Origin of the sequence: Pectobacterium sp. IFB5596, from assembly GCF_021432585.1 — a bacterium.
GTDB lineage: Bacteria > Pseudomonadota > Gammaproteobacteria > Enterobacterales > Enterobacteriaceae > Pectobacterium > Pectobacterium punjabense.
In genome coordinates this window covers 819,322-876,992 of sequence record NZ_LXFY01000001.1, presented here as the reverse complement: position 1 = coordinate 876,992, position 57,671 = coordinate 819,322, and the positions used below count along the sequence as shown (strand labels likewise).

General features: G+C 46.1%; 57 protein-coding genes and 1 tRNA gene (2 of these 58 only partly in view). 33 read left to right on the top strand and 25 right to left on the bottom strand.

All coding sequences use genetic code 11. The annotated features are described in order from the left end of the window. The 10 genes from cheA to A6301_RS04155 all read left to right on the top strand — a co-directional run. On the top strand, nt 1-1,009 hold the 3' portion of the coding sequence (gene cheA, locus A6301_RS04200) for a chemotaxis protein CheA (protein ID WP_215483926.1). Its footprint begins 989 nt before the window's first position; only the last 1,009 of its 1,998 coding nucleotides appear in the window; its start codon lies beyond the left edge, outside the window; its stop codon occupies nt 1,007-1,009. A 31-nt stretch (nt 1,010-1,040) separates the two neighbouring features. Next, on the top strand, nt 1,041-1,538 hold the full coding sequence (gene cheW / locus A6301_RS04195) for a chemotaxis protein CheW (RefSeq protein WP_010279509.1): 498 nt from the start codon (nt 1,041-1,043) through the stop codon (nt 1,536-1,538). A 135-nt stretch (nt 1,539-1,673) separates the two neighbouring features. Next, entirely contained in the window at nt 1,674-3,359 is a 1,686-nt protein-coding gene (locus A6301_RS04190) for a methyl-accepting chemotaxis protein (protein WP_205542858.1), read from the top strand. A 517-nt stretch (nt 3,360-3,876) separates the two neighbouring features. Next, entirely contained in the window at nt 3,877-4,749 is an 873-nt protein-coding gene (cheR, locus tag A6301_RS04185) for a protein-glutamate O-methyltransferase CheR (RefSeq protein ID WP_107167793.1), read from the top strand. Continuing rightward, entirely contained in the window at nt 4,749-5,801 is a 1,053-nt protein-coding gene (locus A6301_RS04180; RefSeq protein ID WP_107167792.1) for a chemotaxis response regulator protein-glutamate methylesterase, read from the top strand. The genes cheR and A6301_RS04180 overlap by 1 nt, the downstream gene beginning before the upstream one ends. Nucleotides 5,802-5,839: 38 nt before the next feature. Then, nucleotides 5,840-6,229 (top strand): chemotaxis response regulator CheY, encoded by a 390-nt coding sequence (gene cheY, locus A6301_RS04175; protein ID WP_095699942.1) that lies wholly within the window; start codon nt 5,840-5,842, stop codon nt 6,227-6,229. A 9-nt stretch (nt 6,230-6,238) separates the two neighbouring features. Then, nucleotides 6,239-6,883, top strand: coding sequence for a protein phosphatase CheZ (gene cheZ, locus A6301_RS04170; protein ID WP_107167791.1), 645 nt, complete (start codon nt 6,239-6,241; stop codon nt 6,881-6,883). Between the two features lie 237 nt (nt 6,884-7,120). Next, nucleotides 7,121-8,272, top strand: coding sequence for a flagellar biosynthesis protein FlhB (flhB, locus tag A6301_RS04165; RefSeq protein ID WP_107167790.1), 1,152 nt, complete (start codon nt 7,121-7,123; stop codon nt 8,270-8,272). After that, nucleotides 8,265-10,349 (top strand): flagellar biosynthesis protein FlhA, encoded by a 2,085-nt coding sequence (gene flhA, locus A6301_RS04160; protein WP_234257189.1) that lies wholly within the window; start codon nt 8,265-8,267, stop codon nt 10,347-10,349. Before flhB ends, flhA begins: the two co-directional genes overlap by 8 nt. Next, on the top strand, nt 10,346-10,765 hold the full coding sequence (locus tag A6301_RS04155; RefSeq protein ID WP_234257165.1) for a flagellar protein FlhE: 420 nt from the start codon (nt 10,346-10,348) through the stop codon (nt 10,763-10,765). Before flhA ends, A6301_RS04155 begins: the two co-directional genes overlap by 4 nt. Nucleotides 10,766-10,824: 59 nt before the next feature. Here A6301_RS04155 and A6301_RS04150 read toward each other — a convergent pair whose 3' ends face one another. The 3 genes from A6301_RS04150 to flgA form a co-directional block, all read right to left on the bottom strand. After that, nucleotides 10,825-11,262 carry a flagella synthesis protein FlgN gene (locus tag A6301_RS04150; protein ID WP_107167787.1) on the bottom strand — a complete coding sequence of 146 codons (438 nt, stop codon included), beginning with the start codon at nt 11,260-11,262 and terminating at the stop codon, nt 10,825-10,827. Between the two features lie 5 nt (nt 11,263-11,267). Further along, nucleotides 11,268-11,564: a flagellar biosynthesis anti-sigma factor FlgM gene (gene flgM, locus A6301_RS04145; protein WP_215483924.1), complete on the bottom strand. Its 297-nt coding sequence runs from the start codon at nt 11,562-11,564 to the stop codon at nt 11,268-11,270. A gap of 142 nt (nt 11,565-11,706) precedes the next feature. Beyond that, nucleotides 11,707-12,375: a flagellar basal body P-ring formation chaperone FlgA gene (gene flgA / locus A6301_RS04140; RefSeq protein ID WP_107167785.1), complete on the bottom strand. Its 669-nt coding sequence runs from the start codon at nt 12,373-12,375 to the stop codon at nt 11,707-11,709. Nucleotides 12,376-12,539: 164 nt separating this feature from the next. Between flgA and flgB the strand changes: the two genes are divergently transcribed. From flgB to flgL, 11 genes are all read left to right on the top strand, one after another. After that, a complete protein-coding gene (flgB, locus tag A6301_RS04135) occupies nt 12,540-12,956 on the top strand; it encodes a flagellar basal body rod protein FlgB (protein ID WP_039347427.1) in 417 nt (138 codons plus the stop codon). Nucleotides 12,957-12,984: 28 nt separating this feature from the next. Beyond that, a complete protein-coding gene (gene flgC, locus A6301_RS04130) occupies nt 12,985-13,389 on the top strand; it encodes a flagellar basal body rod protein FlgC (RefSeq protein WP_015840801.1) in 405 nt (134 codons plus the stop codon). A 14-nt stretch (nt 13,390-13,403) separates the two neighbouring features. Then, nucleotides 13,404-14,087: a flagellar hook assembly protein FlgD gene (gene flgD / locus A6301_RS04125; protein ID WP_234257164.1), complete on the top strand. Its 684-nt coding sequence runs from the start codon at nt 13,404-13,406 to the stop codon at nt 14,085-14,087. A gap of 74 nt (nt 14,088-14,161) precedes the next feature. Then, nucleotides 14,162-15,436, top strand: a complete 1,275-nt coding sequence (gene flgE / locus A6301_RS04120) for a flagellar hook protein FlgE (protein WP_234257163.1) — start codon at nt 14,162-14,164, stop codon at nt 15,434-15,436. Nucleotides 15,437-15,457: 21 nt separating this feature from the next. Continuing rightward, a complete protein-coding gene (locus A6301_RS04115; protein WP_039471458.1) occupies nt 15,458-16,213 on the top strand; it encodes a flagellar basal body rod protein FlgF in 756 nt (251 codons plus the stop codon). A gap of 27 nt (nt 16,214-16,240) precedes the next feature. Further along, a complete protein-coding gene (gene flgG / locus A6301_RS04110) occupies nt 16,241-17,023 on the top strand; it encodes a flagellar basal-body rod protein FlgG (protein WP_234257162.1) in 783 nt (260 codons plus the stop codon). A 168-nt stretch (nt 17,024-17,191) separates the two neighbouring features. Beyond that, a complete protein-coding gene (locus A6301_RS04105; protein WP_234257161.1) occupies nt 17,192-17,905 on the top strand; it encodes a flagellar basal body L-ring protein FlgH in 714 nt (237 codons plus the stop codon). Between the two features lie 16 nt (nt 17,906-17,921). Continuing rightward, a complete protein-coding gene (locus A6301_RS04100; protein ID WP_234257160.1) occupies nt 17,922-19,031 on the top strand; it encodes a flagellar basal body P-ring protein FlgI in 1,110 nt (369 codons plus the stop codon). Further along, nucleotides 19,031-19,993, top strand: coding sequence for a flagellar assembly peptidoglycan hydrolase FlgJ (gene flgJ / locus A6301_RS04095; RefSeq protein WP_234257159.1), 963 nt, complete (start codon nt 19,031-19,033; stop codon nt 19,991-19,993). Before A6301_RS04100 ends, flgJ begins: the two co-directional genes overlap by 1 nt. A 125-nt stretch (nt 19,994-20,118) precedes the next feature. Continuing rightward, nucleotides 20,119-21,789 carry a flagellar hook-associated protein FlgK gene (gene flgK, locus A6301_RS04090; RefSeq protein WP_234257158.1) on the top strand — a complete coding sequence of 557 codons (1,671 nt, stop codon included), beginning with the start codon at nt 20,119-20,121 and terminating at the stop codon, nt 21,787-21,789. Nucleotides 21,790-21,820: 31 nt separating this feature from the next. After that, entirely contained in the window at nt 21,821-22,777 is a 957-nt protein-coding gene (gene flgL / locus A6301_RS04085; protein WP_234257157.1) for a flagellar hook-associated protein FlgL, read from the top strand. Between the two features lie 308 nt (nt 22,778-23,085). Here the strand turns inward: flgL and fliR are convergent, their stop codons facing one another. The 13 genes from fliR to fliF all read right to left on the bottom strand — a co-directional run bounded on the left by fliR (nt 23,086) and on the right by fliF (nt 33,953). Next, the gene (gene fliR, locus A6301_RS04080) at nt 23,086-23,871 is read right to left on the bottom strand and encodes a flagellar biosynthetic protein FliR (RefSeq protein ID WP_234257156.1); all 786 of its coding nucleotides are present in this window, start codon (nt 23,869-23,871) and stop codon (nt 23,086-23,088) included. 2 nt (nt 23,872-23,873) lie between these two features. After that, nucleotides 23,874-24,143, bottom strand: coding sequence for a flagellar biosynthesis protein FliQ (gene fliQ / locus A6301_RS04075; protein ID WP_039273449.1), 270 nt, complete (start codon nt 24,141-24,143; stop codon nt 23,874-23,876). A 12-nt stretch (nt 24,144-24,155) separates the two neighbouring features. Beyond that, on the bottom strand, nt 24,156-24,851 hold the full coding sequence (gene fliP, locus A6301_RS04070) for a flagellar type III secretion system pore protein FliP (protein ID WP_205542848.1): 696 nt from the start codon (nt 24,849-24,851) through the stop codon (nt 24,156-24,158). 77 nt (nt 24,852-24,928) lie between these two features. Then, nucleotides 24,929-25,351 carry a flagellar biosynthetic protein FliO gene (gene fliO, locus A6301_RS04065; protein ID WP_234257154.1) on the bottom strand — a complete coding sequence of 141 codons (423 nt, stop codon included), beginning with the start codon at nt 25,349-25,351 and terminating at the stop codon, nt 24,929-24,931. Further along, nucleotides 25,351-25,764, bottom strand: a complete 414-nt coding sequence (gene fliN / locus A6301_RS04060; protein ID WP_107167773.1) for a flagellar motor switch protein FliN — start codon at nt 25,762-25,764, stop codon at nt 25,351-25,353. The genes fliO and fliN overlap by 1 nt, the downstream gene beginning before the upstream one ends. Then, the gene (gene fliM / locus A6301_RS04055; protein ID WP_205542846.1) at nt 25,757-26,770 is read right to left on the bottom strand and encodes a flagellar motor switch protein FliM; all 1,014 of its coding nucleotides are present in this window, start codon (nt 26,768-26,770) and stop codon (nt 25,757-25,759) included. The genes fliN and fliM overlap by 8 nt, the downstream gene beginning before the upstream one ends. Before the next feature lie 5 nt (nt 26,771-26,775). Continuing rightward, nucleotides 26,776-27,255 (bottom strand): flagellar basal body-associated protein FliL, encoded by a 480-nt coding sequence (gene fliL, locus A6301_RS04050; protein WP_107167771.1) that lies wholly within the window; start codon nt 27,253-27,255, stop codon nt 26,776-26,778. Between the two features lie 155 nt (nt 27,256-27,410). Further along, nucleotides 27,411-28,718 (bottom strand): flagellar hook-length control protein FliK, encoded by a 1,308-nt coding sequence (locus A6301_RS04045; RefSeq protein WP_234257153.1) that lies wholly within the window; start codon nt 28,716-28,718, stop codon nt 27,411-27,413. Continuing rightward, nucleotides 28,715-29,161, bottom strand: a complete 447-nt coding sequence (gene fliJ, locus A6301_RS04040; RefSeq protein WP_107167769.1) for a flagellar export protein FliJ — start codon at nt 29,159-29,161, stop codon at nt 28,715-28,717. The genes A6301_RS04045 and fliJ overlap by 4 nt, the downstream gene beginning before the upstream one ends. An 8-nt stretch (nt 29,162-29,169) precedes the next feature. Continuing rightward, a complete protein-coding gene (gene fliI / locus A6301_RS04035) occupies nt 29,170-30,540 on the bottom strand; it encodes a flagellar protein export ATPase FliI (protein ID WP_107167768.1) in 1,371 nt (456 codons plus the stop codon). Beyond that, nucleotides 30,540-31,262 (bottom strand): flagellar assembly protein FliH, encoded by a 723-nt coding sequence (fliH, locus tag A6301_RS04030; RefSeq protein ID WP_234257152.1) that lies wholly within the window; start codon nt 31,260-31,262, stop codon nt 30,540-30,542. The genes fliI and fliH overlap by 1 nt, the downstream gene beginning before the upstream one ends. Continuing rightward, on the bottom strand, nt 31,255-32,247 hold the full coding sequence (gene fliG, locus A6301_RS04025) for a flagellar motor switch protein FliG (RefSeq protein ID WP_215483917.1): 993 nt from the start codon (nt 32,245-32,247) through the stop codon (nt 31,255-31,257). Before fliG ends, fliH begins: the two co-directional genes overlap by 8 nt. Then, nucleotides 32,244-33,953, bottom strand: coding sequence for a flagellar basal-body MS-ring/collar protein FliF (gene fliF, locus A6301_RS04020; RefSeq protein WP_215483916.1), 1,710 nt, complete (start codon nt 33,951-33,953; stop codon nt 32,244-32,246). The genes fliG and fliF overlap by 4 nt, the downstream gene beginning before the upstream one ends. Nucleotides 33,954-34,212: 259 nt before the next feature. Between fliF and fliE the strand changes: the two genes are divergently transcribed. Further along, nucleotides 34,213-34,527, top strand: a complete 315-nt coding sequence (gene fliE, locus A6301_RS04015; RefSeq protein ID WP_137742092.1) for a flagellar hook-basal body complex protein FliE — start codon at nt 34,213-34,215, stop codon at nt 34,525-34,527. Between the two features lie 248 nt (nt 34,528-34,775). Here the strand turns inward: fliE and fliT are convergent, their stop codons facing one another. From fliT to fliD, 3 genes are read right to left on the bottom strand one after another with little or no spacing between them, the layout of a single operon-like run. Further along, a complete protein-coding gene (fliT, locus tag A6301_RS04010) occupies nt 34,776-35,156 on the bottom strand; it encodes a flagella biosynthesis regulatory protein FliT (RefSeq protein WP_234257151.1) in 381 nt (126 codons plus the stop codon). Continuing rightward, on the bottom strand, nt 35,156-35,566 hold the full coding sequence (fliS, locus tag A6301_RS04005; RefSeq protein ID WP_234257150.1) for a flagellar export chaperone FliS: 411 nt from the start codon (nt 35,564-35,566) through the stop codon (nt 35,156-35,158). The genes fliT and fliS overlap by 1 nt, the downstream gene beginning before the upstream one ends. A 30-nt stretch (nt 35,567-35,596) precedes the next feature. Further along, nucleotides 35,597-37,024 (bottom strand): flagellar filament capping protein FliD, encoded by a 1,428-nt coding sequence (gene fliD, locus A6301_RS04000; RefSeq protein ID WP_234257149.1) that lies wholly within the window; start codon nt 37,022-37,024, stop codon nt 35,597-35,599. A 270-nt stretch (nt 37,025-37,294) separates the two neighbouring features. Between fliD and A6301_RS03995 the strand changes: the two genes are divergently transcribed. From A6301_RS03995 to A6301_RS03985, 3 genes are all read left to right on the top strand, one after another. Next, nucleotides 37,295-38,161, top strand: a complete 867-nt coding sequence (locus A6301_RS03995) for a flagellin domain-containing protein (RefSeq protein ID WP_255764364.1) — start codon at nt 37,295-37,297, stop codon at nt 38,159-38,161. 160 nt (nt 38,162-38,321) lie between these two features. Beyond that, nucleotides 38,322-42,005, top strand: coding sequence for a glycosyltransferase (locus A6301_RS03990; RefSeq protein ID WP_234257148.1), 3,684 nt, complete (start codon nt 38,322-38,324; stop codon nt 42,003-42,005). 295 nt (nt 42,006-42,300) lie between these two features. After that, nucleotides 42,301-42,954 (top strand): hypothetical protein, encoded by a 654-nt coding sequence (locus tag A6301_RS03985; RefSeq protein ID WP_234257147.1) that lies wholly within the window; start codon nt 42,301-42,303, stop codon nt 42,952-42,954. Nucleotides 42,955-43,099: 145 nt separating this feature from the next. On the opposite strand, the gene A6301_RS03980 is transcribed toward A6301_RS03985, so the two are convergent. Next, nucleotides 43,100-44,149, bottom strand: a complete 1,050-nt coding sequence (locus A6301_RS03980) for a glycosyltransferase (protein WP_370642161.1) — start codon at nt 44,147-44,149, stop codon at nt 43,100-43,102. Between the two features lie 418 nt (nt 44,150-44,567). On the opposite strand from A6301_RS03980, the gene A6301_RS03975 reads away from it, so the two are divergent. The 5 genes from A6301_RS03975 to phoH all read left to right on the top strand — a co-directional run bounded on the left by A6301_RS03975 (nt 44,568) and on the right by phoH (nt 49,831). Beyond that, the gene (locus A6301_RS03975; RefSeq protein ID WP_234257145.1) at nt 44,568-46,022 is read left to right on the top strand and encodes a flagellin; all 1,455 of its coding nucleotides are present in this window, start codon (nt 44,568-44,570) and stop codon (nt 46,020-46,022) included. Between the two features lie 32 nt (nt 46,023-46,054). Further along, entirely contained in the window at nt 46,055-46,852 is a 798-nt protein-coding gene (locus A6301_RS03970; RefSeq protein WP_234257144.1) for an HNH endonuclease signature motif containing protein, read from the top strand. A 217-nt stretch (nt 46,853-47,069) separates the two neighbouring features. Continuing rightward, the gene (locus tag A6301_RS03965) at nt 47,070-47,792 is read left to right on the top strand and encodes an RNA polymerase sigma factor FliA (RefSeq protein ID WP_234257143.1); all 723 of its coding nucleotides are present in this window, start codon (nt 47,070-47,072) and stop codon (nt 47,790-47,792) included. A 203-nt stretch (nt 47,793-47,995) separates the two neighbouring features. Beyond that, complete coding sequence (gene fliZ / locus A6301_RS03960; protein ID WP_234257142.1) at nt 47,996-48,511, top strand: flagella biosynthesis regulatory protein FliZ; 516 nt, start codon at nt 47,996-47,998, stop codon at nt 48,509-48,511. Nucleotides 48,512-49,042: 531 nt separating this feature from the next. Next, entirely contained in the window at nt 49,043-49,831 is a 789-nt protein-coding gene (gene phoH, locus A6301_RS03955) for a phosphate starvation-inducible protein PhoH (protein ID WP_107167753.1), read from the top strand. A gap of 406 nt (nt 49,832-50,237) precedes the next feature. Here phoH and A6301_RS03950 read toward each other — a convergent pair whose 3' ends face one another. The 5 genes from A6301_RS03950 to A6301_RS03930 form a co-directional block, all read right to left on the bottom strand. After that, on the bottom strand, nt 50,238-50,459 hold the full coding sequence (locus A6301_RS03950) for a Flp family type IVb pilin (protein WP_107167752.1): 222 nt from the start codon (nt 50,457-50,459) through the stop codon (nt 50,238-50,240). 200 nt (nt 50,460-50,659) lie between these two features. After that, the gene (locus A6301_RS03945; RefSeq protein ID WP_107167751.1) at nt 50,660-50,971 is read right to left on the bottom strand and encodes a hypothetical protein; all 312 of its coding nucleotides are present in this window, start codon (nt 50,969-50,971) and stop codon (nt 50,660-50,662) included. 368 nt (nt 50,972-51,339) lie between these two features. Next, nucleotides 51,340-51,429: transfer RNA gene (locus A6301_RS03940), tRNA-Ser, on the bottom strand. A 219-nt stretch (nt 51,430-51,648) separates the two neighbouring features. Continuing rightward, complete coding sequence (locus A6301_RS03935; RefSeq protein WP_010287191.1) at nt 51,649-52,287, bottom strand: RpiB/LacA/LacB family sugar-phosphate isomerase; 639 nt, start codon at nt 52,285-52,287, stop codon at nt 51,649-51,651. A 217-nt stretch (nt 52,288-52,504) separates the two neighbouring features. Further along, nucleotides 52,505-54,538 (bottom strand): choline transporter, encoded by a 2,034-nt coding sequence (locus tag A6301_RS03930; protein ID WP_234257141.1) that lies wholly within the window; start codon nt 54,536-54,538, stop codon nt 52,505-52,507. A 338-nt stretch (nt 54,539-54,876) separates the two neighbouring features. Here A6301_RS03930 and betI point away from each other — a divergent pair, with 338 nt between their 5' ends. The 3 genes from betI to betA all read left to right on the top strand — a co-directional run. Next, the gene (gene betI, locus A6301_RS03925) at nt 54,877-55,464 is read left to right on the top strand and encodes a transcriptional regulator BetI (protein ID WP_234257140.1); all 588 of its coding nucleotides are present in this window, start codon (nt 54,877-54,879) and stop codon (nt 55,462-55,464) included. Between the two features lie 67 nt (nt 55,465-55,531). Then, nucleotides 55,532-57,004, top strand: a complete 1,473-nt coding sequence (betB, locus tag A6301_RS03920) for a betaine-aldehyde dehydrogenase (RefSeq protein WP_234257139.1) — start codon at nt 55,532-55,534, stop codon at nt 57,002-57,004. A 19-nt stretch (nt 57,005-57,023) separates the two neighbouring features. Further along, nucleotides 57,024-57,671 carry the beginning of a choline dehydrogenase gene (gene betA / locus A6301_RS03915; protein WP_234257138.1) on the top strand. It continues 1,032 nt past the right edge of the window, so only the first 648 of its 1,680 coding nucleotides appear in the window; the start codon lies at nt 57,024-57,026; its stop codon lies beyond the right edge, outside the window.

Genomic DNA, 57,671 nt, shown 5'->3' with positions numbered 1-57,671 from the left:
GTCGGTGATGTCCATTCGTATGATGCCGATGGAATATGTATTTAGTCGCTTCCCTCGTTTGGTGCGTGATTTGGCTGCCAAGTTGGATAAGCAGGTCGAGTTAACGCTGATGGGGAGCTCGACTGAATTGGATAAGAGTTTGATCGAACGTATTATTGATCCTCTGACACACTTGGTGCGTAACAGCCTAGATCACGGTATCGAGTCTCCAGATAAACGCGTTGCTGCCGGTAAGTCTGCCGTGGGTAACCTGACGCTTTCTGCGGAACATCAAGGCGGTAACATCTGCATTGAGGTTATCGATGATGGAGCTGGGCTTAACCGTGAAAGAATTCTTGCTAAAGCTCTGTCTCAAGGGTTGGCGGTGAGCGATGCAATGTCTGATGAAGAAGTGGGCATGTTGATTTTCGCTCCTGGCTTCTCCACAGCAGAGAAGGTCACTGACGTCTCTGGCCGTGGTGTCGGCATGGATGTCGTCAAGCGAAATATCCAGGAAATGGGCGGACATGTTGAAATCCACTTCCAGGCTGGAAAAGGTACAACGATAAGAATCTTGTTACCATTAACGTTGGCCATCCTTGATGGTATGTCCGTTAAAGTTAACAATGAAGTCTTTATTCTACCGCTTAACGCCGTGATGGAGTCTTTGCAACCTCAGTCTGAAGACCTGTACCCGTTAGCGGGTGGTGAGCGTGTGCTACAAGTTCGTGGTGAATATTTACCTCTCGTTGAACTATTCCATATCTTTGATGTGGATGGTGCTAAAACGGATGCGACTCAGGGTATAGTCGTTATTCTACAGAGTGCAGGTCGACGTTATGCCTTGTTGGTCGATCAGTTGATTGGGCAACACCAGGTCGTCGTCAAAAACTTGGAAAGTAATTATCGCAAGGTACCAGGCGTTTCAGCCGCTACCATTCTTGGTGATGGTAGCGTTGCGCTGATTGTGGATGTTTCAGCGTTACAAGCGCTTAATCGTGAAAAGCGTGTGGTTGAAACTGCTGCTTAATAAAACAGATCGTTAATAAAGGGTGGAAAACATGACTGGACTTGCAAGCGTCACCAAATTAACTGGCGAAACCGTAGGACAGGAATTCCTGATTTTTACGCTGGGTGACGAAGAGTACGGCGTTGATATTTTAAAAGTACAAGAAATTCGCGGTTATGACCAAGTAACGCGTATTGCCAACACGCCTTCTTTCATTAAGGGTGTGACCAATCTACGTGGTGTTATTGTCCCTATCGTTGACTTGCGCATTAAATTTGCCAAGCAAGATGTTGAATACGATGACAACACGGTTGTTATTGTTCTGAACCTTGGGCAGCGTGTTGTTGGTATCGTTGTAGATGGTGTGTCCGATGTATTGTCATTGACTGCGGACCAAATTCGACCTGCACCAGAGTTTGCCGTAACACTGTCAACAGAGTACCTGACTGGTTTGGGTTCTCTGGGTGAGAGAATGCTGATTTTGGTTGATATCGAAAAACTGTTGAGCAGCGAAGAGATGGCGCTGGTTGATAGTGTATTGAAAGTCTAATTTATCGGCCTTCAGGGGCTACGAAAGTGGCCCCGAAAACCTTCCTTAGCCATATCCTTGTCAGTTCAGAAATTCGTAAAGATATCCAGAATAATGCCGATATTATCGGTGGTTGGTCTACTCAAAAGGCGTTGTATGTTTAACCGTATAAAAGTTGTCACAGGTTTGATGCTTGTGTTGGTGTTGTTTGGAGCCCTTCAGCTTATTTCTGGTGGTTTATTTTTTAGTGCATTAAAAAATGATAAGGATATCTTCAGCTCAACGCAGGTTATTAACCAGAAGCGTTCTGAACTGGATTCAGCATGGTCATATTTATTACAGACCCGCAATACACTTAACCGTGCTGGCACGCGTTTTGCTCTTGATGCTAGTGGTACAGGCACGGGAGCCGGGGGGAAAGAGCTTTTGGTTTCTGCTCAAAAGCAACTGTCTGTAGCAAACGATTTTTTCTCACGGTATGAGAAAGTGCCGCAGGATTCACGTCAAGATGAAAGTGTTGCCCGGGGCGTAAAAGAGAATTATGTGGCTTTGAATGGCGCGTTGATTGAATTAATTCAGTTCTTGAACGCAGGGGAATTTAAGAAATTTATTGATCAGCCGACACAGCGTTTTCAGGATAACTTTGAAAAAGCGTATTACACCTATAAAGCTGAAAGCGACAAGCTTTATCAGGCTGGCATAACTAAAAATGATGAAGCTTACGATTCGGCACTTTGGATACTTGGCTTCATTACCGTGTTGGTTTTTGCGTTAGCCTTGATTTCCTGGATTGGTATTCAACAATTATTAATGAGGCCGCTAAATAATATCGTTGAACATATTCGTCATATTGCGAAAGGTGATTTGACAAAGACGACCAATTTTCATAGTAGCAATGAAATGGGTATTCTCGCTGACAGTATTCGTCATATGCAAAGCGAGTTTGTTTCAACGGTGAGTGCGGTCCGACAAGGTGCCGATGCTATCTATACTGGCGCGACGGAAATTAGTGCCGGGAATAACGATCTTTCCTCACGTACAGAACAACAGGCTGCTTCGTTAGAAGAAACGGCTGCCAGCATGGAACAACTAACGGCAACGGTTAAACAGAATGCGGAAAATGCCCGCCAAGCCAGCCAGTTGGCACTAAGTGCGTCAGAGACTGCGCAGAAAGGGGGCAAGGTTGTCGATAATGTCGTCAAAACTATGCACAATATCGCTGGAAGTTCGCAAAAAATTGCCGATATTACTAGTGTGATTGATGGTATCGCTTTCCAAACCAATATCCTTGCGCTGAATGCGGCGGTTGAAGCTGCCAGAGCCGGGGAGCAGGGACGTGGGTTTGCGGTTGTTGCAGGGGAAGTTCGCAATTTGGCACAACGTAGTGCTCAGGCTGCGAAAGAAATAAAAAGTCTGATTGAAGATTCAGTCAACCGGGTCGATGAAGGTTCTGTTCTGGTTGAAAGTGCGGGCGAGACGATGGGAGAAATCGTCAGTGCTGTCACTCGTGTAACAGATATTATGGGCGAAATTGCCTCGGCCTCTGATGAGCAAAGTAAAGGCATCGATCAGGTTGGCCAGGCTGTTACTGAAATGGACCGAGTAACGCAACAGAACGCCTCTTTGGTTGAAGAGTCTGCTGCCGCTGCAGTTGCTTTGGAAGAGCAAGTTAAAGTGTTAAACCAAGCTGTTGCTGTATTCCGGCTGTCTGAAGAGACGGGTTCGTTTAGAAGAACAACGCCAGCAGCAACCGGGCAAAAGCCTGTATTGTTGGCTCCATCAGCAAATGGCGGTAAGAAAGTGAAAGAAGGTTCTTCCAATGATAATTGGGAAACGTTCTGATAAAAAACGTGGTATAGCGGCTATAAGTAAGCCCAATATGTAAAGCTTCTCGTGAGTTAATGCCCAGCCGCTTACGTATCGGTGGCTGGGTGATTGTTTACTTGTATTAATTTAAAAGATAAGCGTGAGCGTAATTTATCTGTGCACATTTGCTGTTGACGGCGATATAGCACTTGGTGCTTTTAAGCAGGGTAATTCATGGTATTGTTCAATCTGTAACTTATGTTATGGATATGATGGGGTGACGTTGACTTTGGTATAAAAACCAGAGGCAAAGCAAGCAGGTAGCACAGCTGTGACGAGAGGGACAATGCCACCCGACAGCATGTGGCTTTGGTAGAACAGACACGCTGAGCGTTCTGCTTTCAGAACTGCGGAGTGTATTACCAATACAGTGTCAATTTTAATCGCAGTGCGATGAGCAATTGACGAATGACAATAAAAACCTGCGTTAGCTGTAAAGGAAAGTTCAGATTGAAAAACACCATAGCAAAACACACTATTCGAGCGGTTTGATATGAAAAGTATACCATCGCAAAATCGCCCCGAATCTGCGTCTATCCTGACGCAGATGGTTGATCGGTTGCCGCTGTCGGACACACATTTTCGACGAATCAGCCAATTAATATATCAGCGCGCTGGAATTGTCTTGGCCGATCACAAACGAGAAATGGTTTATAACCGTTTGGTTAGACGTCTCCGTTTACTTGGAATCAATGATTTTGGCCAGTATTTAGCGCTCTTGGAGTCAGATCCTAACAGCGCGGAATGGCAAGCTTTCGTTAATGCATTAACGACTAACCTGACGGCATTTTTTCGCGAAGCTCACCATTTTCCTATATTGGCAGAACATGCCAGAAAACGTCCAAATGGCTATACGATTTGGAGTACAGCGGCTTCCACGGGAGAAGAGCCTTATTCATTGGCCATGACACTTGCCGAGGTCTTAGGTAATAAAGCGAGTGGATGTCAGGTGTGGGCCAGTGATATTGATACTCAAGTGTTAGAAAAGGCAACTGCTGGTATCTATCGTCAGGAAGAATTACGTTCTCTTTCTCCACAGCAGCTACAGAAGTTTTTTTTACGCGGTACCGGGCCGCATAGTGGTTTAGTTCGTGTTCGCCCGGAACTTGCGTCTATGGTGCATTTCCAACAACTCAATCTGCTCGCCCCCGATTGGTCTGTCCCTGCACCATTCGATGCTATTTTTTGTCGCAATGTAATGATTTATTTCGATAAAGAAACCCAAGAGCGTATTCTCCGTCGATTCGTCCCGATGCTCAAGCCGGGGGGATTGTTATTTGCTGGACATTCAGAGAATTTCAGCCAGATTAGTCGAGAATTCTATTTGCGTGGGCAAACTGTATATGGACTGGCTAAGGAAAGATAATGAGCAAAATAAGAGTATTATGCGTTGATGATTCTGCCCTAATGCGCCAGATCATGACTGAAATAATTAATAGCCATCCTGACATGGAAGTTGTTGCGACTGCGCCAGATCCATTAGTTGCTCGTGATTTGATTAAAAAATTTAATCCTCAGGTATTAACGTTGGATGTTGAAATGCCGCGCATGGATGGGCTGGATTTTCTTGAGAAACTTATGCGTCTGCGCCCGATGCCTGTTGTAATGGTGTCGTCGCTGACGGGAAAGGGTTCAGAAATTACGCTTCGCGCATTGGAACTTGGCGCTATTGATTTCGTCACCAAACCGCAACTGGGTATCCGCGAAGGGATGCTTGCATACAGCGAACTGATTGCGGAAAAAATTCGTATGGCAGCGAAAGCGCGTCTGCCGCAACGTAGCACAGTAGCAGAGCCGACGAAAATTATTCAGCACATGCCACTGCTCAGTAGTGAGAAGCTGATCGCGATTGGCGCATCCACGGGGGGAACAGAAGCGATACGGCATGTATTACAGCCTCTGCCACCAACAAGCCCTGCGCTATTGATTACACAACATATGCCCCCTGGTTTTACGAAGTCTTTTGCCGAGCGTTTAAACAAGCTATGCCAGATTACGGTGAAAGAAGCTGAAGACGGGGAACGTGTGCTTCCTGGCCATGCATACATTGCTCCAGGAGCCCGCCATCTTGAATTGGCTCGTAGTGGGGCAAATTATCAAGTACGTTTAAATGATGGGCCTCCAGTTAATCGGCATCGTCCATCAGTTGATGTGTTATTCCGTTCGGTTGCGCAATATGCCGGGCGAAATGCTGTAGGGGTAATCCTTACTGGAATGGGGAATGATGGGGCAGCAGGCATGCTGGAACTCCATCAGGCTGGTGCTTATACGCTGGCCCAAAATGAAGCAAGTTGTGTGGTTTTCGGGATGCCACGCGAAGCGATTGCGATGGGTGGTGTCGATGAAGTGGTGGATTTGCACCAGGTGAGCCAGCGAATGTTGGCACAAATCTCTGCCGGACAGGCATTACGTATATAAGCAGCTCTCGGTGAGCAATAAATATTTTAGGAGTAGGTATGGCCGATAAAGAACTCAGATTTCTGGTAGTGGATGATTTTTCGACAATGCGCCGAATTGTCCGTAACCTGCTTAAGGAACTGGGCTTTAATAACGTAGAAGAGGCAGAGGATGGTGCCGATGCACTGAATAAGCTTCGCTCCAGTGCTTTTGATTTCGTCATTTCTGACTGGAATATGCCTAATATGGATGGGCTTGAGCTGTTGCAGACTATCCGTGCTGACGGCGCGCTTTCCAGCCTCCCTGTACTGATGGTAACGGCAGAAGCGAAGAAAGAGAACATTATCGCTGCAGCACAAGCGGGTGCTAGCGGCTATGTAGTTAAACCATTTACTGCAGCTACCCTCGAAGAAAAACTAAGTAAGATTTTCGAAAAACTGGGTATGTAAGGGGATCTTATGACGCCACATATGCCGTCAGTTAACGACACAGCTTCAGCAACCGAGATCATTTCGCGCATTGGCCAATTGACTCGTATGCTGCGTGACAGTTTGAAAGAGCTGGGTCTGGATAATGCGATAGCAGAAGCAGCAGAGGCCATTCCTGATGCCCGCGATCGTCTTGACTATGTTGTCCAGATGACCGCGCAAGCGGCGGAGCGAGCACTGAACTGTGTAGAAGCTGCGCAACCACGCCAGAACCAGCTAGAATCAGGCGCAAAATCTCTGAAGGTTCGTTGGGATGAATGGTTTGAAAATCCAATCGAACTCGCGGATGCGCGCGAATTAGTGACGGATACGCGTAGCTATCTTGAAGATGTGCCACAACATACCTCATTTACCAACGCCCAACTGTTGGAAATTATGATGGCGCAAGATTTCCAGGACCTTACTGGCCAGGTCATCAAGCGAATGATGGATGTTGTTCAGGAGATCGAAAAACAATTGCTGATGGTATTGCTGGAAAATATCCCAGAAAAACCAGATGCGCCTAAGCGTGCTAATGATGGTCTTCTGAATGGACCACAATTGGACAAAGGTGCGGCAGGTATTGTAGCCAATCAGGATCAGGTTGATGATCTTCTGGATAGTCTTGGGTTCTAATGAGCCTTGCTTTAAGAAAAGGAATCATTTCCTTTTTTAAAAGGCTAGAGTGCCGCTGTTCCGGTTATTTATGGCCAGATTTATGGCCATAAATAGCTACTCTTGATTTCTCCTTTCCTTTTCACTATGCGTTAAAGAAGCGTTGGTTTTTCTCGTTGTTCCAGCCATAAAATTTTTCTGTATTTGTCATGCTAGGCAGCAAATTCCTATCCCGGAAGTCGTAACAGGAACATCGCCGTGGCTGAAGATAGCGATCTGGAAAAAACAGAAGCCCCCACTCCCCAAAAGGAGGAGAAGGCGCGCGAAGAAGGTCAAGTTCCACGTTCTCGAGAGTTGACTTCCGTTTTGATGATGGTCGCAGGATTGGCTATTTTGTGGATGGGAGGCGATGCGATGGCTGGCAGGCTGACCAGAATTGTCGCGCAGTCACTAAATTTTGACTATGCAACGATTAGCGATGATACCCAAATGCTACGCCATGTCGGTTCATTATTGCACCAGGCTGCCTTTGCATTGATACCGATTATGCTAGGGGCTGTGTTGGTGGCGTTGTCTGCTCCGATGCTGCTAGGGGGACTGTTATTTAGCACGAAGTCATTAAAAGTTGATTTCAAAAAACTAGATCCTATTTCTGGTTTAAAACGTTTGTTTTCTGCCCAGTCATTGGCTGAACTTTTCAAGGCGATATTAAAATCGGTCATGGTCGGGATCATTAGTACCTTGTTCCTGATTCATAACTGGCCGAAAATACTGCATTTGGTATCCGAAGCGCCGATTGCAGCGTTAGGTGATGCATTGGAATTGGCCGTAATGTGTGGCTTTCTCATCATCATGGGCCTTATCCCCATGGTTGCATTTGATGTATTCTGGCAAATCTGGAGTCATATCAAAAAATTACGGATGACGAAGCAGGAAATTCGTGACGAGCATAAGCAGAACGAAGGCGATCCTCATGTTAAAGGTCGTATTCGTCAGCAACAAAGGGCAATTGCCCAACGTAGGATGATGGCGGATGTTCCTAAGGCGGATGTGATAGTCACCAACCCGACGCATTATGCGGTGGCATTACGATATGATGATAAAAAAATGAATGCGCCGAAAGTGTTGGCTAAAGGGGCTGGTGAAGTCGCTTTACGTATTCGTGAACTGGGAACTGAGCATCGCGTTCCTATTTTAGAAGCGCCGCCGTTGGCGCGAGCGTTATTTCGTCATTCAGAGGTCGGAGAGCATATACCTGCTGCCTTGTATGCTGCCGTTGCAGAAGTCTTAGCTTGGGTTTATCAACTGAAACGCTGGAAGCGTGAAGGTGGATTAATTCCTAGAAAACCGAAACATCTACCGGTGCCCGATGCACTGGATTTTGCTAAAGAGAATACTACTGATGGCTAATTTGGCCTCTTTGCTTCGTTTACCGAGTAATATGAAAGGTACCCAATGGCAAATATTAGCCGGACCTATACTGATCCTGCTGATACTTTCCATGATGGTATTGCCGCTGCCACCATTCATTCTGGATCTGCTATTTACCTTTAATATCGCACTATCAATTATGGTCTTGCTGGTGGCGATGTTTACGCAACGGACGCTGGAGTTCGCTGCATTCCCTACAATCCTGCTGTTTTCTACATTGCTGCGCTTGTCACTTAACGTCGCCTCTACCCGTATTATTTTGCTGGAAGGGCACACGGGGACTGCCGCAGCAGGGAAGGTTGTCGAAGCATTTGGACACTTCCTTGTAGGTGGGAATTTTGCCATTGGTATTGTGGTATTTATCATTCTCGTTTTAATCAACTTCATGGTTATTACCAAAGGTGCCGGCCGCATTGCCGAAGTTGGTGCCCGTTTTGTATTGGATGGCATGCCAGGTAAGCAGATGGCGATCGATGCCGATCTTAACGCTGGGATAATTGGTGAGGAAGAAGCGAAAAAGCGCCGTGCAGAGGTAACACAGGAGTCAGACTTTTATGGTTCCATGGATGGTGCCAGTAAGTTCGTGCGTGGTGATGCTGTCGCAGGACTGATTATCATGGTCATCAATATTGTTGGCGGGTTGATCGTCGGTGTCGTGCAACATGGAATGCCAGTAGGACAGGCGGCGGAAAGCTATACCTTGCTTACTATTGGTGACGGGCTGGTTGCTCAGATCCCTGCTCTGATTATTTCTACTGCTGCGGGTGTTATTGTTACTCGTGTGAGTACCGATCAGGATGTTGGCCAGCAGATGGTCACTCAGTTATTCAATAATCCGCGGGTTATGGTGCTGAGTGCGGCAGTGATTGGGCTTATTGGGCTGGTTCCTGGAATGCCTAATTTTGTCTTTTTATTATTCACCGCATCTTTGTTGGGGCTTGCTTGGTGGATGCGCGGGGAACAGACAAAAGAACCTGTTATGCAGCCCATGCCTGCATCAATGGAGAAGCATCAGGTTGTTGAAGCTAGCTGGTCTGATGTACAGCTTGAAGATCCGCTAGGTATGGAAGTGGGTTATCGTTTGATCCCAATGGTTGACGCGCAGCAAGATGGAGAACTATTGGGCAGAATTCGTAGTATCCGGAAGAAGTTTGCTCAGGAAATGGGATACTTACCTCCAGTGGTTCATATTAGGGATAACCTGGAGCTTCAACCTGCCAGCTACCGCATATTAATGAAAGGTGTTGAAGTGGGGAGCGGTGAGGCTCATCCTGGTCGGTGGATGGCAATAAATCCAGGGAATGCGGTTGGCTCTTTATCTGGAGATATCACACAGGACCCCGCGTTTGGGCTACCAGCAGTCTGGATTGATAATGCTCTGAAAGATCAGGCTCAGGCTCAAGGGTTCACGGTTGTAGAGGCCAGTACTGTGGTGGCAACACACTTGAACCACTTAATTGCATTACATGCTAGCGAGCTGTTTGGTCGACAAGAAGCTCAGCAGTTGATGGATCGTGTGGCGCAGGAAATGCCAAAACTGACAGAAGATTTTATTCCAGGCGTTGTGACGCTAACCACATTGCATAAAGTTTTGCAAAATCTGCTCAGCGAGCGGGTTTCGATTAGGGATATGCGAACTATTATGGAGACATTGGCTGAGCATGCGCCTGTGCAACCAGACCCCTATGAATTGACCACGGTTGTCAGGGTTGCATTAGGGCGTGCTATCACTCAGCAGTGGTTCCCGGGAGACAGCGAACTTCAGGTTATTGGGCTGGAAGGGTCGTTGGAACGCCTTTTACTACAGGCCCTCCAAGGGGGGGGAGGTCTCGAACCGGGGCTTGCCGATCGCCTACTCGAGCAGGCAAAACAAGCACTACAGCGGCAGGAAATGTTGGGTGCTCCACCTGTGCTGCTTGTGAACCATGCTTTGCGTGCTTTACTTGCCCGATTCTTGCACCGTAGTCTGCCAAACATGGCTGTACTTTCTAATTTGGAAATTAGCGATCATCGCCAAATCCGCATGACATCAGTTATAGGGGAAGCTCAACAATGAGAAGGTTGATACGTTCTCTGGTCGCAGCAATGATGGTTTTTCCGCTTGGCGCTATCGCAACGCCGGGTAGTTGGAATGGAAGTCAGCCTGGGATAAAACTTGATTACCGTGGTGAAATGATTACGACATCGGCCTTTGTCCCTAACACCATGGTTAAGCCGGATGAAACCATTACGACAATCTACTGGCGATATGCGATTGATTCAGTGATACCCATGGGGCTGGTTGTTAAGCTTTGTTCGCAATCACCGCAGCGTTGTGTTGACTTAAATGGAAGCGGTGACGGGCAAACTCAGGCATTTGAGGGATTAGCGGCTAACAATGAGTTTCGTTTTGTATACTACATTGAAGGAAAAGGGCGCATTAAGCAGACGTTCATAGTCCGTACGATCGATATTGCGGTCAACTACAAATAGTGGTTTTAAGTAAGAAGCAGTCTTAGACAATGAGAAGTCTCTGCTGAAACGCAGAGACTTTAGAATGTGATTTTCCTACCGCCTACTATAACACCTTTCGACTGACCATCAGGACCATACAGTCCTTGACCGTGGCGAGGCTTCAGTATATTGATGGCTTCATTGGTATAGGCAATATGGCGGTTAAGCAGAAGGCCATTATGCTTATTCTGATCATTCAAGCGTCTGGTTAATTCCTGCACTTGCTGCCAGTAATCAGATAGTTTTTCAACACCGTCATAAGGTGCCTGTAACTTAAGTGTCGATTCTGTTGCATGGCGTCGAACTTCCAAATGCTGCATAGTCGCCAGTAACGATGTCTTCTTCTCTGTTACCTGTTGCAGAGCAATGCTATTAATATGACCAGCGCAAAGTAACGTTTGCTCTTCAGCCATAACTACATCAAGTTCACGTAGGTTGTTGAGCAATTGCTCTAGGATCGATTGTAGATTTTCCATACGTGTTAATTACCTGCTAAAAAATCTCGCGTTTCTTTAAGTAACGCATCAGCAATTCTTCCGGTATCAATTGTAAGTGAGCCATCACGAATTGCCTGTTTCAAAGTTTCAACGCGAGCCATGTCTATATCCTGCGTACCAGGCTGCATCAATTTTGCCTGCGCATCGCTCAGCTTTACCTGCGTTGCGCTGACTTCAGACTGAGTTTCGGCCTGTTTACGCTTGGTTTTAACGATGTCGCCAGATTCGCGTTGTTGCACTTGACTGACCGGCTTCAGTGATTGTGTGCGATCAATACTCATAATACAGCCCTCTGATTTGAGGATAAATAGTTAGTCACCAACGTGTTACGAAATGTTCATCACATTGGCATTCAATTTTAAAACGTCGTCAGCAATGACTCTAGTAACTATCATCGGCAAACCTGAGCAAAGCTTTAATTAATTACTGTGAGATCAGAATAATCCCATCTTCGTTCGTAATGCCGCTGATTATTTGTCCATTTGCCGTTCTGACCCTAACTGCCTGCCCAGCAGCTGCGTTGTTCATGGCTTTCCCTTCGCCATTGATTGTGAAACCGTCACCTTGGGCGATAATTTGCACCGACTGGCCTGCCTTTACCACCCAGGCGCGTCTGATCATGGAGGCAGTAATAACCTGGCCGGGTGTTAAATCGCGTAAAAGAACCGCACCCTGCGCGCCTTGTAACGTCAGTATAGGGCGCAGCGGTAATAAATCGAGCCTGCCTTTTGTCAAACCAATATCTTTTTCCGTCAGCGTTGTCCCACGATTTATAGGTCGCGAACTGGTGACATAGTTCCCTGTCACCTGAACTTCGGTTTGAATGAAGCGACGCTGCTGCTCACAACGTACTGACAGGCTTACATTTCCCCACATTTTTGTATTTCCGGGCTGCGTGATTTGGGGGGCTTCGCACTGTGGCCATTGTGATTCTGGCGATTTTATCAGAACGTTGACGGTATTGGTGGTTCCCTGAAAGCGCGAGGCAAAAAATTGATTGATCTGTGCTGGAAGGTTGCTCGCATTGATTGGGGCACACAGGATGAAAAAACAGGGCGTTGCCAGGCAGAGATAATAATATATTGTTTTCATTCCAGTTCAGCTCTCCTGATTCCGATCGTGTCGGGCATAAGTGTAACGATGTCAGCATAAGGTTAAGGCAATAAATAGCGCTGCATTTGGTGCCTATTCGTTCGATGGCATAGCCATAATGAGAATTATCCTACCCACTCCAAATTCTAACTTGCGGAGGGAGCATGCTTGATAAATTAAACGCCTCATTGCGGTTTCAGCAGGAAGCGTTGAACTTGCGTGCCCAGCGGCAGGAAATTCTGGCCGCGAATATTGCTAATGCGGATACACCTGGCTATCAGGCCAGAGATATAGATTTTGCCAGCCAGCTCAGTAAAACGATGGAGCAAGGGCGGGTGAATGGTACGGGTATCGCGCTGAAAACGACATCTGTACGGCATATACCGGCACAGAATTTTCAGCCGCCGGAGCTTGATTTGCTCTATCGCGTACCCGATCAGCCTGCATTAGACGGTAATACAGTCGATATGGACCGGGAACGCACTAATTTTGCCGACAATAGCCTGAAATATCAAACCAGCCTGACTGTTCTGGGTGGGCAGATTAAAGGCATGATGTCGGTTCTGCAGTCAGGTTCATGATCATCGCGCGATGGGAAGGTAAAGATTCATGTCGTTATTAAATATATTCGAAATTTCAGGCTCAGCACTGTCTGCGCAATCACAGCGTCTGAATGTGAGTGCCAGTAATCTGGCTAACGCAGACAGCGTAACGGGACCTGATGGCGAACCTTATCGTGCCAAACAGGTTGTATTCGAAGTGAATGCGGCCCCGGGGCAGTCAACTGGCGGCGTACGCGTTGCTAATGTTATCGAAGACCCATCGCCTGCTCGTCTGGTTTACGAACCGGGTAACCCGCTAGCTGATGGGCAGGGATACGTTCGCATGCCGAATGTTGACCCAGTGGCTGAGATGGTGAACACCATTTCGGCATCACGCAGTTACCAGGCAAACGTCGAAGTCTTGAATACGACAAAATCGATGATGCTGAAGACGTTAACGATCGGGCAATAATCGGAGGCGAAATAATGTCTATCACAACAAATGATACTTCCTCGGCAACGAGAACACAGAATACGTCCAATACGTCTGCGTCGTCGCCGATAGATAAGAACAGTGCTGCCGATCTTCAAAATCAGTTTTTAACACTTCTGGTGGCGCAGTTGAAGAATCAGGACCCGACGAATCCGATGAGCAATGATCAGCTAGTAAGCCAGCTTGCTCAGCTCAACACGGTCAGCGGTATTGAGAAATTGAACACGACACTCGGTTCTATCTCCGGCCAGATAAATAACAATCAATCCATGCAAGCCACAACGCTGATTGGCCACAGCGTCATGGTTCCAGGAAAAGAAATCCTTGTTGGCAAGGAAACCAGTACCCCCTTCGGTGTTGAACTGGAAAAAGCAGCGGAAGTTGTCACCGTCACTGTCAATGATGCGACGGGTAAAGCAGTTCGTACGATCGAACTGGGGACGCTTTCTGCGGGAGTTCACTCATTCAACTGGGACAGTAAGCTTTCTGATGGCTCTGTTGCGCCTGATGGTGCTTATACCTTTACGGTTGCTGCCAGCACTGGTGGTGCGCAGCAGGTTGTTCAGCCATTGAGCTATGCGGTTGTGAATAGTGTTGTTCGTGGCGATAGCGGTGCATTGCTGGATTTAGGGCTGCGCGGCAGAGCTACCATGGACGATGTCAGGCAAATTCTGTAACGGCATAAATTTCATAGTATTCCAGTGGTACCCACAATCTGGAATATGATTAATCAATTTATCTGGAGAGCAACATGAGTTTTTCTCAGGCAATCAGTGGCATAAATGCAGCATCTAAGAACCTGGATGTTATTGGTAATAACATTGCTAACTCTGCAACAGTGGGTTTTAAATCTAGTAATGTGACATTTGGTGATATGTTTGCAGGGTCACAAGTCGGTATGGGTGTGCAGGTTGCATCTGTGCTGCAAGATTTCTCCAATGGCACCATCACGTCGTCTTCTCGAGACCTAGATGTTGCGATTAGTAGCGGTGCTGGTTTTTATCGCATGCAAGATAGCAATGGTGCCACTTATTATAGCCGTAATGGTCAGTTTATGCTGAACGGGCGTAATATCGTTAATGCACAAGGTATGCAACTGACGGGTTACCCGGCAGTAGGGGCTCCACCGGTTATCCAAACTGGGGGCGATCCACAGCCGCTGACCATTCCTAATGGCGATATGTTTGCTAGCGCGACGACGACTGCGTCCCTTATTGCCAGCTTGAAATCATCTGACGCTAAACCTGCCAAGCCTTGGGTTGCCGCAAACCCTACAGCTACACCTCCGGTGTTAAGTACAGAGGGTCAAGAAGGTACCTTTAACAATTCAACGTCGTTGACGACTTATGACAGTCAGGGGAATAAGCACGATTTTACGCTGTATTTCGTTAAGGTTAGCGATAATAACTGGAAAACCTATGCACGAGATGCTTCTGCAGCATCCCCTAAATATCAAGATGTTGGCACGCTGACTTTTGGTGCCAATGGTGCATTACTTTCCCAGAATCCGTCCCCCAATGCGATTACCGGCGTAACGCCTGGAGCCCTTACTGTCGATCTCGCGGGGACTAATGGTGCAGCGCAGGGGACGTTCACACTTGATTTTACCGGTAGCGTGCAGCAAAACACGGATTATAGCTATAAAAGCCCCGTTCAGAATGGCTACGCGCCAGGTGCTCTGACAGGGTTTGCTATCCAAGAAAATGGTATCATTGAAGGTAGTTACAACAATGGCCAGAAGCAAGCATTAGGCCAGATTGTATTGGTAGGCTTTGCTAACCCTGGCGGTTTATCGCCTAATGGGGATAACGTATGGTCTGAAACTGCAAGTTCTGGACAGGCGGTCGTTGGCGTTGCTGGTTCAGGGAATTTAGGTAAGCTTATCGGTAAATCGACGGAAGCCTCAAACGTCGATATGGGCCAAGAATTGGTCAACATGATCGTTGCGCAACGTAATTACCAATCAAACGCGCAGACGATTAAAACGCAGGATTCCATTCTGCAAACGTTAGTTAGCATGCGTTAATTATCCTAACGGGGACATTGCATGGATCACGCGATTTATACGGCAATGGGTGGTGCGAGCCAGTCATTGGAAAAGCAGGCGATTACTGCGAACAACTTGGCCAATGCTTCAACGCCGGGTTTCCGTGCACAACTCTCAGCACTGCGCGCTGTGCCGGTTAATGGGTTAACCCTGCCCACCCGAACGCTGGTTGTCGCTTCAACGCCTGGCGCTGATATGACCGAAGGCGTGATGAATTATACTGGTCGTGCAATGGATGTCGCTTTACCGAAAGAGAGTTGGCTGGCAGTGCAAACGGCTAATGGCGGTGAGGCGTATACCCGTAATGGTAATATGGAAATCAATGCTGATGGGCAGTTGACCATTCAGGGACGAGTGGTGATGGGGGATGGTGGACCGATTGATATCCCTCCTCAAGCCCAAATCAGTATTTCACCTGACGGTACGATTTCTGCACTGAATGCGGGTGACCCGCCGAATACTATTGCCCAGTTAGGTCGTCTGAAGCTTGTTAAGGCTACTGGTCAGGAAGTGGAGCGATCTGATGATGGATTATTCCGCTTAACGCAACAGGCTCAGCAACAACGTGGTAATGTGCTGCAAAACGATCCCACCGTGCGTATCATGCCGGGTGTAATTGAAGGCAGTAATGTGAACACGGTCGATACGATGGTCGATATGATTGCCAATGCTCGTCGCTTTGAAATGCAGATGAAAATCATTAGCAGCGTTGACGATAATGCACAACGTGCTAATCAGATATTAGCAATGGGTTAAGCGCCGAGTGCGCACAGGAGTGAATAAATGATCCGTTCTTTGTGGATTGCAAAAACCGGCTTGAACGCTCAGCAGACCAATATGGACGTTATTTCCAATAACTTGGCAAACGTCAGTACTAATGGTTTCAAGCGTCAGCGTGCGGTGTTTGAAGACTTGATGTATCAAACTGTTCGTCAGCCCGGAGCTCAGTCTTCAGAACAAACCATGCTACCGTCCGGTTTGCAGTTAGGTACCGGGGTTCGTCCGGTATCAACAGAGCGTATTCATACTCAAGGAACGTTTTCCGAGACGGGTAACTCTAAGGATGTTGCTATTAAAGGGCAGGGGTTCTTTCAGGTTCAGTTGCCTGATGGTACGACTGCTTATACGCGTGACGGTGCTTTCCAACTTGACGGTAACGGCCAGTTAGTGACGTCCAGCGGCTATCAGGTTCAGCCAGCCATTACTATTCCGGCGAATGCAACTGAACTCAATATTGGTCGTGACGGTATTGTCAGCGTTAAATTGCAGGGGCAGGCGGCAACAAACCAAATTGGTCAGTTGACGCTGACGACCTTTATTAATGATAGCGGTCTTGAGAGCATGGGTGAAAATCTGTATTTGGAAACAGCCAGTTCTGGTGCGCCGAATGAAACGAACCCAGGTTTGAATGGTGCGGGTCTGCTATATCAAAAATATGTCGAAACCTCCAATGTCAATGTGGCTGAGGAATTGGTGTCGATGATTCAGACTCAGCGTGCTTATGAGATCAACAGTAAAGCAATTTCGTCTTCTGACCAGATGTTGCAGAAATTGACTCAGCTGTAATGTTGTAATCCGCTAATTCCAGTAATGAGAGCGTGATTTGGTGGTGGCAGCATAGATAGCGTTTAACGGGGTAATGAAGACCATAAATAACCGAAATGAGGAATATGGTTTTGATTTACCCCGTGAATATGTGAAATAGATTAATTTAAGGCGATATCCGCAGTGATAATGAATGCAAAGTCGGTTATCAAACCACTCCGCCGACCCCGTCTGTTGGCATTGATCGCGATGTTAGCACTTAACGGCTGCGCCTATATTCCGCATGATAAAGTTGTCACTGGGCCTACGACTGCCCAGCCGGGGGCGCCAGTACTCGCGGGTCCTAATGGTTCTATTTTCCAAACTGTGCAGCCGATGAATTATGGTTATCAGCCGATGTTTGAGGATCGTCGCCCACGTAATATTGGTGACACATTGACGATCGTATTGCAGGAAAATGTCAGCGCTAGTAAAAGCTCATCAGCGAATGCTGCGCGTAATGGGGCATCAACGTTTGGGGTAGCGACAACACCGCGTTATCTTGAAGGGCCGCTAGGTAATAACCGTGCGGCGCTGAATGCTACCGGGACGAATGATTTCACAGGGCAAGGCGGTGCCAATGCCAATAACACGTTTAGCGGTACGATTACGGTCACGGTGGGGCAAGTATTAGCAAACGGCAACCTGAGTGTCGTTGGTGAAAAACAAATTGCAATTAATCAGGGAACAGAGTTTATCCGTTTCTCTGGCGTGGTAAATCCGAGAACCATTAGTGGTAACAACTCGGTGCCATCAACTCAGGTAGCGGATGCGCGTATTGAATATGTGGGGAATGGCTATATCAATGAAGCGCAAAACATGGGCTGGTTACAGCGGTTCTTCCTCAATGTTTCTCCGTTCTAAGCTTAAGAGGCCTGCCATGCGGATTGCATCATTTTTCACTGTACTGCTGACGTTACTGACGCTGAATATTACGTCTGCGTCGGCAGAGAGAATTCGCGATCTGGTTAATATCCAGGGCGTACGTGGTAATGCATTGATTGGTTACGGTTTAGTGGTTGGCTTGGATGGTTCCGGTGACCAGACCATGCAGACACCGTTTACCACGCAAAGCTTAACTAACATGCTTTCCCAATTAGGGATTACTGTCCCTGCCGGCACTAACATGCAGTTGAAGAATGTGGCGGCGGTGATGGTAACGGCGGAACTTCCACCGTTTGGCAGAACAGGCCAAAATATTGATATTGTTGTGTCTTCACTCGGTAACGCGAAGAGCTTGCGAGGCGGGACGTTGTTGATGACCCCATTGAAAGGGGTAGACAATCAGGTATACGCCTTGGCTCAAGGGAACGTTTTGGTCGGTGGCGCTGGCGCTTCCGCTGGCGGAAGCAGCGTTCAAGTTAACCAACTAGCCGGTGGACGGATCAGCAACGGTGCGGTTATTGAACGAGAGTTGCCTAGTACGTTTGGCACATCAAATACGATTATGCTGCAATTGAAAAATGACGATTTCTCAATGGCGCAGAAAGTGAGCGATGCGATCAATCGTTCTGGATATGGTGGTACGGCTACTCCGCTGGATTCTCGTACTATTCAGGTAATGGCTCCGCATGGTAACAGTTCCCAGGTTCGCTTTTTGGCCGATGTCCAAAATATTGAAGTCAACGTCGGTATCCAAGATGCCAAGGTTGTGATCAATTCTCGCACAGGTTCTGTCGTAATGAATCGCGATGTCACATTGGATAGCTGTGCTATTGCTCAGGGTAACCTTTCTGTGACGATTAACCAGCAAGCTAATGTCAGCCAACCGAATACTCCATTCGGCGGGGGACAGACCGTTGTGACTCCGCAAACAGAGATTTCAGTTCAGCAAGCTGGCGGTGCATTACAGCGAGTTAACTCCAGTGCCAACCTCAATAATGTCGTGCGTGCACTGAATTCTCTAGGTGCGACGCCGATGGAGCTGATGTCTATTCTGCAGGCGATGCAAAGTGCTGGCTGCTTGCGCGCCAAACTGGAAATTATCTGATGAGTGATATGCAGACGCTGAATAATGCGGCCTATGATGCGCAGTCCCTGAATACGTTGAAGCGTGAAGTCTCAGGTAATCCTCAAAGTAAAGAGGGTATCAGGGCTGTGGCGCAACAGATGGAAGGCGTGTTTGTTCAATTGATGATGAAAAGCATGCGTTCTGCGATTCCGCAGGATGGACTCTTTAGCAGCGATCAAACGCGTCTGTATACCTCAATGTATGACCAGCAAATTGCTCAAGAGATTTCAACAAAGGGCAAGGGGCTAGGGCTCGCGGATGTTATGGTTGAGCAATTGACCCGACAATCTCCAGATGCCACGGCAGCTAAAGCTGCTATACCTTCTGCTCCATTAACATTCGATGGTGATGTGCTCAAAAGCATGCCGATCGCGGCAGTGGAGCAAATGGTGCGTAAAGCGCTCCCCAAATTGCCAAGTACCGGTTCAGCTCTGCCATTATCTAATAGTAATTTTGTATCTCAGATTTCCTTGCCTGCTCAGATTGCCAGCCAGAGTAGTGGCATACCTCATCACCTTATCATCGCCCAAGCAGCGCTTGAGTCTGGCTGGGGGCAGCGTGAAATTCCTACCGAAGACGGGCGACCAAGCCACAATTTGTTCGGTATCAAAGCTGGCGGCAGCTGGAATGGGCCGACAACTGAGATAACTACGACAGAGTATGAGCAGGGTGTGGCCAAAAAGGTAAAAGCCAGTTTCAGGGTTTATGATTCCTACATTGAGGCCATTGGCGACTATGTGAAATTGCTGACTAATAACCCACGCTATTCTGCTGTGATGAGTGCAGGAACGGCTGAGCAAGCGGCCCATGCGTTGCAAAAAGCGGGTTATGCAACAGACCCACAATATGCTCAGAAATTGGTTAGCATGATCCAACAAATGAAAAACTCAGGTGAGAAAGTAGCGAAAGCCTACACCCACGATTTGAGTCGGCTATTTTGATTTTTTATTCAAGATTTGCACTTTCTGACCGATAAAGTAATTAACTTATGTAGCAGATTTGCTGCTTTCAGCATTTAGTTAACTGCGCAGAGCGAAGAGAGCCTGTGTAAAAGGAACAACACCCTATGTCCAATTTAATTAACACCGCGATGAGTGGCTTAAAAGGTGCACAGGTTGCGCTGAGTACCGTGAGTAATAACATTAGTAATCAGGCTGTTATTGGATATAGTCGGCAAAATACGATAATCGAACAAGCAATTAGTAGCAGCACTTCAGCTGGATATATGGGCAACGGTGTTAATGTTGTTAGCGTCGATCGCCAATATAATGAATTTATTAACAATCAATTGCGTTCTGCACAAACGACAAGCAGTTCAGTTTCTGCGTATTACGATCAGATCTCTAAAATTGATAACCTGCTGGCCAGCAGTACCACTAGTCTTTCATCAGCGATACAAGGCTTTTTTTCTAACTTACAGAACCTCACCAGTAATTCTGGCGATTCCTCTACTCGCCAAACCGTGCTGGGTAAAGCTGAAGGGCTGGTAAACCAGTTTAAAGTTACTGATAAATATTTGCGTGACATGGATAGTGGCCTGAATACGCAAATTCAAAGTATTGTCGGCCAGGTTAATACATACACCAATCAAATTGCATCGCTGAATAATGATATCAATCGGTTGCTTGGCGCAAATAGCGGTGCGATGCCTAATGATCTTCTCGATCAGCGCGATCACTTGGTTGACCAACTCAATAAATTAGTCGGTGTTGATGTTGTTATTCAGGATGGAACTGTTTATAACGTCGCGTTAAAAAATGGGACTAACTTAGTTCAGGCAGGTAGCAGTAATCAATTGGTTGCAATAGGTTCGAGCAATGATGCGACTCGCCTCACCATTGGTTATAAAGATCAGACAAATGGTGTTGTAACGTTGAATGAAAACACGTTAACCGGCGGTTCATTAGGTGGGTTGCTCTCTTTCCGTTCAGAGACGCTGGATGAAACGCGCAATCAGTTAGGGCAGTTAGCATTGGCATTTGCTGATGCGTTTAATACTCAGCATAAGAAAGGTTATGATCGTACTGGAGAAGCTGGCGATAACTTCTTCTCGTTCGGTAAAGCTGTTGTCCTAAATGACAGCAAAAATGGTGGTGATGCGGTATTAACACCATCTTACACTGATACCAAAGGTGTGCAGGCCAGTAATTATACGATTAAGTATGATGGCAGTAACTGGCAGGTTACTCGTTTGTCTGACAACTCGAAAATTACGCCGACGGTTGACACTTCTGATAACAGTTTGAATTTTGATGGCATAAAGATGGTCATGACAGGTACCGCTGAAGCGAATGATAGCTTCCTGCTTAAGCCTGTGAATGATGTCATTATTGATATGAAAGTGGCTATTTCCGATTCGAATAAAATTGCAGCCGCCGCCGCTTTTGATGCAGATAATAAGCCCATCCCTTTCGGTGGTGTAAGTGATAACACCAATGCCAAAGCGTTACTTGCGCTGCAAAATGAAAAAATCGTAGGTGGCAAAGCTAGCGTATCTGGCGCGTATGCAGGGCTAGTTGGTTCGATTGGCAACCAGGCCAGCACGCTGAAGATAAATAACGCATCGCAGCAAAACGTTGTCAAGCAACTGACGGCAGAACAGCAGTCTGTATCTGGTGTGAATCTAGATGAAGAGTATGGCGATTTGATGCGTTATCAGCAATATTACATGGCGAATGCTCAGGTCATCAAAACGGCACAGTCCATATTCGATGCTCTTTTAGCAGCCCGTGGCTAATCTGACCAGTTAAGAAAGAGGAATTGATACCATGCGATTAAGCACCAGCATGATATACCAGCAAAATATGCAAGGCGTTACTAATGGTCTAGCTGCGTGGCAAAAAACGGGTGAGCAGTTATCAACCGGTAAACGTGTTGTGAATCCATCAGACGATCCGATAGCGGCAGCGAATGTGATTATGCTTGGTCAGGCCCAATCAGAAAACAGCCAGTACACATTGGCACGTACGTTTGCTAAGCAAAGCATGGAATTGGAAGAGTCTATTCTGGATAAGAGCACTAATACTATTAGCAGTGCATTGACGGAAGTAATTAGCGGTGGTGGTGTAAAAAGTGATGATGATCGTAAGTCCATTGCTACAGGGCTGCGTGGGATGAAGGCTGAGCTATTGAATTTGGCAAACAGCACCGATGGTAATGGTAATTATATCTTTGCTGGCTATAAAACCGACACCGCTCCTTTTGTTGAGGATGCCACCGGTGTTAAATATGTGGGCGGAAGCCAGGCAATTTCTCAGCAGGTAGATGCTGCCCGAAATATGGCTGTCAGCCATATTGGTTCTTATGTGTTCGAACAAACCACCGGTGATGCTCAAAAAGAACCGAATGGTAATATTCAATCAAAGTTGTTTGAAACACTGGATATTGCAATTAAGGCGCTCGAAACGCCTGTTGCAAATGCTGATGCTGCAACAAAGTCCGGCATAGAGGCAGCGTTAGAGACAGCAAACCGTGGTTTGAAGAATTCATTTAATAATATTTCTTCAGTCCGAGCTGAATTGGGTGTTCAGCTTAAGGAAATTGATAATCTTGATGCTATCGGTAAAGACCGTGATGTGACCAACAAATCGACGCTGTCACAGTTGCAGGATACCAACTGGGTCGAAGCTATTTCATCCTATATGATGCAACGGGATTCCTTGCAGGCTTCTTATACAGCATTTCAGAATATGCAAGGCATGTCGTTGTTTCAGACAAATCGGTAATAAGTGAAACTGAGCGATACTCTTTGCATTCAAATTTGAATACGCTTAAACCGGGCGTATTTTTTAGGCATGTCACTCTTTCATTATACTGAATGGTGACATGCCGTTTTTTACTAGTAATGTATTTAACTTCTCCACACTATTCATTTTCATGTCATTCTCACCACTTAGTATACCTATATCCGCGTAGTTATTATCTGAACACCAGTTATCTCAATCATAGTCTGTGCACCCATGTAACGAGTTAGGATTAACGCATTTAATTACCGATGCGGAATTCGTGTCGTACGCACTTTCTATAGATATCTCTAAGAGCCTGATAGTTGGGTAAGAATATCAGCGAGTAAATCGAATACCTCACTGAATAAATGTTCTGCGAATGGTGGGATTAGCGGGAGTAATAAGCCTATCGTCATGATTCCGATAGTGAGGGTAATCGGGAAGCCAACAACAAATATTGAGAGTTGGGGGGCCATGCGGTTAAGCATGCCTAACGCCAGGTTTATAGTGAGCAAGAGGGTTATGATGGGTAGAGCCAGCATCAATCCGTTAATAAAAATCAATCCACCGGCACGCGCCAGTGCGAGGAAAGCATGGCTATTAATAGGAGCAGTGCTGATAGGCAGGGTATAGAAGCTATCTGCCAATAACGAGATCAGCCAGAGATGTCCATCAAAGGTTAAGAATAGTAATATGGAGAGAATATTCAGGAAACGAGCTATTACTGGCATATTCGGGCCACCAGTCGGATCAAAGAAAGTCGCAAAGGCGAGGCCCATCTGTAAACCAATGAGTTCCCCCGCATGACGAATAGCGGCAAATGCCAGCTGCATTGACAAACCGAGAGTTACACCGATAAGGATTTGCTGTATTAGCAGCCACACGCCCGCGACAGAAAAAATGGGCGTTGTGTTTAGCGGTAAATAGGGCGCGACGAGTAGGGTAATTAGCACTCCCAGACCTATTTTCACTCGGTTAGCGATCGCTCTTTCGTTAAAGACTGGCGCAGTACTGATCAGTGCGAGAATTCTGACAAAAGGCCAGAAAAACTGGCTAACCCAATTCACCATGTCCCAACTGTTAAACGTCAGCATGTCTACCCAATAATATTAGGTAACTGGCCGAATAGCGTACGCATGTAATCCAGCATCAGGTTTAACATCCAAGGGCCAGCGATCACTAAGGTGAAAAACACAGTTAGGATTTTAGGAATAAACGATAATGTCATTTCGTTTATTTGGGTAGCTGCCTGCAAGAGGCTAATAGTCAGACCGCTGAGCAGAGCCGCCATCAGAGGCGGTGCAGCGAGTGCCAATGCGACTTTCATTGCTTCATAGCCAAGTGCCATCACCGATTCTGGCGTCATAGTCGCATTCCTCTAACTGTAAAAACTTTGGGCTAATGAACCAAGTAGCAGTTGCCAGCCATCGACTAATACGAAAAGCATGAGTTTAAAAGGCAAAGAAATGGTAGCAGGAGGCACCATCATCATCCCCAGTGCCATCAATACACTGGCAACAACGAGGTCGATGATAAGGAAGGGAATAAAGACGGTAAAGCCAATTTGGAAAGCTGTTTTTAATTCGCTTGTCACAAATGCGGGAAGGAGTACGCGCATCGGCACCGCTTCAGGCCCCTGAATTTCTGGAATTTCTGCCAGCCTTGTAAACAGTGCTAGATCGGTTTCCCTCGTTTGTCGCAGCATGAATTCGCGTACTGGTTCCGCGCCGCGTTCGATGGCGACTTCCATGCTGATTCGATCCTGGCTGAATGGAAGATAGGCCTCGTCATAAACACGATTTAATACCGGTGACATAACAAAAAATGTCAGGAACAGTGTCAATCCTAGCAACACTTGGTTTGGTGGTGCTGTGGGTGTACCTAACGCATTGCGTAACAAACTTAATACAATGATGATTCGGGTGAAGCTGGTCATCATTAGCAATGCGGCGGGAATAAAAGTTAATGACGTGAGGAAAACCAACGTCTGTACTGATAGCGTCCAGCTCTGTCCGCCATTAGGTAGCGGTTGAGTCACAATTCCTGGAAGCTGTGCCCATACTGACGGCGCCATGAATAATAAACCGATGGCTAAGCTACAGCGCAGTATATGAAGAAAGGTAGTGGGACGACAATATCTAGACAACGCTCTCATTCCGATTTTTCCGGACGCTTTAAAACTCTCTTTAACAGTTGATTAAAATCTGCCGGCTTATTATCGCCTACAGATGAACTGTCATTGGTTGGTTGTGCTGGGAGCGTATGCAGTGGTGTGATTTGCTGAGGAGTAACACCTAATACTAACCAGGTATTATCCACTTCGACAATAACGACACGCTCGCGTTGGCCGACAGAGCAACTGGATACGACTTTTAGCAACTTGTTTTGTTTGGCTTGCGGAGCAAAACCGAGTTTACGGGCAAGCCAGGCAATGAGTAGAATAAATAACAAAATGCCGGCAAGTACGCTACCGACCTGTGTCAGTAGCATGCTGCCAGTAAGTGGTGGCCCAGTAACAAGAGTTGATTGTTGGCTTGCTACTGAAGTAGGGGACGATACTGAAACGGTTGCCATTAACGACTCAAGCGGCGCATGCGTTCAGAAGGTGTCATGATATCGGTAATACGAACACCATACTTGTCAGAGACGACGACGACTTCTCCCTGAGCGATCAAGTAGCCATTGATCAGGATATCCAGTGGTTCACCTGCTAAGCCATCAAGCGCAACAACAGATCCCTGAGTCAAGCGTAGGAGTTCTTTTATCGTCATTTTGGTTCGGCCAAGCTCAACGGTAAGTTTGACCGGAATATCCAATATCAGATCGATATCTTGCAGGGCACCCAGCGGGTCATGACCTTCTAGCGATTTAAAAATGCCTTCCGTTGTCGCGGCCGGTTTTTCTGCAGCCTGCTGCTCGTTAAATGCATCAGCCCACAGATCGTCCACTGATTCCTTGTCGTCGGACGGTTTCTTGGTGTCACTCATGGGGCTGTTCCTCGTTATCCAGAGAATTCAATATAGGGTTAATCAAATGTTCAACACGTAGAGCATATTGCCCGTTCAATGTACCATACGTGCTGGTCAGCACGGGTACACCATCAACATGGGCAACGATTTTTTCAGGTTTGTCGATCGGTAACACATCGCCGGGTTGTAACTTCAGAATTTTGGAAAGTCGCAACGGAATATCTACAAAGTTTGCGACTAACTCCAGCTCGGAATGTTGTACCTGCTTGGCTAAGGTATCCCGCCAGCTCTGATCTTCTTGTCGTGAGTTTTCCAATGGTGGGTTCGCGAGCAGTTCACGTAGCGGCTCTATCATTGAAAAAGGAATACAGATGTTAAACTCACCGGTTAAGGAACCGATTTCAACATGGAACGGTGTGGTCACAACGATATCATTAGGTGATGTCGTAATGTTGGTGAACTTGACCTGCATTTCTGAACGCACGTATTCGATATCAAGTTTATAAATCGCATTCCAGGCTTCACCATAGGCCTCCAGTGCCAGACGTAACATACGCTTCACGACGCGCTGCTCAGTATGGGTAAATTCACGCCCTTCTACTTTTGTCGGGAAACGTCCATCGCCGCCGAAGAGGTTATCTACGGCGATAAACACCAGGCTTGGCGAGAAGACAAACAGCGCGGTACCACGTAGTGGTTTTAAGTGAATCAAGTTCAGGTTCGTCGGTACTGGAAGATTCCTGGCAAACTCGTGGTAAGGCTGGATTTTAATCCCTCCCACAGTAATATCAGGACTACGGCGCAGTAGGTTAAACAGAGCCATACGAAACTGGCGAGCAAAACGCTCATTAATAATTTCTAATGCTTGTAAACGCTCACGGATAACGCGCCGTTGAGTATTCGGATCATAGGGTTTTACATCCCCATCCGTTTTTGATGATGCATTTGTATCAGCGTCACTATCACCGCTGTCACCGTTTAATAATGCATCAATCTCTGCTTGTGAAAGAATACTATCGCCCATAATGGTTACCGCAGTATAAAGGCCGTGAACAGAACATCAGTGACGACCTGGTTAGGTTGACCAGGAACTAATGGTGGGCTTAGTACTTGCTTGATTTGCTCTATCAGCTTCTGTTTTCCTTGCTCATTGGCAAGCGCGATGGCGTCCTGACGAGAAAGCAATAGTAACAGCCTGCTGCGAACTTCAGGCAGGTAATTTGTAAATCGCGTGCGGGTTGCTTCATCTGGCAAACGCAGCGTGAATCCTACATATAATACACGGTCAGGGTCATTATCTGCATTGACGAGATTAACGGTAAAGGTATCCAGTGGCATGAAAACAGGCTCTGGCGGTGGCGGTGCTTCCTGCTCAGACGTAGCTGCATTTTTCTGACTTAATAGCCACCAGGTGGCGCCCGCAGCAGCACTCGCAGCGAGAGCAACGATTATCAGTAGTATTAGCCAAACAGACCGTTTACGTCCTGGTCGAACTTGCATATCAGACATAGCCAAAGATAGTTCCCGTTACTTATCGATATTTATTGCAGGGTGAAATTAACAATAAATAAATGCGTAATGTCGATGATTATCCTGCCTATTGCAATGTTCAATACAGAGAATAGGCAGGGAAAACCGTGCTAACTTATTCGTTTACTTCACTTTCAAGCAAAGATATCAACACCGTTGACTGATGATGCCATTGCTTTTAGCTGTTCTGGTACGTTTAATGACTCACTTGTGCTTTCTGATGAATGACCAAATTGTTGTTGGTAAGACGGGCCGCGGTTGTTGCCATCATTATTATTACTAGCCATTTGCTGCTGCCAGGCTGATGAGTCACTGCCGACACTGCTTTGCCCAAGGTTAATGCCGCTCTCTGCCATCGTATTACGTAAATGTGGCAATGCCGCCTCCAACGCTGAGCGAACCTGACTGTTTGCTGAAACTAAGTGAATTTGGGCCTGGTTATCATCGATTTTTAGGCTGATGTGTAGGGGGCCAAGTTCTTGTGGATTTAAACGCAATTCTGCGGTCTGCTGACCATTACGACTGAACATAACGATTTGTTGCCCCAATGCGTCTTGCCACTGTGGGGAGCCAAACGGTGCGTTCAGTTGTGCGTTTGCTACCTGAGGGGCTGGAGCGGTGCTTCCCACCGTTGCCGGCTGAACGTGCATAGCCTGAACGACAGGCGACGTTGTTTGAGACGTGCTATTACCTAAAGTGGAAATCGATTCAGATGCATTGCGATCGCCTGCAAAGGAATGTGGTGCAGCCAGTGAGAATTTTGCCACATCATCCTTAGACTCGGTCGAAGTCGACGACGCCTGCTTAGTTACATGCGGAAGATCGCGTGATAGGTCAGCACCTTTATCCGACACTATTGATGTGCCTAGCAGCGTTGCCAGAGTACTTTTGCCATTTTCATCTGTGCTGCTTAATGCAGCAGATGGGAGGATATCACTTTGGCGTTTAGCGTTAATGAGTCCTGGAATGTTTAAACCAGTGTTTACTGCTGCCGTGGCGATACTATCAGTATCTGCGGCAGTTTGCGTAGGCAATGGCGTTGTTTGCAACATAGCAAACAGTGTCTGCATTGCAATCGCGTCGCCTGCGCTATCGTCGCTATCTTTTTTGTCTATATTTTTCAACTTCACCTGATCAGCAATTTCTGGATTTTGCTTATTAGACGCAACGGCTACCCCAGTTAGAGAGCTGAATGAAGAAAGAAAGGCATTTAAATCGTCACGACTGAGCAAAGTATTATCCTTACCCAAGGCATTTAACAAAGCATCCTCGTCCACTTTGTCAAGCGTCTTTTTACTCGATGTATCAGCTACTTGTGATATGCGTTTGCTCAACAGATCAACAAAATCTTTTGGCAGCTCACCCTGTGTCAGCAAAGAAGCAGAGGAACTGCTCGTATCACTGGCAGTGGTAGCAGCTATAGGTAGTGCGGACAGATTCATGATTCTGTTTTCCTCTGTGAGGCCCGTTGGGCAAATTCATCCATTTGTTTTTGTTCTATTTTATTCTCTTTTGCAAGCTGTCTTGTCAGTTCACGATCTTGCAGTTTTTCAAAAGCATTCAATCTCTGCTGTTTTTCTTGCCAGGTTTTCATTGCTAAATCTAAACGTGATGTCCATTGAGAGAGTTGTTGCCTGTGTTGCTCAATTGCACTGTCCAACGTTCGGATGAACTGCTGATAATTTTGCCAACTATTATTCGCCATACCAGAGGACATCGTCGAATTTAACTTTTGACGATAGTCATCCTGATAGTTTAACAGCATATCGAGTTGCTGCTCAGCCTGTTGATGAGCCTGACGCACCTGGCCTAATTGACCTGCGGCTTTCTCAACGTCCTTTTGCGCCAGTTCGCGTAGTGTAACCAGCGGTGACTGGGTTTTCATCTGCTCTCCTACTCGTTACGAGGGAAAATAGTGTGCAACGCTTGGCAGGATTCATCATAGTCACTTTGTTCAAACATACCCTGTTGCAAGAAGGCTTCCAAGTAGGGATAGAGCCGAATTGCTTTATCAAGCATAGGGTCACTGCCTGCGGCGTAAGCACCAACACTGACTAAATCACGGTTACGTTGGTAGCTGGATAATAACTGTTTAAACTGCCTTACAGAAGCATAGTGACTTTCATCAATCAGTGCTGTCATCGCACGACTAATCGATGCTTCAATATCAATTGCCGGATAATGGCCAGATTCTGCGAGTTGACGAGATAGTACGATATGTCCGTCAAGGATGGCACGAGCAGAGTCTGCTATAGGGTCCTGCTGATCGTCACCTTCTGTCAGAACGGTATAGAAGGCGGTGACAGAACCACCTCCATGAATACCATTCCCTGCGCGCTCTACCAGCGCGGGTAATTTGGCGAAGACAGACGGCGGATAGCCCTTGGTTGCCGGTGGTTCACCAATTGCTAAAGCAATTTCACGTTGTGCCATAGCATAGCGCGTGAGCGAATCCATGATTAGCAGTACGTGATGACCACGATCGCGAAAATCTTCAGCAATACGCGTGGCATAGGCTGCCCCTTGCATCCTTAATAATGGAGAAACATCAGCCGGGGCGGCAATAACGACAGAGCGTGCTCGTCCTTCCGTGCCCAGAATATTCTCGATAAAATCTTTCACTTCTCGGCCACGTTCGCCGATAAGGCCAACGACAATGACGTCAGCCTGAGTATAGCGCGCCATCATGCCCAACAGCACACTTTTACCAACCCCTGAACCAGCAAACAAGCCCATTCGCTGCCCTCGACCTACGGTGAGTAAGGCATTGATGGCCCGGACCCCCACATCAAGAACACTTTCGATTGGTGTTCGTTGCAATGGGTTAAACGGCGGTGTAATCAGCGGTGCGCGATAACCTGTATCAGGGGCGGGTAAACCATCCAGTGGTTTTGCGCTACCATCTAACACTCGTCCCAGCAATTCAGGGCCTAAGGGTAATTGCTTTCCTTGACTGCTGCTGTCTTGGCCAACGCGTGCGTAAACGCGCGCGCCAGGGGTAATACCTTCAACTTCTTCCAGCGGCATAAGAAAGAGTTTTTGTCCGTTGAAACCGACAACTTCGCTTTCGATTTCTTCAACTTGAGAGCCATTCTGCCGTTCGATGAGGCAGGTTGCTCCCAGCGGCATATGTAGCCCTGTTGCTTCTAATACCAAACCTGTTGCCCGGGTTAAGCGACCGTAACGACGCACTGAAGGGGTGTCATCAATACGCTTCTCAAATGAATCGAGAGAAGAAAGCCAGCGCCCAAGGCGTGAAGTCATCATAGTTCTCCCGGTGCGGCCAAACGGCAAAGTTCATGCCAGCGCGTCGCCAGGCTAGCATCCAGATCACCTTCTTCGGCACTGACTTTACAACCGCCTGGGTGGAGTTGGCTATCAGCTAACAATCTCCAGCCATGTAAGCTGAGCGTTGGACCAAGATGTTGCTCAACACGCTCCAAATCTGAAGGGTGAACGCGCAATTGTGTTTTACCTGAAAACATAGGTTCTTGTTGAATCAATTGCTGTATCTGACCGAGCAGGGCATTACCGTCACATACCGGGGGCTGCCCCAGAATCTGTTTGGCTGCGGTCAGTGCCAACTGCATCAGACGAGCGGGGATAACACTGTCAAGAGTATCCAACGTCTGTTGGAATTCAGTGACCATATTTTGCATCTGTTCAATGATCGGTTGCTGTTGCTGTAAGGCATTTTGCAAACCCTGCTGTTGCCCTTTCGCTAAACCTTCCTGATAACCTGCGTCATATCCTTGTTGATGACCTTGTGCAAAACCGGCTTCTCGAGCTTGTTGCATTGTACTTTCGCGCAAAGACTCCAACTCATCCTCTGCGGAGAACTGGTCGCTCTCTTCATTTAAACGCTCAATATCAGGAAAATCAGGCTCATCATTTACCTGGTACGTTGGTGCAGCTTTTGACACGGGATCAGCTAAATCGTTGAGCTGCCAGGGCCGCCAGGCCAGATTTTTTGAGGCGTTAGACATAAGCATCCTCGCCGCCACCAATAATCATCTCGCCACTGTCTGCCAGTCGACGAACGATAAGCAGTATCGCTTTCTGTTCGTTTTCGACCTGCGACATACGTACCGGACCACGTGTAGACAGATCGTCGCGAAGAATCTCCGCTGCACGCTGGGACATATTGCGCAGGAATTTCTCGCGCAAAGGTTCTTCGGCACCTTTCAATGCCAGCAGCAGAGACTCGGACTCGACTTCTTGCAGAAGCCGCTGGATGCTGCGGTCGTCCACGTCCACCAGGTTTTCGAACAGGAACATCTCGTCGATGATTTTTTGTGCCAATTCGCCATCGAATTCGCGTACAGCATCGATAACGGCTTCTTCTTGCTGGCTTTTCATCAAGTTGATGATCTCAGCCGCAGTACGCACACCACCCATCTTGCTGCGTTTAAGGTTCTGGCCATCGAGTAAGCCATTCAGAACATCTGTCAATTCTGCCAGCGCGGAAGGCTGTACGCCGCCAAAGGTTGCGATACGTAGCATAACGTCATGGCGAAGGCGTTCGTCAAACAGGGCTAAGATATCGGCAGCTTGAGCTCGCTTCAGGTGTACCAAAATCGTGGCAATGATCTGTGGATGTTCGTCGCGAATGAGGTCTGCGGCGATCTGCGGCTCCATAAAGTTGAGAGTTTCCATGCCACTTGTGGAGTCGCGACTCTCAAGAATATCTTCCAGCAAGCTAGACGCGCGTTCTTCACCCAGCGCTTTAATCAGAACAGAACGCAGGTAATCACTAGCATTGACGCTAAGCGCCGCATATTGCTCAGCGTCAGCCTCAAATTCCTTGAGGATTTCTACCAGTTGTTGATGTGACACCTGGCGCATACTCGCCATTGCGGCACTGAGGTGCTGTACTTCTTTGGTTGAAAGATGAGTAAACACTTCCGCCGCACGGTCTTCGCCGATGGTCATCAATAAGATGGCGCTTTTTTCTGTTCCTGTCAGGGTCATAGTTCACTACTCATCCATTGGCGAATCACCAGAGCAACCACGCGTGGGTCATTTTCGGCCAGTTCACGTATCCGGTTACTTTGCATTTCCGCACTAACGCGTTGTTGAGATTTCCGTTGTTGCTCAATTTCAGAGGTACTGAGATTAACAACGACATCATCATTGCCCTTATTAAGGGTGGCAGCCGCCAATGCCGCTTCTTGTTGCAGAGATTTTCTCTGTAGTTGCGGACGGACCAACTTACGCCACAGAATCCAGGCAACAATCAGAACGAGCAGCCAACGACCCGCTTCCATCAGGAGATCGAAGAAGGCTTGTTTTTGCCAGAAGGGGAGTTCACTAGAGCCTTCGGCACTATCCATAAATGGCGTGTTAACGACATTCAATGTATCACCACGCTCAGCAGAGAACCCCATGGCTTCGCGTGCTACCGTTTCAATCTGTTTGATCTGATCTTCCGTTAACGCGACGGGTTTACCATCTTCACCAGGAGGCTGATAGTTAACGATAACGGCCGCAGACAAGCGTTTCACGCCACCAGTGCTATGTTTGGTATGCAGAATAGTCTTGTCGACTTCATAGTTTGTGGTGGCATCATTGCGAACATTCGATGTCTGAATGACTGCATTGGCCGAATTAGCTTGTGTGCCCGCGGCATTGTTTGGGTTCTGCTGGCCTGCCTGGTTGTTCGCATTGGCATTATTTGGCGCGGTTGCAATAGGCGCTGTAGGAGCTGGAGCTGGCTGATTGGTCAACGCGCCAGGAACACCACCTACATTCGGGCCTCCTTTCTGCTCACTCTGGCTGGTCTGTTGAGAGCGAACGGCTGCTTTATCAGGTGGTTGGTTAGGCTGATACTGTTCGTCGGTTTGTTCACGAGCAGAAAAATCGATTTGCGCAGTGACCTGAGCATGTACGTTGCCCATACCAACCATTGGCGCGATGATTGACTCTATACGGCGCTGGTACATTGCCTCGACTTCGTTGCTGTACTTAAGCTGCGCCGCATTCAGATCGCGGCCGCTGCCGCCCGCTTGGGTTAACAGGCGTCCGGTTTGATCGACGACAGTAACATTATCGGGTGGCAGACCAGCAACGCTACTGGAAACCATGTAAACAATAGAGTTGATTTGACCTTCATCTAAAGCACGACCTGGTTGTAATGTCAGTGTGACGGAAGATGAGGGTGATTTTTGCTCACGAACGAACAGTGAGGGCTTCGGTATGGCAAGGTGCACTCGCGCGTTTTGAACGGGGCCCAGCGTTTCTATCGTTCTGGACAGCTCACCTTCTAGCGCACGCTGATAATTAATCTGTTCGCTGAATTGGCTGATGCCAAATTTTTCCTGGTCAAGCAATTCAAAGCCAACAGCGCCGCCTTTTGGCAGCCCCAGTTGAGCAAGCCGGAGTCGAGTCTCATAGACATTCGCGGCGGGAATCATGATTGCGCCGCCGTTTTCCGCAAAGCGGTAAGGGATATTCAGCTTTGTTAATTCGCTGACAATCGCACCGCCATCTCGGTCATTTATATTGCTATAAAGGACTCGATAATCAGGGCCTTTAGCCCATAACGTCAAGGCGACGACAATGGCAATCGTCGCTGCTGCTGCGATGAGGAGCGGAATCTTCGGATTGGCGCGTAACCGGTTGAGTATTTCGCCAAAGCTATTTTTACCGGTAGCGGAGCCGGTTAATGAGGCGTTCATACTCTATCTCTGCTTGGTTGTTGAACGATATACTTAACGTTGTGACGTGACAAAACAGAACTCCCTGATTGCGCAATCAATAAAACATTTCGCCTACATTTATCGGCATGTCATTATTTTCCGTAAAAGAAAAATCGATGGGTCGATAAGGTGGCATTTTTCACGCTAATTACCCCATTTAGACTAAATGGGGTGTGGTAGGGTATCGTTGTCATAAATGTGTATAGAAAGCCTAATTAGCAAGGTTTAGCGAGGTAATATGTCGATTCAAGGTATTAATGGCGTTCTACAACAAATGCAGGTAAACGCTCTGCAAGCCTCGGGTACGCCAATAGCCAGACCGTCGGTAGAACCTGGTTTTGCCAGTGAGTTAAAAGCGGCGATTGATAAGATCAGCGATACGCAACAAGTCGCTCGTGCGCAAGGTGAAAAATTCACCATGGGCGTTCCGGGTGTAGCATTGAATGATGTAATGGTGGATTTGCAAAAGTCATCTATTTCAATGCAGATGGGCATCCAGGTGCGTAATAAACTGGTGTCGGCGTATCAAGAAGTCATGAATATGTCTGTTTGATGTCGTTTAATGACATCTTGCTGTAATGATTAAAGTTATTGCACGTCATCTCACTGTTCAGCAATGGGATGACGTGCGATTTTTATCTGTAGTGATTTTCTGCCCATATCTCCTTTTTCCGCGCCACGAGCCGATCTCTTGCTGTGGTGATTGCTGAGAATTTGTATCAAAAGTTTCCGCTATGGATAAAAAAACGCGCCTCGTATAAACAGAAGCGCGACGGTGACAGCGGTATCATTTATAGAACACTACGATCGTGTTTCGTCAGGCAAGGGCTCACCAGGTAGCAGCCGTTGGCCTGCAAATTCACCATAAGTCGTATTAATTGACTTTTGCTTCAGTGATTTCCCCATTAACGAACTTAATTCATCCATCCGCTTCTGCAGAAGTTGTTTTACTTTCGCTTCATTATCCATCACTTCCTGCAAAATCTGTCGCAGATGCAGTCGCATCATGCTGTCAATTTCATCAGGAATTGGCGTATTCACTAAGCCTTCGACGGATTGAACATAAACAATCTCTTGCTCAACCAACGTATCCCACTGACCACTGACGGCCAAATGAAGAATTTTTTGACTCAGAGACAAAAGCTGTTGGTAATCTTTTAGAAGCCGATGGGGGGAGGCCATTAACGTACTTCCTGCTCTGGTTTGTAATTAGGACCGATTTGCCGCCAGGCATCAGCGATATTTTCCAACAATATTTCGACTTCTTCTATCGCTTTTGCATCGTTATGTAAATTAGCAATCAACAAACGCTGAGACATGTAGTCATACAAGGCAGACAGGTTTTCAACAAGCTCTCCCCCTCTGTCCATATCCAACCCGGCTTTGAGTCCGTTATTAATAATGTCGATTGCTTTAGACAACGCCATGCCTTTGCCTGGAATATCGCCTTGCTCCATGAGGATACGTGCGCGCACCATTGCACTGCGTGCACCATCAAAAAGCATGACGATAAGCTGGTGAGGGCTTGCGCTCATCACACTGCTTTCAAGGCCTACCTGAGCGTAGGCCTGACTGCCTTTCATATTGTACATCTCGTTACCTATCTACTTAATCTGCAAACTTTAGAGTTTGGAGAACATGCTGGCAATTTGATTAGATGTGCCATTTATGCTGGACATCGATTTATCCAATTCGGTAAATTGTTTTTGGTAGCGAGCGATAGTCTCTTCGATACTGTTACTCACTCGAGTATATTGGGTATCCAGTTTTTTAATCGTGCTACTAAGACCATCCTGTTTGGTTTTAATTACGCCATCGATGTTATCAAGTAGCGATTTCATATAAGTTCGGGTTTGTGTTGCGAACCCCGTCTTATCACCGTCGCCAACAAAGAACTCTCTGACTTTTCCTGGCTCGTCTTTTAGGGCTTTGTCCAGCTTGGTATCGCTGATTTCCAGCTTGCCGGTTTTGGCGTTCTGAGTAATACCCAGATCGGCCAGAATACGGAATTCACTGCTTCCCGTTTGAAGCGTGGTTAATTGTTGCTTGAGTTTGTTCTGGATTTCACGAACGGTAGAGTCACCAATCAACGCGCCGTTGGTGGCGTTTTGATCTTCACCGGGCTTAACAATGGTATACTTGGTTTGCGCAATAATGGTGTCTTGTAAGGCGTTATAAGCATCAACCCACGCTTTTACGGCATCTTTCATACCGGTAATATCTTGGGTAACACTCAGGGTTTCTGGTTTATCAACTTCTGTTTTTGCTTGCAGAGTTAATGTAACGCCTTCCAATGCATCATCAATCGTATTGCTTTGACGTTCGATAGTAATACCGTTGGCAACAATGACAGCATTCTGGGCTGCAACTTTCTCCACCGTTGTACCAAGCGTATTTCCACTGTCATTCAATGAAATTTTACTTTCTGTGCCGCTATTTTTAGCGGTTAACATCAAGTAGTACTCATTATCTTTTGCTTTAACAATACTGGCAGTCACGGAGCCATTCGCTTTGTTGATAGCATCCCGAACATCATTGAGTGATGTCTCACCTGCTTTGATATCTATTTCCAGTGATTTTTGAGTTTGGCTCGTAGTGGTGCCTGGTACTGGAAATTTACCGTTGTCTTGCGTAATAACAAGTTTCGTGTCTGTTGCGCTGAGTGCTTCTGTGGCACTGGTCTTAGATGCAGACGTTATTGAGTGTGCCTGTGCTAAATGCTGTACGTCAACGGTATAAGTACCCGCAACCGCCTTGCTCGTGGTCGTTGCTGTGAAGGCTTTATTCGTGCTAGTTATACTGGTGTTGGTAATACCGTCAATAGAACCTTTGACAATCCCGAATGATTCAGATTTTGCTAACGCATTGTTAGCGGTATTCAGTTTATCTAACGCACTTTTTAACGCACTAACGCCATTAACTTGTGCTTTAAAGCTGTCTTGCTGTGTTTTAAGTGGGGTCAGACGCTGGTTTTCAGCTGTTCTTAGGTTGTTTAGCAACGTCGTCAAATCCAGACCGGAGCCTACCCCTAAAGAAGAAATGCTTGCCATGTTCGAATCCTTTTATTGTCCAGAGCCAATGGTCTACGTAATGTGTATCGGCAGATTTGTGAATAAGTTTAGCATTAACGCCAGTGGATGTTGACTCGACATCAGAACATGAGCGTATGTCATAGAAAGTAAATGTTATTTCTTGTGGTTTAAAAATTTTTGGCAAAAAAAACTAAAGCTTCTGAAAAGTGTTCCGATAAATGTTAGCGACGGGGATGAACCCGTGGGTCTAACCCGAAACTGACATCTCATCGATTAAGGAAATCTATTATGGCCGGTATCAACACTAACATTATGTCTCTGGTTACCCAGAACAACCTGAACAAATCACAATCTTCTCTGGGTACCGCTATTGAGCGTTTGTCTTCTGGTCTGCGTATCAACAGCGCAAAAGATGATGCTGCTGGTCAAGCGATTGCTAACCGTATGACCGCTCAGGTTAAAGGTTTGACTCAGGCTGCGCGTAATGCGAATGACGGTATCTCTCTGACGCAGACTGCTGAAGGCAACCTGAACGAAATCAACAACAACTTGCAGCGTATTCGTGAGTTGGCGGTTCAAGCATCGAATGATACTAACGGTTCAACTGACCGTGATTCTATCAAAAAAGAAATGCAACTGCGTCTGAATGAAATTGACCGTGTGGCTCAATCTGCTGATTTTAACGGCAAAAAACTGCTGAACGCATCAGGTACGAGCGTCAGCATCCAGGTTGGTGCCAACACCGGTGAACATGAAATCATCACAATCGACTCTGGTGCATTGGTTGATGCTACTACTGGCGCAGGTGTTACCTCTGGCGTAAACACGGCAGTTGCTGCTTTTGATGTGGATGGTGCAGTTGGTGGTGATAGTGGTTTTGCTCAGGACATCATAACCGCTGTTGATGCTGCACTGGAATCAATCGACACTGCACGTAGTAACTTGGGTGCGATTCAAAACCGTTTTGAATCTACCATTACTAACGTGAACAACACTATCAATAACTTATCCAATGCCCGTGGCCGAATTCAGGATGCGGATTACGCAACCGAAGTGTCGAACATGAGTAAAGCCAACATTCTGCAACAGGCGGGTACCTCTGTTCTGTCTCAGGCAAATCAGGTTCCTCAGACTGTGCTGTCTCTGCTGCGTTAATTGTCAGCGATATAAGACATGTCATAACCCGGCTACCGCCGGGTTTTTTTTACGTCTTAAAAAAAGCAGCAATTCGCAGGGTTATCGATAGGTAAATATCCTTCTTTTCCCGTAATATAACAGTATTATCTTCCTTCCTTTCTACAGAAGGTGTTCTCCTATGCCATGCGTTTTTATCAGCACTCTCCAGCTTACCGATTATCAAGATGACTCATTAGTTATATTGGACCTGATCGGCGAATTTCTTGATAGAGGCTGGTGCGTTGATGTGTATTGCCATCAATATGATGACAATATGAGAATGGCTGTCGGGCAGTTGTATGCGGATGATACGTTGTTTGTGACTGATAATGCAGAACATGATTTTAAAGAGGATTATGAGTTATTTTGGCTTCAGTGTACGGCATTAAATGCCAGCGTATTGAACCGCCTGTTAAATGGCGGGATGGCAGCAAACATTATTTTTGATCATCAGTCATTGCAGAGTCGGGAAATGACATCTGCGGATATCATTTTAGAAAACCGCCTGGCAGGTAAAGCACTTGTTACACTGCCTCGATTGGGCAGTTTTTTACGTGATGGAGGTATTGAACCTTCCATCATTCAGGCATTTCCGAGCCCTGTGGGCAAACATCATTATAAGCATGTGGCTACGGTAACAGAATCGGCTCTCAAACGGTTGCTGGTGATTACCGATGTAAGTGCACCTTCTGTTCTGGATGTGCTCGCGGATGAACTGCTGTCGTATGCTATCAATTGCGATGTTATCAGCCGAGGGGAATGGCTTCAGAGCGAAAATTTGCAAGGCTATGATGCGGTATTGACGAGTGGCCGCATCGGGCAATATATGTTGTGTGTTGGTACTCCTGTCTACCTCTATCGTGGCAGTGAGTTTATTGGCTATATCAATACCGAATTGACTGAAGGTAATGTATTCCGCGAAGAAACAGTAGGGAAAACGCTTTCAGCGAAAGAGCTGGCGGGCGACATTGTTGTAGGTCATCAACGTGCTGTGGAATACGTGCAACAACGAATGGCTTATTATAAGGCGCATTGGTACTTGCCAACAGCACTCGATAGCCTACTAACACAGTTGCCTACACCATCTCTTAAAACCATAACCGATCAAGAACTACAACGGCTTACCCTTCATAATTTAACCTTACGTGATAAAACGAAGCCTTTTTATTCCGTTGATCAATGGTTAAGCGAACGGCTCATTAGCCCCGCCCGGCGTGATTTCTTGCAAGCATTTATTCAGGCTTACCCAGAGGTTGGTAATATTGGTGTGGTCATTATGGCTCAAGGAAGTGATGCGTCGTTGATATCGTTGTCATTAGCCAGTGTGCAGTCGCAGTATTATGCCGCGAGTGAAGTCTATGTATTGACAGATCGCATTGAGGGTTGCAATACGACTTCGGATAATACCGTCTGGCTATCTGCTAATTCTGATACCAGCAACGCATTGAGTACGGTTATTCAGCAAACATCGTCTTCATTTTTATTCATTCTGCCTGCCGGCGAGCAGTTGTTACCTCATACGCTGTTATTACTGGCAGAACACCGCTTGCGCTTCCCTTCTGCCCGTGCATTCTATTTCGATGAAGCAGTAATGAAAGAGGGCAAAGCAGATAATCCGATGCTGAAGCCTGAGTGCAATATCGATATGTTACGAAGTTACCCCTATATTGGGCGTAGCCTGGCTTTCGATGTGCCATCACTACGTTTACTAGAGGCGCTTATACCTCTTGATGATGATCTTGGATGGTATGATGCGATTTGGCAATTGATTGAACAAGAAGGTCCCCAGGCTCTGGGGCATGTTCCTGAGGTTTTAGTCTACACGCAGCAAGCATTGTTTGACTGGTTACGTGATGGCGAAGTGAGCAATAATTATTCACATATCGTGCAACGGCACCTCACTCGTTGCAATATAGATGCGCATATCTCTGCTGATATAAAGAAGGGAATATGTCAGATTCACTATCAGCATGTGGATAAACCGCTGGTGTCGATCATTATTCCTACCCGTGATCACCTTTCAGTCATCAGCCGTTGTATTGAAACGCTGATGGAGCATACGCAATATCCCTATTATGAGTTGTTGATTGTCGACAACCAGTCAACAGACCCAGGTACTTGTCAGTATCTTAGCAAACTTGCTGCGATGGGATTAGCACAGGTCCAAATTTTGTCATGGTCACATCCGTTTAATTTCTCTGCCATCAATAATTTCGCTGCGCAAAAAGCAAAAGGTGATGTGCTACTTTTCCTTAATAACGATACCGAAATTACGAATGGGAAGTGGTTGGAGGCTTTACTAAATCATGCGCTGCGCCCTGAGGTGGGCATTGTGGGCGCGAAATTAGCGTTTGCGGATGGGCGGATTCAACATGGCGGTATTGTCCTGGGAATGAATGACAGTGCTGCGATTGCGTTTCAAGGTGCACCTGCAGAGTCAAAAGGGTACATGAATCGCTTATGTACGACGCATAATGTCAGTGCGGTGAGTGCTGCCTGCATGATGATACGGCGTGAAGTTTATCTTGAACTTGGTGGGTTTGATGAACAACAGTATCCGGTTTATTTTGGCGATGTCGACCTCGCGCTTAAGGCTCGGAAAAAAGGGTATTTAGTGGTTTGGACACCGGATGCTGAGTTGATCCATTTGGGAGGGGCATCACGTTTACTGCAGCGTTTTAATTTACCTCCGAAGCCGCAAGTCACAGACATCGATGCACTCTATGAACGTTGGTTGCCGCAGCTCACCAATGATCCATGTTATCACCCGGCCTATAGGAAATATGTACCAGGTTTTGCATTAACGCCTGAAATGGCACGTATCCAGCAGCCGTTGCCTGGTCGCCCGTTACCTACGGTTATGGGCGTGCATTCTGATTGGCACGGTTGTGGTTATTACAGAATAATTCATCCTTTTAGATCTCTGGAAAGAGAAATGCACATAGAAGGGGGATTAACGCATAGACTTATGAGTGTAGTCGATGTTGCAAATATGGACCCTGATGTAATTATTTTACAAAGAGCGATAGGTTTTTCGTTGCCTGATACCGTGAACCAATATCGCAAATATTCTAAAGCGGCTGTTGTTGCCGAATTTGATGATTATATTTTGAATGTGCCACTTAGTAATGGAGTTCGAAGTAGCCTTCCTCCACTATTGATTAAAAATTTCCGACGATCGTTAGATGCTGTTGATTGGGTTGTGGTATCAACACTAGCGTTGGCAGATGCTTATTCAGCATATCATTCAGATATTCGGGTAGCCTATAATCGCTTACCAGCATCTTGGTGGAAAGGGCTTGTCAGTCTACGTCGACAAGGTAAAAAGCCGCGTGTTGGCTGGGCTGGGGGCAGCAGTCACAAAGGGGATTTGGCGATTCTTCGTTCAGTTGTAAAAGAGTTGGAGAATGAAGTTGAATGGGTCTTTATGGGGATGAAGCCTGAAGGCGTGAAATGTGAGTTTCATTCGGGGGTTCCTATTGATTACTACCCACAAAAAATAGCGAGCTTGAACCTTGATTTAGCATTGGTTCCGCTGGAATATAACCAATTTAATGAATGTAAAAGTAACTTACGCTTGATGGAGTTAGGGGCTTGTGGCATTCCCGTTATTTGCACCGATATTGAGCCCTATCGTTGTGGTTTACCCGTAACTCGTGTAGATAACCGTTTTAAAAATTGGATGGATGCAATACGTATGCATTTGGCTGATATGTCTGCGACAGAAAAAATGGGTGATCAGTTACGTGATGCCGTTTATCAGGATTGGATGTTAGAAGGTGATGGTTTGACTGATTGGTTACAGGCTTGGTTACCACAATAAATATATTTTTAGGTTATCTATGATTGGAGAAATTGGTATTTTGAATCGTGACGAATAGTGTCCCTAAAGGACTATTGAAAATAATATGATTCCCTTGATACTACATTATCAATGATATGTTGCAGTGATTTTTATCATGAGATAAGGAAAGGGATGTTGACGCTGCAGATTTTAAGTAAAAGCATGTCTACTTATCTATTCATCTAATGTGGTATGATGATATTAATACTATTGCTATGCTGAAAAAGATAAAAAAATACGCTAAGCCGAAAATTTTTTGTCGGAGGTAATTCTTATGTTGAATGAAAATGATAACCTTTTTGTTGGAATAATAAATTTAGATCATAGAGATGATCGCCGTAAAGATTCTATGAATGAGCTATTGGAGTCATCAATCACGCTAGGTGATGATGTTTTTTTTTCAGCTACATATATGAAAGACTTTGGTGCGCTAGGTGCTAGTATTAGCCATGCGAATATTTTGGCAAAATATCTATCTACGACATCACTACCGTTTGCTCTCATTCTAGAAGATGATTTTGAGATATTAGATAAAAATAATTTCTTATCTAATCTTAATGTTATTTTAGAAAACAATGATTTGTGGGATGTTTTTCTTTTATCTCATAATATGGCATTGCCAATTGAAAATACGCCGATGAGAGATTGCTTTCGAGTTGTAAACTCACAAACAGCGTCTGGATATATAATAAAGAGGGAATTTGCTCCTTTTCTGATTAAGGTTTTTTTTGAGTCAGTGGTCAATTTGGAAAAATTTTCTAATTATGAAATAGAAATAAGGCGTCAGTTTGCACATTTCTATTGCTTAGATATTTTATGGAAAAAGTTACAAACAGATCATAAATTTCTAGCTAGGATTCCTGCACTAGTAAAGCAACGTGAAAGTTTTTCCGATATTGAAAAAGTAGTTGTAGATTATGGTGTGTGAAAAATTTCATGTACTATAAAGGTGAGTTTATATCATTATTAGTGAGGTGTTTAATACAAACACCTCTTATTAAATGTTTTTTATATCATCACGTTTATATATAAATTAATTTAAAAATTATTTTTTTAATCTGGATAATAAATAATTATATTGTCCGATTGATTCGTATCATCCCTTCAAGCGCCAGTTTATAATCCCCGCATCGTTGATAATAATCAAGAGCTTCGACCTTCATGCCAAAGCATTCAAGTATAACTGCTATGTTATAATTGGCTTTATATGTACCCACCCCTTGTTTTCTGCCCGGCCCCATCTTTGTGCATAACTGAAATGCATCGATAGCATTCTGGAAGTCAGCATTATTCATGAGTATTAACGCCTTTAAAAACATGAAATCAGTAGAAGAGCAGAGGTCTTCATATTGTAAAATCTCTAGTGCTTTTTCATATTGTCCGGTGTTGATTAAACAATAACCGTAGCATTCAATTAGAACTTCATTGTAATCTTGAGGCATATCTTTTTGCAGACGTAGCGATGTTTCAAAGCTCTGCGCCGCTTGTTCGTAATCCTTCCCTAAATAGTGGCTTTTTCCTAACTGATAATGTAGATAAGCGCTATCGTTCGTTTTATCTATGGCATATCTAAGTAGTGTAATGTTGCGAACGATCTTATTTTTACTTTCTATGACCTCTTTTGTATAACCATTATGCATGAACGATAGTGGTGTATCAAAACGTCCTTCTGGTACTTCCCCTGTGTTTTTTTTACAAATTTGCTCGTGGATAATGCCAAAAAACTCATAATGCTTTTTGTTGAATATTCGGCTTATACGCTCTTGAATTACATCTATTTCTCCAGAGTTTTCATTATTAGTAATACTGGCGATCTCTACTGTTCCGACCTGTGTCGGATGCTCGTTGATGAGACTTGAAAGTAATGTTGCATCAAATTGATTGATCACTTCATCGGCATCAATAACTAAAACCCAATCATATTTGGCGAATTGTAGTGAATAATTTCTCGCCGCGGAAAAATCAGATATCCATTCATAGTCATAGATTTTGTCAGTAAATCTTTTGGCAATATTCTTTGAGTCATCGGTCGAACCCGTATCCACGACAACAATATCGTCAAAATATTTTACAATTTCTGCCAGGGCATTGCCTAAGTGCAAAGCTTCATTTTTCACGATCATGCAAACTGATATCATTGTGTGCCGTATTTTTAATGCGTGAACATTGTAGAATGATATATCAAAATTTTGGCAGCATCAATCTGAGATTGCCATGGTGGCACTGACGATGAAAATATATGTAATATAGAGAATGATTAATAACGCCATGCGTTATTTTAAATATAAAAAAGTTTTTTATTTTTGGTTTATTTTCTTGCTGAAATTATCTTTTTATAAATTTTTTTTGATATTTAAAGCTTGTTGGTTATAATTTACATATGTTATTATTATCTTGCTATCGTTAATTTATTTTTCCTCTGTGGAGAAAATGATATTCATTTATAACAATATTTTGTAGTCTGTCTTAAGTAAAATTTATGGCCTGGATTGGGCGTGTTTTTTTTCATTATATATATGTCAAATAATAAAAAGGTATATCATGGCTTCGATTAATACCAATATGCTATCTCTGACAGTACAAAATAAAAGTTCTCATTCGGCATCAGCACTTTCTCAAAGCATCGAGCGTCTCTCTTCTGGGCTACGAGTCAATAGTGCCAAGGATGACGCAGCCGGACAGGCAATTGCTAACCGGATGTTGACGAATTTAAATGCCAATGATGTTGTGGCACGCGGCGTGAATGATGGTGTCAGTCTGATGCAGATTGCAGAAGGGGGATTGAGTGAGGTCAATAACCTTGTACAGCGAGCAAGAGAATTAGCCGTACAGGCGGCAAATGAAACGCTGTCTAGCATTGATCGAGCGAGCCTGAATGGGGAATTCCAGCAGGTGCGTGCAGAAATTGATCGTATTGCATTTTCAACTACGGCGTTTGGAAAATATCCGCTAGCGCCCTCAACACAGCGTGAATTACCTGTTAATTTAGGGAGTACGCCGCCGCTGGCGGAAAAATTTCCAGTAAGCGGCGCAAGCCGTTCTTTTCCCTCTGGCATTGTTTCATTAGCCTATATCCCTGTGGGTGCTAAAAATTTAACGATTACTATTGATTCATTGGGTGCAGATGATGATATTCAGATATTTAGTCGTGATGGAAAACATTTGGTTGGAACGCCATTAATCGGAGCTGATGCGGATATTGTCTGGCAACAAAATGGAATAATCGATGCTGCATCGGCTAAACTGCGTGTATTAACGGAAGATAATGCTTTTTTATCCTCCGCAAATTACACCGACAGTGACCTTGCGCAAGGTGGAGTAAGTTTTAATTTGAATGGCAGCGCTACTGCTTCTTATAATGGTATGACTATTACTTACAGTGGTGATGGCGATCGCTATGAAGATGACAGCAACGGTAAGTTTAACGATGGTGTCAATGGTGCTGAACGTAATGAACGCATCCATATCGATGAAACGACAGAAGACTTGATTGTTATGGTTATTGGAAAAGGCTCATTTACGGGGGTTGCTACTTGGGATGTGTTGCCTAACCCAACACAGTTACCACCTCCGCCTCTGCCCCCTGTCAGTACGCCGACCGATATTGTAGTTAGTGCTAATTACGGCGGAAGTGTGGAAGCCGTGACGATTAATCCGACACCTTCTGATAGTGAATCTCTGGGGTTGAGAAATACAGCATTAGACCCTTTTGAGGAAGCGAGTAAAGCCATTGATGCATTTGATCAGGCACTAGAGAAAATAAATGGCTATCGCAGTGAATATGGGAGCCAAATCAATCGCTTTGAGTCTATCCGCGCTAGTATGTCTGACGTTTCTATTGCTACAAACAATGCACGTTCACGCATTTTAGATGCGGATTATGCTCAGGAAGTGTCTCTGATGACAAAACAACAAATTCTCCAGCAAGCATCCTCATCAATGTTAGTACAAGCGAACCAAGCCCCACAGGCGATGTTGATGTTATTACAACGATAATTGATTTATTTTCTATATTTTTAGGGTGAATAATGAATAAGAAATTTGATGAGTTATTTAGACTACCTCGCTATCAACATTGCAAGAATGCCTACTTAGTATATGGAAAATCAAGGCTTGATGAACAGAATCGAGGCCTCCTTGCTGAAAATAAAACCGGCTATTGGAAGATTAAATCAGGAAGAATCAATAAGGGTGATCTCATCGTGCTACTGCTTGAGGTCGCAGATAAGCCTAAATGCTATGAGTTATTTTCTGGAATTATGCAAGATATTGAAAGGATTAGGTCTAAGACGACGGGCGTTGAACGCTCTGTAATTACTGTTGATCAGTTTGATAAGTTTACTGACATTAATGATCAATCGATAATGAGCTATCTTATGGGGAGCTCGATTCCGCAAGGAAATAACGTCAATCAAATAATGTTGGCTAACTATGTATCAAAAGCATCAGAGTCAGATGACTTTATTGATGAAGTGATTGAAGAGCATATTAATTTTCAAGAACAGGTAATAAAGGCCGCATCGGATTCAACGGCAGCTCGTCGAAAACGACTCGCGAAGAGTGTGCAACACGATCCAGCTTTCAGCATTAAGAAAACAAAAATATACCATCGAAACCCCGATGTCGTTGCAGAAAGGCTTCATTTGGCAAAGGGGGTTTGTGAAGAATGTAAAGAAAAAGCCCCGTTCATGCGCAAGAGCGATGGAAAACCTTATCTTGAAGTTCATCATCGTATTTCGTTGTCTCAAGGTGGTGCAGATTCAGTGGAAAATACCATCGCGATTTGTCCAAATTGTCATCGTCAGGTACATCATGGGGTGGTGTAGAGAGATTATCCTTCTATAGGTTTATGATTTTTATGAACTATTAAATAGTTAATAATACGTTGAACGATAGAATAAATCGCAAAAAAGTGCAGTTGTGAGCATAACTGCACTTTTTCACCTAAATAACCCCCTTTTTTTGACGCTATTCAGGCGATTGGCTACCCTACCTAAAAGCATAATAGTGTCGATAACATTATCATCGTAGGTATTTGTCACTGTGAGCGATTTGTATACCGCCGAAGGCACAATGGATAAAAATTCCCTTTGGAAGCGCTATGTTCCATTAGTGCGCCATGAAGCCTTGCGTTTACAGGTTCGTCTCCCCGCGAGTGTTGAGCTTGACGATCTGCTACAAGCTGGCGGCATTGGCTTGTTAAGCGCTGTTGAGCGTTATGATTCGTTACAAGGTACGGCGTTTACAACCTATGCCGTTCAACGAATCCGGGGCTCGATGTTGGATGAATTACGTAGTCGTGATTGGGCTCCACGCAGCGTACGGCGTAATGCACGGGAAGTGGCACAAGCAATGCAGCAGGCTGAACAACAACTCGGCCGTACTCCAACGGAGCAGGAAGTTGCGCAGACCCTGAATATCACGCTTGAGGATTATCGTCAGATACTGCTGGATACGAACAATAGCCAGCTTTTCTCTTACGATGAATGGCGTGAAGAACATGGTGATAGCGCGGAGGCCTTACTGGAAGGCAATGAAGATGCGAATCCATTGCATCAATTGATGGAAGGCAATTTGCGCCATCGCGTGATGGATGCGATTGAAAGCCTGCCAGAACGTGAGAAATTGGTGTTGACGCTCTACTATCAGGAGGAGTTGAACCTGAAAGAGATCGGCGCCGTTCTTGAAGTCGGAGAGTCGAGAGTTAGTCAGTTGCATAGCCAGGCGATAAAGCGCCTGCGCGTGAAATTAACGAATGATGTCTAATTGCGCCGCGTAGGAATATTGTTATCAACATATATCTTCAGCCACTGAAGTTGTAAGCCATAGCAATTTTTGAATATCGATAAGTGCCTTGCACCAGTATTCAACTGATTAATGCTACCTGTTTTCAGCTCGCCAGATTCTCTGGCGTCGTGAAAAATGCTACTGCTACACGTTGAGATTATGTATTGTCATGGAATGGATTCATGCACTCATCAATTCGGAAGAAACAGCTGTTAAGCCGTTATCTGAAAGATTTCAAACATAGACAGACCAACTGTTCCCAGTGTGATAAAGAGCTCGATCGTGTTTCACTGGTATTTCGCAACCAGCTTATTAATAAAAAATCGATTGGCAGCATCGACAGGCTTATCGATGACGAAATATGGTCTGGCCTGCAACAGGAATTAATCCCACTTTGCCGCTTTTGTAGCGAAATATTATGCAATACTACTGCTAGCTATTTCGATATAAAAGCTTTCACGCAATATCTGATCGAGCAAACTGAAGTTCGCCATAGCACGATGCGCGAGTATGTCATTCGTTTACGGCGTTTGGACGAGCTGTTGGCTGCAAATGATTATCCTGCGGAAACCTTTTCCCTGCATCGTGATGGGGTACAACAGCGAGTATGTGACTACCTTCCTGATATTGAGCAAAATATCTACCGCAGCGCGCTAAGAAAATACGATCAGTATTTGGACTGGCAGCGACATTTCTGACACGTAAAGTGTGTGGTTCTCAGGTTGACATTGCCGGCCATGGGGGACTGATTTATATGTAAATGTTATGACAGTGTAAAAAATGCTTGCATTGCAGGGGCAAATTATAGCACTGTCATACTACTGAAATCATTCGGCACTAATTTTTAGGTAAGGGTTAGTAGTAGTTCTACGATGCGATCAATCATTATTCAGTGGAATAGTTGTTGTCACAGTGAGGAACGCGAATGGTAATGTCCTTTTTTGGACTTTGTAGTCGATGCCAAGATTCTACGTTGCTGACTCGCCGATGCGAGGGATTTTCCTCCCACTTATTTTCTACACCGTGCCACTCTCTTTTCACCCAAACCCTTCGTTTATTTTCTTTTCTTATCCATGAATATTCGACCCAGTTTTCACTCGGTTCGTGGATGGCTCGTGTGTATTTTCAGTCCGCTATTGGCTTAATAAGGAAGCCTAACCTCGTTAGTGAGTTAAACGTCACGCGCTGCAAAGCAGTGCGGTAAGTGAAACAAACTGTAAGGTGCCACTATGGGAAGACAAAAAGCAGTGATCAAAGCTCGTCGTGAAGCCAAACGTGTTATCCGTCGTGATTCGCGTAGCCATCGTCAGCGTGAGGAAGAATCGGTCACTTCTCTGGTACAGATGGGCGGGATTGAAGCAATAGGAATGGCGCGTGAGAATCGTGATAATTCCGTGATTCAAGCTCGTACCGTCGCCCAGGAACATTACTTGTCTGCGATAGAAAACAAACAGTTGATTTTTGCCACAGGCGAAGCTGGCTGCGGTAAAACGTATCTGAGCGCTGCGAAAGCGGCGGAGGCACTAATCCATAAAGAGGTTGAGCGTATTATTGTTACGCGGCCAGTCTTACAGGCTGACGAAGATCTTGGCTTTTTACCCGGAGATATTTCAGAGAAATTCGCGCCTTATTTCCGGCCCGTTTATGACATACTTTTGCGGCGGCTGGGATCGTCTTTTATGCAGTATTGCTTACGGCCGGAAATCGGCAAAGTCGAAATCGCGCCTTTTGCCTATATGCGCGGACGGACGTTTGAAAATGCGGTTGTAATTCTGGATGAGGCGCAAAACGTGACAGTGAACCAAATGAAAATGTTCCTGACGCGTTTAGGAGAGAATGTCACGGTTATCGTTAATGGTGATGTGACACAGTGCGACTTGCCTGCTGGGGTTAAGTCTGGCCTGCGTGACGCATTGGAGCGTTTTGTTGAGGATGACATGATTGGCGTGGTCTCTTTCGGTAAAGAGGACTGTGTACGCTCGGCGCTGTGTCAGCGTACGCTTCATGCCTATGGTTGATGTCTGTGTGGGATGGGAATAAAAGTTTCCGTACCATCATCACAAAAAACGCCCTTAGCGTAAGTTAAGGGCGTTTTCATATCATGCTGCCTATTATTAAAATAAAATCTAGTAATGAGTAGTGCACCTTAAGTCATTCGAATTACAGGCCGCAATGCAGTAAAAGATTGGTCAGGAAAAAAATTTAATCAGCTAAAGGCTTAATTCGGTAAGCGAGAATATGCAGTTTGCAGAGCATATACCCGTCATACTTCAAGTTGCATGTGTGTTGGCCGCCTTCCTGAAACTCGAATTATTTAGGGTATATAATATAAAATCTTGAACGTTATTACTGAATAAAGTGCTAAAGGAAAATATATCGCACTAGTCATGTTCTGAAAAATATTTCTTAATATTATTATCCGTTTTATTTTTTTGCTGCAAAGCACGAAATTCCGGGTTCGTCTGTTCCACACGTTCTAATTATTTGATGGGTTTCGTCAAATTTATCATTAAGTGCATTAATTAAAATACCACTATCACCAAAGATAAAACCAATCGCCGCGGCTATCAGCGCCGCAAGAATACCGTACTCGATTGCTGTAGCGCCACTCTCGTCACCTAAGAATGATCGGAATGTTAATTCCATCGTCGTTTCCTCCCTTTTCCATACCTAAAAGTACGCGGATGTTTTTATCTTATAAATCCGCATTAATGATAATGAGTTTTATTAACGAGATCAATCGCGAAGTCTGGCTGATTTGTATGGGAGTGGGTTGGCCATCCCTTTTCGGTTGGCGTTGAGAAGATTTGCCCACTCTGCAACATCAAACAATACTCATCTTGTATTTACAACGGATGTACGGCCTCAATTTCATGTTGAAAAACATACGGATCGGACAAAAGGCAAAATTTATCATCTTCATGATAGGTTACCGCGGTATGATAATCCTCGCCTGCAAAAGCCTTAATCGCGTCAATGTTAGTCCAGTACGTGGCAAGGAAAAAATGTTCCCAGTTTCCCTGCGTTACACGTTTAACAAACGCGCCTTGATTACCTGGGATACTTTGCGAATGTGTGACACCTGTTAATTGAAGATGAGTTGCAAAGCCTTCTGCGTGCTCCAGTGGTACACAACCATGCCATGTTCTTACTATCATTGCTCGACTCCTGTTGTAGTAAAGTCAATAAATTCACCAAATGAACAAATTGCGGGAAAAATATTATTAATGCTCCCGCTACGAGTTAGGAAAGCGCTGATTCACACCATAACACGTCCCATCATCCCATGCTGATCGACCTGACTGCATTCGCAAACAGTGACGTGATAAATGTCTAATAATGAAAGTGGCAAGAGCGTTATCTTGAACCTTTCTTGGCGTGTATGACTGATAAGTCAGTGCAAAGGAAAAAGAGAGGATACTGGATTCCGTAAATAAAAAAAGCCCGCTGAGGCGGGCTTTCTATGTATTACTTTATGTAGGACAAAATCAAAAACACTACGTGACTTTCGACTTTGTGCAAAATATGGCGGTGAGGAAGGGATTCGAACCCTTGATACGTTTTCACGTATACACACTTTCCAGGCGTGCTCCTTCAGCCTCTCGGACACCTCACCGGGGGTTGCCTATAGGGGGCAACGGGGCGCTACTATAGGGAGTCACTTAGCTCCGGTCAAGCAGTATTTAGCGCGAACGGTGCGTCTGGCTAAGCATTGAACGGTAACGGATAGTCCGCATGACGATGTCGTGAAAATGCAGGCAAAATGGGCAAGAAATGAGCATAAAAAACCCACAGACCGCGATGGCCTGTGGGTTTTTTGTCAACCGTAGGACGATTACGCCAGCAGCGTTTTGATGTAGCTGGTCAGTGCTTCGTCTTTGCTGTTAGCGAAGAAGTATTCCTGGAATTTAGGACCAGCAATCGCGCCTTTAACCAGATCCTGATCGAGACCTTTCAGAATGGTGATCAGATCGTTGTAGGTCACTGCTTTTACGGCATCCAGAATTTTCTTGTTACGTTGTTGAGGTGCAACGCGATCGCTCGGATAGCCGCGGCCGCCTTCTTCTTTGAACAGCTGGGTAAACAGGTTTTCCAGGTTCAGTTCAGCGCCCCAGCCAAAGCCTTTAGCGTAAGGAACGGATACCGCGTTACCGTTGTTGATCTGAGAGAACAGGTAAGCATCAGATGGGTCAACAACCAGACCGCAGATTACGCCAGGGAAAGAGTTACAAGCCAGCATTGCGCCCTGGCCAGTACCACAACCGGTCACAACGAAATCAGCCGCGCCAGAGTTCAGCAGGATAGCTGCCAGAATACCGTTCTGGATGTAGGTCAGCTGCGCTGCATCTTCAACGGCGTATTGGCCGTAGTTGTGTACAGTGTGGCCCAACGGTGCAACCGCTTTGGTCAGTGACTCGGCGATGATAGCGTTTTTGGCAGCCTGGCTGTTCTCGTTAATCAGTGCAATTTTCATGTTCGTTCCTTTTCTGTGACGGACAAATACATTTTTTAAAACTGTATTTCAATTTGATGTGTGCAGTATACCGTTTCAAAAATAAAGCGCAAATCGTGGAAGCAAAGAATGCGGCACAGCCCATAAATTCGGGAAAAATACGATGAAGAAAGAATGCATGATGAAGAGGTAATTAATTGAAAAATGGCGCTATATTTCAGCGCCATCGGGGAGGGGATTATGCATCCGGGAAGGTGAGCGTATTACCGGGAGCTTCTCGATTAAGATGAAGAAAATTCAGATGGCGTTCATACTGATCCAAAATGTCGTTAATCACCTGTTCTTTACTGTAGTCCATCAGATCATTCCCCTGACTTCCTTCCAACAGGAAGGTTTCAAGCCGGTAATAATCTGATTTTCCTGACCGAGCACGGTAGGTAAACGCCGGGACGCTATAACGCTGCGGCCAAATTTGATAAAGAAAGTTCTGTTCATCGCCTAAATCCACCAGCAGTTCAAGGTGGTTCAAGCGCTCATCTTCGACAGGCGGCAATTCGTTGACTTCAACGCTGGCACCCCGTAGACGTAATTCACGTGCAACATCCGCCATGGCCGCTTTACAGATGTTATCCAGCATTTTCTGTGTATGCGTTGTGCCGGGGAAATTCATGACGCGTGAGATGCGCTGTTTCCAGTTCAGGCGATCGTCGCCTGAGATTGGCATCGGCGCTGAGGTTTGCAAGGAACTGGCTTTACGGTAATCCTCAACCCTCAGTGATTTATATAACCCCGCCATAATAAAGAACATCACAAAGCTAAACGGCAACCCCATGATGACGGTCGTGTTCTGTAATGCTGACACGCCGTTTGTCATCAACATACCCAGCGTCAACAGGCCAATCGCGACAGACCAGAAAATCCGCAGCCAGTTTGGTGCATCGTTGTTGATGTCACCAAGGCGAGAGGTGAAGTTGCCCAACACCAGTGAACCAGAATCGGCAGAGGTAACATAAAACAGCAGGCCGGTAATGGTCGCGACAGAAGCGCTCAGGCTGAAGCCTGGGTACTGTGCCAACAGGCTGTAGAAACCACGTTCCGGGTGCTGCATAACTTCGTTTGCAAAGTCCAGATTACCGTGGATCACCTGATAAAGCGCACTGTTGCCGAAAATGGAGAGCCACAGCAACGTAAAGACAAACGGGATGATCAGCGTGCCGACAACAAACTGACGAATCGTTCTGCCGCGTGAGATACGTGCCAGAAACAGCCCGACAAACGGTGCCCATGCGACCCACCATGCCCAGAAAAACAGCGTCCAGCTATTCATCCATTCTGTCGGGCGATCGAACGCAAAACTGTTGAGTGTCATACTGGTAAAGCGATTGATGTAATCCCCAACGTTAAGCACTAGCGCGTTCAGCAAAAACTCGGTATCGCCCCAGAAGAGCAGAAAGAGAATCAAACCCAGTGCGAGCAAAACATTCAGTTCGGAGAGAAAGCGAATGCCGCGATTGACGCCGGACGTCACGGAAACGGTCGCCATGATCACGGAAAGCAGAATGAGAGAAGCCTGAACGGTGAGATTCTCTGGGATTTGGAACAGCACTTTCAGTCCGTAGTTAAGCTGAACGACACCGATGCCCAGCGTGGTCGCGATACCGAAAATGGTTCCGAGCACGGCTGCGATATCGACGCTGTGTCCAATCGGGCCATTGATGCGTTTGCCAAAGATGGGATAGAGGGCAGAGCGAATTGTCAGCGGCAAATTATAGCGGTAGCTGAAGTAGCCCAGCGCGATTCCCATCAACGCGTACATTGACCAGCCTGTTAGCCCGTAGTGAAACAGCGTCCAGACCATAGCCTGTCGTGCTGCTTCCATCGTCTGGCCTTGTCCTTCAGGCGGCATCATATATTGCGTAATCGGCTCTGCGACAGAAAAAAACATTAAATCGATACCGATCCCCGCCGCAAACAGCATCGCAGCCCAACTCATCAGGCTAAATTCAGGTTTCGATTGTTCTGGCCCGAGCTTAATTGAGCCGAATCGAGACGAGGCGATGAAGATGACGAACACGATGTAGAGCGTGGCGGCGAGCAGGTAGTACCAACCAAATGTGGCGGAAACCCAGTTGAGCGCGTGAGTAATCCAGTCGTTCGCTTCTTTGTTAAACAGCATGGTCATCAGCGAGAAGGTCAGGATTAATCCCGCTGATGTGTAGAACACGACAGGATTTAGGCGATCCTGTTGGGGCGTAGTTTCTGTGGCTGGCATGGTTATCCCTTGCGTTATGTGAATCGATACTCTGACTCCTCTCTCCACGAAGCGCGCTTAGCGCATATCAAGAACCGGTCGCAGGGCATCCGCTGAGTACGCTTTCGGTTGAAGATAGTCTTCAGAACAAAAAAGAAATTATTCTTTTTAAGTTGGCGTTATCGTCTGAACTGACGCCACTTTTCGTGATAATTGATACAGATTTTTAACCTTTCAGCAATAAAAGATATTCATTTTTTATTGAACGTTCAATCAAAAAAAAGTTTAATGGGATAAATCGGATCACAAATCATCGTCTTTTACCGTGATCCATCGTTCAGAAATGAAGGGGACGTGTAGTGCCTAAAGTCGGAATGCAGCCCATCAGACGGCAGCAACTCATCGAAGCGACGCTGGCAACGATTAACGATGTGGGCATGCATGATGCCTCGATCGTGCAGATTGCCCGACGTGCAGGGGTGTCGAATGGAATCATCAGTCATTACTTCCGTGATAAAAATGGCTTACTGGAAGCGACGATGCGTTACCTGATTAGCCATCTGGGGCTGGCGGTAAAATCAAGGTTGCTGAGCCTGACAGAAAATACGCCTCGTGCGCGTTTGCGAGCAATTGTTCAGGGGAATTTTGATGATAGCCAGACGAATAGCGCGGCGATGAAAACCTGGCTGGCATTCTGGGCCAGTAGCCTGCATTCCCCTATGCTCCATCGCTTACAGCAGGTTAACGATCGGCGACTTTACTCCAACCTGTGTGTCGAGTTTAGCCATTGCTTGCCGAAAGATAACGCGCGTATTGCGGCCAAAGGGCTGGCTGGTCTGATCGATGGGCTGTGGCTACGCGGTGCGTTAAGTCATGACGCTTTCAACCGCGAAGAAGCATTGAGCATTGCCTGCGACTATATCGATCAGCAGCTCATTCGCGCGTAATCCTTCCTTATTATTTTGCCTTCTCTGCCCGGGCGTGTGGTCGGGCAGTTATATGACAGGAGAATTTATGTCTCGCTACGGTTTACAACAGCTTTATATCAACGGGACCTATGCCGATAGCACGGGTAACGATACGTTTGATGCGGTGAACCCTGCAAATGGCGACATTATTGCCCAGCTTCAGTCGGCCACTGCCGCTGACGTTGATCGCGCCGTCAGCGCCGCTACCGCAGGGCAGAAGATATGGGGGGCGATGACGGCGATGGAACGTTCGCGTATTTTACGCCGCGCCGTGGATATCTTGCGCGATCGCAACGACGAACTCGCCTTACTTGAAACCCATGACACAGGCAAGCCACTCTCAGAAACGCGTACCGTCGATATTGTCACTGGGGCGGATGTTCTGGAGTACTACGCGGGGTTGATTCCTATGCTGGAAGGTCAGCAGATCCCCTTACGTGATACCTCATTCGTCTATACCCGGCGCGAACCGCTTGGTGTTGTCGCCGGTATCGGTGCCTGGAACTATCCCATCCAGATCGCATTGTGGAAATCGGCGCCCGCGCTGGCGGCAGGCAACGCAATGATCTTCAAACCCAGCGAAGTCACATCGCTTACCGCGCTGAAGCTGGCGGAAATCTACACCGAAGCTGGGTTACCGGCCGGCGTATTCAACGTGCTGACGGGGACGGGGAAATCCGTTGGTCAGGCGCTGACCACACACCCGGGGATTGCCAAAGTCTCTTTCACCGGTGGGATCGCCAGTGGGAAAACGGTCATGGCTAATGCCGCAGGCTCGACACTGAAAGAAGTCACGATGGAGTTGGGTGGAAAGTCGCCGCTGATTATCTTTGATGATGCCGATCTGGATAAGGCCGCAGATATCGCCATGATGGCGAATTTTTTTAGTTCAGGACAGGTGTGCACTAATGGTACGCGCGTCTTCGTTCCACATGCATTGCAGACGCAGTTTGAGGAGAAAATTCTGGCGCGCGTTCAACGCATCCGTATCGGCGATCCGACTGACGAGCTGGTGAATTTTGGTCCTCTGGTTAGCTTCCCGCACCGGGAGTCCGTACTGCGTTATATCGAAAGTGGAAAACGTGAGGGCGCACGTGTGCTGGTGGGTGGTGAACCCATGACCGACGGTGACTATGCCCAAGGTGCATACGTTGCTCCTACGGTGTTCACTGACTGTCGGGATGACATGAAGATTGTCCGAGAAGAAATCTTCGGCCCGGTCATGAGTATTTTGACGTATCAGGACGAGGGGGAGGCCATACGCCGCGCTAATGATAGCGAATACGGTCTGGCGGCCGGTATCGTGACCCGCGATCTAAATCGAGCACATCGGGTTATTCATCAGCTTGAGGCAGGGATTTGTTGGATCAACACCTGGGGAGAATCTCCGGCTGAAATGCCTGTGGGCGGCTACAAACATTCTGGTGTTGGACGTGAAAATGGCATAACAACGTTGGAACACTACACGCAAATTAAATCTGTACAGGTTGAACTGGGTGAATTCCGCTCGGTATTTTAAACGAAGGGGAGAAAGCCTAATGGAATATGATTACATCATTATCGGAGCTGGTTCCGCTGGTAATGTGCTGGCAACGCGTCTAACAGAAGAAAGCGATGTGAGCGTGCTGCTGCTTGAGGCGGGTGGCCCGGATTATCGGTTGGATTTTCGTACACAGATGCCTGCCGCGTTAGCTTTTCCATTGCAGGGGAAGCGCTATAACTGGGCGTATGAAACCGATCCCGAACCCCATATGAATAATCGCCGCATGGAATGTGGCCGTGGAAAGGGATTGGGTGGATCATCGCTGATTAACGGCATGTGTTACATCCGTGGTAATGCGATGGATTTTGATAACTGGGCGACGATGCCGGGTCTGGAAGACTGGAGTTATCTTGATTGCCTGCCGTATTTTCGTAAAGCGGAAACGCGCGATGTGGGATCGAATGACTACCATGGTGCGGCGGGGCCGGTGTCGGTGACAACGCCGAAGATGGGAAACAACGAACTATTCCACGCGATGGTTGAAGCGGGCGTACAGGCGGGCTATCCGCGTACGGACGATCTCAACGGGTATCAGCAAGAAGGTTTTGGGCCGATGGACAGAACCGTCACGCCGAAGGGGCGTCGCGCCAGTACCGCGCGAGGTTATCTGGATCAGGCAAAAGATCGTAAGAATCTGACTATC

Coding starts and splice junctions, on each gene's coding strand:
- cheW (WP_010279509.1), top strand. CDS start 1,041: ATGACTGGACTTGCAAGCGTCACCAAATTAACTGGCGAAACCGTAGGA.
- A6301_RS04190 (WP_205542858.1), top strand. CDS start 1,674: ATGTTTAACCGTATAAAAGTTGTCACAGGTTTGATGCTTGTGTTGGTG.
- cheR (WP_107167793.1), top strand. CDS start 3,877: ATGAAAAGTATACCATCGCAAAATCGCCCCGAATCTGCGTCTATCCTG.
- A6301_RS04180 (WP_107167792.1), top strand. CDS start 4,749: ATGAGCAAAATAAGAGTATTATGCGTTGATGATTCTGCCCTAATGCGC.
- cheY (WP_095699942.1), top strand. CDS start 5,840: ATGGCCGATAAAGAACTCAGATTTCTGGTAGTGGATGATTTTTCGACA.
- cheZ (WP_107167791.1), top strand. CDS start 6,239: ATGACGCCACATATGCCGTCAGTTAACGACACAGCTTCAGCAACCGAG.
- flhA (WP_234257189.1), top strand. CDS start 8,265: ATGGCTAATTTGGCCTCTTTGCTTCGTTTACCGAGTAATATGAAAGGT.
- A6301_RS04155 (WP_234257165.1), top strand. CDS start 10,346: ATGAGAAGGTTGATACGTTCTCTGGTCGCAGCAATGATGGTTTTTCCG.
- A6301_RS04150 (WP_107167787.1), bottom strand. CDS start 11,262: ATGGAAAATCTACAATCGATCCTAGAGCAATTGCTCAACAACCTACGT.
- flgM (WP_215483924.1), bottom strand. CDS start 11,564: ATGAGTATTGATCGCACACAATCACTGAAGCCGGTCAGTCAAGTGCAA.
- flgA (WP_107167785.1), bottom strand. CDS start 12,375: ATGAAAACAATATATTATTATCTCTGCCTGGCAACGCCCTGTTTTTTC.
- flgB (WP_039347427.1), top strand. CDS start 12,540: ATGCTTGATAAATTAAACGCCTCATTGCGGTTTCAGCAGGAAGCGTTG.
- flgC (WP_015840801.1), top strand. CDS start 12,985: ATGTCGTTATTAAATATATTCGAAATTTCAGGCTCAGCACTGTCTGCG.
- flgD (WP_234257164.1), top strand. CDS start 13,404: ATGTCTATCACAACAAATGATACTTCCTCGGCAACGAGAACACAGAAT.
- flgE (WP_234257163.1), top strand. CDS start 14,162: ATGAGTTTTTCTCAGGCAATCAGTGGCATAAATGCAGCATCTAAGAAC.
- A6301_RS04115 (WP_039471458.1), top strand. CDS start 15,458: ATGGATCACGCGATTTATACGGCAATGGGTGGTGCGAGCCAGTCATTG.
- flgG (WP_234257162.1), top strand. CDS start 16,241: ATGATCCGTTCTTTGTGGATTGCAAAAACCGGCTTGAACGCTCAGCAG.
- A6301_RS04105 (WP_234257161.1), top strand. CDS start 17,192: ATGAATGCAAAGTCGGTTATCAAACCACTCCGCCGACCCCGTCTGTTG.
- A6301_RS04100 (WP_234257160.1), top strand. CDS start 17,922: ATGCGGATTGCATCATTTTTCACTGTACTGCTGACGTTACTGACGCTG.
- flgJ (WP_234257159.1), top strand. CDS start 19,031: ATGAGTGATATGCAGACGCTGAATAATGCGGCCTATGATGCGCAGTCC.
- flgK (WP_234257158.1), top strand. CDS start 20,119: ATGTCCAATTTAATTAACACCGCGATGAGTGGCTTAAAAGGTGCACAG.
- flgL (WP_234257157.1), top strand. CDS start 21,821: ATGCGATTAAGCACCAGCATGATATACCAGCAAAATATGCAAGGCGTT.
- fliR (WP_234257156.1), bottom strand. CDS start 23,871: ATGCTGACGTTTAACAGTTGGGACATGGTGAATTGGGTTAGCCAGTTT.
- fliQ (WP_039273449.1), bottom strand. CDS start 24,143: ATGACGCCAGAATCGGTGATGGCACTTGGCTATGAAGCAATGAAAGTC.
- fliP (WP_205542848.1), bottom strand. CDS start 24,851: ATGGCGCCGTCAGTATGGGCACAGCTTCCAGGAATTGTGACTCAACCG.
- fliO (WP_234257154.1), bottom strand. CDS start 25,351: ATGGCAACCGTTTCAGTATCGTCCCCTACTTCAGTAGCAAGCCAACAA.
- fliN (WP_107167773.1), bottom strand. CDS start 25,764: ATGAGTGACACCAAGAAACCGTCCGACGACAAGGAATCAGTGGACGAT.
- fliM (WP_205542846.1), bottom strand. CDS start 26,770: ATGGGCGATAGTATTCTTTCACAAGCAGAGATTGATGCATTATTAAAC.
- fliL (WP_107167771.1), bottom strand. CDS start 27,255: ATGTCTGATATGCAAGTTCGACCAGGACGTAAACGGTCTGTTTGGCTA.
- A6301_RS04045 (WP_234257153.1), bottom strand. CDS start 28,718: ATGAATCTGTCCGCACTACCTATAGCTGCTACCACTGCCAGTGATACG.
- fliJ (WP_107167769.1), bottom strand. CDS start 29,161: ATGAAAACCCAGTCACCGCTGGTTACACTACGCGAACTGGCGCAAAAG.
- fliI (WP_107167768.1), bottom strand. CDS start 30,540: ATGACTTCACGCCTTGGGCGCTGGCTTTCTTCTCTCGATTCATTTGAG.
- fliH (WP_234257152.1), bottom strand. CDS start 31,262: ATGTCTAACGCCTCAAAAAATCTGGCCTGGCGGCCCTGGCAGCTCAAC.
- fliG (WP_215483917.1), bottom strand. CDS start 32,247: ATGACCCTGACAGGAACAGAAAAAAGCGCCATCTTATTGATGACCATC.
- fliF (WP_215483916.1), bottom strand. CDS start 33,953: ATGAACGCCTCATTAACCGGCTCCGCTACCGGTAAAAATAGCTTTGGC.
- fliE (WP_137742092.1), top strand. CDS start 34,213: ATGTCGATTCAAGGTATTAATGGCGTTCTACAACAAATGCAGGTAAAC.
- fliT (WP_234257151.1), bottom strand. CDS start 35,156: ATGGCCTCCCCCCATCGGCTTCTAAAAGATTACCAACAGCTTTTGTCT.
- fliS (WP_234257150.1), bottom strand. CDS start 35,566: ATGTACAATATGAAAGGCAGTCAGGCCTACGCTCAGGTAGGCCTTGAA.
- fliD (WP_234257149.1), bottom strand. CDS start 37,024: ATGGCAAGCATTTCTTCTTTAGGGGTAGGCTCCGGTCTGGATTTGACG.
- A6301_RS03995 (WP_255764364.1), top strand. CDS start 37,295: ATGGCCGGTATCAACACTAACATTATGTCTCTGGTTACCCAGAACAAC.
- A6301_RS03990 (WP_234257148.1), top strand. CDS start 38,322: ATGCCATGCGTTTTTATCAGCACTCTCCAGCTTACCGATTATCAAGAT.
- A6301_RS03985 (WP_234257147.1), top strand. CDS start 42,301: ATGTTGAATGAAAATGATAACCTTTTTGTTGGAATAATAAATTTAGAT.
- A6301_RS03980 (WP_370642161.1), bottom strand. CDS start 44,149: ATGATCGTGAAAAATGAAGCTTTGCACTTAGGCAATGCCCTGGCAGAA.
- A6301_RS03975 (WP_234257145.1), top strand. CDS start 44,568: ATGGCTTCGATTAATACCAATATGCTATCTCTGACAGTACAAAATAAA.
- A6301_RS03970 (WP_234257144.1), top strand. CDS start 46,055: ATGAATAAGAAATTTGATGAGTTATTTAGACTACCTCGCTATCAACAT.
- fliZ (WP_234257142.1), top strand. CDS start 47,996: ATGCACTCATCAATTCGGAAGAAACAGCTGTTAAGCCGTTATCTGAAA.
- phoH (WP_107167753.1), top strand. CDS start 49,043: ATGGGAAGACAAAAAGCAGTGATCAAAGCTCGTCGTGAAGCCAAACGT.
- A6301_RS03950 (WP_107167752.1), bottom strand. CDS start 50,459: ATGGAATTAACATTCCGATCATTCTTAGGTGACGAGAGTGGCGCTACA.
- A6301_RS03945 (WP_107167751.1), bottom strand. CDS start 50,971: ATGATAGTAAGAACATGGCATGGTTGTGTACCACTGGAGCACGCAGAA.
- A6301_RS03935 (WP_010287191.1), bottom strand. CDS start 52,287: ATGAAAATTGCACTGATTAACGAGAACAGCCAGGCTGCCAAAAACGCT.
- A6301_RS03930 (WP_234257141.1), bottom strand. CDS start 54,538: ATGCCAGCCACAGAAACTACGCCCCAACAGGATCGCCTAAATCCTGTC.
- betB (WP_234257139.1), top strand. CDS start 55,532: ATGTCTCGCTACGGTTTACAACAGCTTTATATCAACGGGACCTATGCC.